Source organism: Flavobacterium sp. CF136, from assembly GCF_000282055.1.
GTDB lineage: Bacteria > Bacteroidota > Bacteroidia > Flavobacteriales > Flavobacteriaceae > Flavobacterium.
Map to the genome: position 1 here is coordinate 115,344 of NZ_AKJZ01000007.1, position 57,671 is coordinate 173,014.

56 protein-coding genes and 1 tRNA gene (2 of these 57 cut by a window edge) are annotated in these 57,671 nt (G+C 31.5%); 43 read left to right on the top strand and 14 right to left on the bottom strand.

All coding sequences use genetic code 11. The annotated features are described in order from the left end of the window. The 24 genes from PMI10_RS01590 to PMI10_RS01705 all read left to right on the top strand — a co-directional run. A protein-coding gene (locus tag PMI10_RS01590) for a glycosyltransferase family 4 protein (RefSeq protein WP_007803771.1) crosses the window boundary here: on the top strand, positions 1-752 show its 3' portion. 466 nt of this gene lie to the left of the window's left edge; only the last 752 of its 1,218 coding nucleotides appear in the window; its start codon lies off the left edge, out of view; the stop codon is at positions 750-752. Position 753: 1 nt separating this feature from the next. Beyond that, positions 754-1,830, top strand: coding sequence for a DegT/DnrJ/EryC1/StrS family aminotransferase (locus PMI10_RS01595; RefSeq protein ID WP_007803773.1), 1,077 nt, complete (start codon positions 754-756; stop codon positions 1,828-1,830). Beyond that, positions 1,824-2,471: an acetyltransferase gene (locus PMI10_RS01600; RefSeq protein WP_007803775.1), complete on the top strand. Its 648-nt coding sequence runs from the start codon at positions 1,824-1,826 to the stop codon at positions 2,469-2,471. Before PMI10_RS01595 ends, PMI10_RS01600 begins: the two co-directional genes overlap by 7 nt. 32 nt (positions 2,472-2,503) lie before the next feature. Then, positions 2,504-3,409, top strand: coding sequence for a glycosyltransferase (locus PMI10_RS01605; protein WP_007803777.1), 906 nt, complete (start codon positions 2,504-2,506; stop codon positions 3,407-3,409). An 87-nt stretch (positions 3,410-3,496) separates the two neighbouring features. Next, a complete protein-coding gene (locus PMI10_RS01610; RefSeq protein ID WP_007803779.1) occupies positions 3,497-4,390 on the top strand; it encodes a glycosyltransferase family 2 protein in 894 nt (297 codons plus the stop codon). After that, entirely contained in the window at positions 4,390-5,133 is a 744-nt protein-coding gene (locus PMI10_RS01615; RefSeq protein WP_007803781.1) for a glycosyltransferase family 2 protein, read from the top strand. The genes PMI10_RS01610 and PMI10_RS01615 overlap by 1 nt, the downstream gene beginning before the upstream one ends. 31 nt (positions 5,134-5,164) lie before the next feature. Continuing rightward, positions 5,165-6,250: a glycosyltransferase family 2 protein gene (locus tag PMI10_RS01620; RefSeq protein WP_007803783.1), complete on the top strand. Its 1,086-nt coding sequence runs from the start codon at positions 5,165-5,167 to the stop codon at positions 6,248-6,250. Between the two features lie 15 nt (positions 6,251-6,265). Then, positions 6,266-7,360 carry a glycosyltransferase family 4 protein gene (locus PMI10_RS01625; protein ID WP_007803786.1) on the top strand — a complete coding sequence of 365 codons (1,095 nt, stop codon included), beginning with the start codon at positions 6,266-6,268 and terminating at the stop codon, positions 7,358-7,360. Beyond that, positions 7,360-8,019: an acylneuraminate cytidylyltransferase family protein gene (locus PMI10_RS01630; RefSeq protein WP_007803788.1), complete on the top strand. Its 660-nt coding sequence runs from the start codon at positions 7,360-7,362 to the stop codon at positions 8,017-8,019. Before PMI10_RS01625 ends, PMI10_RS01630 begins: the two co-directional genes overlap by 1 nt. A 2-nt stretch (positions 8,020-8,021) precedes the next feature. Beyond that, the gene (locus tag PMI10_RS01635) at positions 8,022-8,669 is read left to right on the top strand and encodes a hypothetical protein (protein WP_007803789.1); all 648 of its coding nucleotides are present in this window, start codon (positions 8,022-8,024) and stop codon (positions 8,667-8,669) included. Beyond that, positions 8,666-9,706, top strand: a complete 1,041-nt coding sequence (locus PMI10_RS01640) for an N-acetylneuraminate synthase family protein (RefSeq protein WP_007803791.1) — start codon at positions 8,666-8,668, stop codon at positions 9,704-9,706. Before PMI10_RS01635 ends, PMI10_RS01640 begins: the two co-directional genes overlap by 4 nt. Next, complete coding sequence (gene neuC, locus PMI10_RS01645; RefSeq protein WP_007803794.1) at positions 9,699-10,832, top strand: UDP-N-acetylglucosamine 2-epimerase; 1,134 nt, start codon at positions 9,699-9,701, stop codon at positions 10,830-10,832. The genes PMI10_RS01640 and neuC overlap by 8 nt, the downstream gene beginning before the upstream one ends. Continuing rightward, the gene (locus tag PMI10_RS01650; protein ID WP_007803796.1) at positions 10,832-12,226 is read left to right on the top strand and encodes a hypothetical protein; all 1,395 of its coding nucleotides are present in this window, start codon (positions 10,832-10,834) and stop codon (positions 12,224-12,226) included. The genes neuC and PMI10_RS01650 overlap by 1 nt, the downstream gene beginning before the upstream one ends. Further along, entirely contained in the window at positions 12,223-12,861 is a 639-nt protein-coding gene (locus tag PMI10_RS01655) for a CatB-related O-acetyltransferase (RefSeq protein WP_007803798.1), read from the top strand. The genes PMI10_RS01650 and PMI10_RS01655 overlap by 4 nt, the downstream gene beginning before the upstream one ends. A gap of 69 nt (positions 12,862-12,930) precedes the next feature. Continuing rightward, complete coding sequence (locus PMI10_RS01660; protein WP_007803800.1) at positions 12,931-14,364, top strand: MBOAT family O-acyltransferase; 1,434 nt, start codon at positions 12,931-12,933, stop codon at positions 14,362-14,364. Beyond that, positions 14,364-15,245, top strand: coding sequence for a hypothetical protein (locus PMI10_RS01665; RefSeq protein ID WP_007803803.1), 882 nt, complete (start codon positions 14,364-14,366; stop codon positions 15,243-15,245). Before PMI10_RS01660 ends, PMI10_RS01665 begins: the two co-directional genes overlap by 1 nt. 3 nt (positions 15,246-15,248) lie before the next feature. Beyond that, positions 15,249-16,403, top strand: a complete 1,155-nt coding sequence (locus PMI10_RS01670; RefSeq protein ID WP_007803804.1) for a glycosyltransferase family 4 protein — start codon at positions 15,249-15,251, stop codon at positions 16,401-16,403. Beyond that, complete coding sequence (locus tag PMI10_RS01675) at positions 16,403-17,941, top strand: glycosyltransferase family 2 protein (RefSeq protein ID WP_007803807.1); 1,539 nt, start codon at positions 16,403-16,405, stop codon at positions 17,939-17,941. Before PMI10_RS01670 ends, PMI10_RS01675 begins: the two co-directional genes overlap by 1 nt. After that, positions 17,893-18,936 carry a glycosyltransferase family 2 protein gene (locus PMI10_RS01680; protein ID WP_007803809.1) on the top strand — a complete coding sequence of 348 codons (1,044 nt, stop codon included), beginning with the start codon at positions 17,893-17,895 and terminating at the stop codon, positions 18,934-18,936. Before PMI10_RS01675 ends, PMI10_RS01680 begins: the two co-directional genes overlap by 49 nt. Then, entirely contained in the window at positions 18,933-19,952 is a 1,020-nt protein-coding gene (locus tag PMI10_RS01685; protein ID WP_007803812.1) for a hypothetical protein, read from the top strand. The genes PMI10_RS01680 and PMI10_RS01685 overlap by 4 nt, the downstream gene beginning before the upstream one ends. A 17-nt stretch (positions 19,953-19,969) precedes the next feature. Further along, a complete protein-coding gene (locus tag PMI10_RS01690) occupies positions 19,970-21,088 on the top strand; it encodes a glycosyltransferase family 4 protein (RefSeq protein ID WP_007803814.1) in 1,119 nt (372 codons plus the stop codon). Beyond that, positions 21,089-22,168, top strand: a complete 1,080-nt coding sequence (locus PMI10_RS01695) for a glycosyltransferase (protein WP_007803816.1) — start codon at positions 21,089-21,091, stop codon at positions 22,166-22,168. It begins immediately after the preceding gene. Then, positions 22,165-23,514, top strand: coding sequence for an O-antigen ligase family protein (locus PMI10_RS01700; RefSeq protein WP_007803817.1), 1,350 nt, complete (start codon positions 22,165-22,167; stop codon positions 23,512-23,514). The genes PMI10_RS01695 and PMI10_RS01700 overlap by 4 nt, the downstream gene beginning before the upstream one ends. A 61-nt stretch (positions 23,515-23,575) precedes the next feature. Then, positions 23,576-24,970 (top strand): exopolysaccharide biosynthesis polyprenyl glycosylphosphotransferase, encoded by a 1,395-nt coding sequence (locus tag PMI10_RS01705; protein ID WP_007803820.1) that lies wholly within the window; start codon positions 23,576-23,578, stop codon positions 24,968-24,970. Between the two features lie 7 nt (positions 24,971-24,977). On the opposite strand, the gene PMI10_RS01710 is transcribed toward PMI10_RS01705, so the two are convergent. Both PMI10_RS01710 and PMI10_RS01715 read right to left on the bottom strand, forming a co-directional pair. Further along, the gene (locus tag PMI10_RS01710) at positions 24,978-26,111 is read right to left on the bottom strand and encodes a lipoprotein N-acyltransferase Lnb domain-containing protein (RefSeq protein ID WP_007803824.1); all 1,134 of its coding nucleotides are present in this window, start codon (positions 26,109-26,111) and stop codon (positions 24,978-24,980) included. 35 nt (positions 26,112-26,146) lie between these two features. Then, positions 26,147-27,130 carry a putative type IX sorting system protein PorV2 gene (locus tag PMI10_RS01715; protein WP_035631230.1) on the bottom strand — a complete coding sequence of 328 codons (984 nt, stop codon included), beginning with the start codon at positions 27,128-27,130 and terminating at the stop codon, positions 26,147-26,149. A 273-nt stretch (positions 27,131-27,403) separates the two neighbouring features. Between PMI10_RS01715 and PMI10_RS01720 the strand changes: the two genes are divergently transcribed. Further along, on the top strand, positions 27,404-28,120 hold the full coding sequence (locus tag PMI10_RS01720; RefSeq protein ID WP_007803827.1) for a CDP-alcohol phosphatidyltransferase family protein: 717 nt from the start codon (positions 27,404-27,406) through the stop codon (positions 28,118-28,120). A gap of 10 nt (positions 28,121-28,130) precedes the next feature. Further along, positions 28,131-28,982 carry a glycoside hydrolase family 25 protein gene (locus PMI10_RS01725; RefSeq protein WP_007803830.1) on the top strand — a complete coding sequence of 284 codons (852 nt, stop codon included), beginning with the start codon at positions 28,131-28,133 and terminating at the stop codon, positions 28,980-28,982. Positions 28,983-29,028: 46 nt separating this feature from the next. Here the strand turns inward: PMI10_RS01725 and lptB are convergent, their stop codons facing one another. From lptB to PMI10_RS01745, 4 genes are all read right to left on the bottom strand, one after another. Then, positions 29,029-29,769, bottom strand: coding sequence for an LPS export ABC transporter ATP-binding protein (gene lptB, locus PMI10_RS01730; RefSeq protein ID WP_007803831.1), 741 nt, complete (start codon positions 29,767-29,769; stop codon positions 29,029-29,031). A 175-nt stretch (positions 29,770-29,944) separates the two neighbouring features. Further along, positions 29,945-30,298 carry a carboxymuconolactone decarboxylase family protein gene (locus PMI10_RS01735; protein ID WP_007803834.1) on the bottom strand — a complete coding sequence of 118 codons (354 nt, stop codon included), beginning with the start codon at positions 30,296-30,298 and terminating at the stop codon, positions 29,945-29,947. Continuing rightward, positions 30,291-31,106: a twin-arginine translocase subunit TatC gene (tatC, locus tag PMI10_RS01740; RefSeq protein ID WP_035631197.1), complete on the bottom strand. Its 816-nt coding sequence runs from the start codon at positions 31,104-31,106 to the stop codon at positions 30,291-30,293. The genes PMI10_RS01735 and tatC overlap by 8 nt, the downstream gene beginning before the upstream one ends. Position 31,107: 1 nt before the next feature. Next, positions 31,108-32,073, bottom strand: coding sequence for a KpsF/GutQ family sugar-phosphate isomerase (locus tag PMI10_RS01745; RefSeq protein WP_007803839.1), 966 nt, complete (start codon positions 32,071-32,073; stop codon positions 31,108-31,110). 84 nt (positions 32,074-32,157) lie between these two features. Between PMI10_RS01745 and recQ the strand changes: the two genes are divergently transcribed. Then, on the top strand, positions 32,158-34,353 hold the full coding sequence (recQ, locus tag PMI10_RS01750; RefSeq protein ID WP_007803841.1) for a DNA helicase RecQ: 2,196 nt from the start codon (positions 32,158-32,160) through the stop codon (positions 34,351-34,353). A 64-nt stretch (positions 34,354-34,417) separates the two neighbouring features. Here the strand turns inward: recQ and PMI10_RS01755 are convergent, their stop codons facing one another. Further along, a complete protein-coding gene (locus PMI10_RS01755) occupies positions 34,418-34,660 on the bottom strand; it encodes a hypothetical protein (protein WP_007803843.1) in 243 nt (80 codons plus the stop codon). A 220-nt stretch (positions 34,661-34,880) separates the two neighbouring features. Here PMI10_RS01755 and PMI10_RS01760 point away from each other — a divergent pair, with 220 nt between their 5' ends. The 3 genes from PMI10_RS01760 to PMI10_RS01770 all read left to right on the top strand — a co-directional run bounded on the left by PMI10_RS01760 (position 34,881) and on the right by PMI10_RS01770 (position 38,878). After that, the gene (locus tag PMI10_RS01760; protein ID WP_007803845.1) at positions 34,881-36,440 is read left to right on the top strand and encodes an NAD(P)/FAD-dependent oxidoreductase; all 1,560 of its coding nucleotides are present in this window, start codon (positions 34,881-34,883) and stop codon (positions 36,438-36,440) included. Positions 36,441-36,449: 9 nt separating this feature from the next. Then, on the top strand, positions 36,450-37,544 hold the full coding sequence (locus PMI10_RS01765) for a DUF6630 family protein (RefSeq protein ID WP_007803847.1): 1,095 nt from the start codon (positions 36,450-36,452) through the stop codon (positions 37,542-37,544). Positions 37,545-38,068: 524 nt separating this feature from the next. Further along, the gene (locus PMI10_RS01770; RefSeq protein ID WP_007803849.1) at positions 38,069-38,878 is read left to right on the top strand and encodes a polysaccharide lyase family 7 protein; all 810 of its coding nucleotides are present in this window, start codon (positions 38,069-38,071) and stop codon (positions 38,876-38,878) included. A gap of 156 nt (positions 38,879-39,034) precedes the next feature. Here the strand turns inward: PMI10_RS01770 and PMI10_RS01775 are convergent, their stop codons facing one another. The 3 genes from PMI10_RS01775 to msrB form a co-directional block, all read right to left on the bottom strand. Continuing rightward, positions 39,035-40,450: an aminopeptidase P N-terminal domain-containing protein gene (locus PMI10_RS01775; RefSeq protein WP_007803851.1), complete on the bottom strand. Its 1,416-nt coding sequence runs from the start codon at positions 40,448-40,450 to the stop codon at positions 39,035-39,037. A gap of 122 nt (positions 40,451-40,572) precedes the next feature. After that, a complete protein-coding gene (msrA, locus tag PMI10_RS01780) occupies positions 40,573-41,190 on the bottom strand; it encodes a peptide-methionine (S)-S-oxide reductase MsrA (RefSeq protein WP_007803853.1) in 618 nt (205 codons plus the stop codon). Positions 41,191-41,196: 6 nt separating this feature from the next. Beyond that, a complete protein-coding gene (gene msrB / locus PMI10_RS01785; protein WP_007803854.1) occupies positions 41,197-41,760 on the bottom strand; it encodes a peptide-methionine (R)-S-oxide reductase MsrB in 564 nt (187 codons plus the stop codon). A 287-nt stretch (positions 41,761-42,047) separates the two neighbouring features. Here msrB and idi point away from each other — a divergent pair, with 287 nt between their 5' ends. From idi to PMI10_RS01820, 7 genes are all read left to right on the top strand, one after another. Further along, positions 42,048-42,575 (top strand): isopentenyl-diphosphate Delta-isomerase, encoded by a 528-nt coding sequence (idi, locus tag PMI10_RS01790; protein ID WP_007803857.1) that lies wholly within the window; start codon positions 42,048-42,050, stop codon positions 42,573-42,575. Between the two features lie 21 nt (positions 42,576-42,596). Continuing rightward, complete coding sequence (locus tag PMI10_RS01795; RefSeq protein ID WP_007803859.1) at positions 42,597-43,010, top strand: 6-carboxytetrahydropterin synthase; 414 nt, start codon at positions 42,597-42,599, stop codon at positions 43,008-43,010. A 1-nt stretch (position 43,011) separates the two neighbouring features. Beyond that, on the top strand, positions 43,012-43,470 hold the full coding sequence (locus tag PMI10_RS01800; RefSeq protein ID WP_007803862.1) for a peroxiredoxin: 459 nt from the start codon (positions 43,012-43,014) through the stop codon (positions 43,468-43,470). Positions 43,471-43,529: 59 nt separating this feature from the next. Beyond that, positions 43,530-44,498, top strand: coding sequence for a type I phosphomannose isomerase catalytic subunit (locus PMI10_RS01805; RefSeq protein ID WP_007803864.1), 969 nt, complete (start codon positions 43,530-43,532; stop codon positions 44,496-44,498). Positions 44,499-44,555: 57 nt separating this feature from the next. After that, the gene (locus PMI10_RS01810) at positions 44,556-44,822 is read left to right on the top strand and encodes a hypothetical protein (RefSeq protein ID WP_007803866.1); all 267 of its coding nucleotides are present in this window, start codon (positions 44,556-44,558) and stop codon (positions 44,820-44,822) included. 78 nt (positions 44,823-44,900) lie between these two features. After that, positions 44,901-44,974 (top strand) — tRNA-Thr (locus PMI10_RS01815). Positions 44,975-45,120: 146 nt separating this feature from the next. Continuing rightward, the gene (locus PMI10_RS01820) at positions 45,121-45,630 is read left to right on the top strand and encodes a hypothetical protein (RefSeq protein WP_007803869.1); all 510 of its coding nucleotides are present in this window, start codon (positions 45,121-45,123) and stop codon (positions 45,628-45,630) included. A gap of 45 nt (positions 45,631-45,675) precedes the next feature. Here PMI10_RS01820 and PMI10_RS01825 read toward each other — a convergent pair whose 3' ends face one another. Further along, a complete protein-coding gene (locus PMI10_RS01825; protein WP_007803871.1) occupies positions 45,676-46,071 on the bottom strand; it encodes a hypothetical protein in 396 nt (131 codons plus the stop codon). A gap of 53 nt (positions 46,072-46,124) precedes the next feature. Next, positions 46,125-48,968 (bottom strand): DNA polymerase I, encoded by a 2,844-nt coding sequence (gene polA / locus PMI10_RS01830; protein WP_007803873.1) that lies wholly within the window; start codon positions 48,966-48,968, stop codon positions 46,125-46,127. Positions 48,969-49,293: 325 nt separating this feature from the next. Here polA and PMI10_RS01835 point away from each other — a divergent pair, with 325 nt between their 5' ends. The 6 genes from PMI10_RS01835 (at position 49,294) to PMI10_RS01860 (ending at position 53,786) form a co-directional block, all read left to right on the top strand. After that, a complete protein-coding gene (locus tag PMI10_RS01835; protein WP_007803875.1) occupies positions 49,294-49,509 on the top strand; it encodes a hypothetical protein in 216 nt (71 codons plus the stop codon). Between the two features lie 177 nt (positions 49,510-49,686). Beyond that, positions 49,687-50,361 (top strand): response regulator transcription factor, encoded by a 675-nt coding sequence (locus PMI10_RS01840; protein WP_007803877.1) that lies wholly within the window; start codon positions 49,687-49,689, stop codon positions 50,359-50,361. Positions 50,362-50,371: 10 nt separating this feature from the next. Further along, positions 50,372-51,706 carry a sensor histidine kinase gene (locus tag PMI10_RS01845; protein WP_238539438.1) on the top strand — a complete coding sequence of 445 codons (1,335 nt, stop codon included), beginning with the start codon at positions 50,372-50,374 and terminating at the stop codon, positions 51,704-51,706. 106 nt (positions 51,707-51,812) lie between these two features. After that, the gene (locus tag PMI10_RS01850) at positions 51,813-51,998 is read left to right on the top strand and encodes a hypothetical protein (protein ID WP_007803881.1); all 186 of its coding nucleotides are present in this window, start codon (positions 51,813-51,815) and stop codon (positions 51,996-51,998) included. A gap of 177 nt (positions 51,999-52,175) precedes the next feature. Beyond that, positions 52,176-53,411, top strand: a complete 1,236-nt coding sequence (locus tag PMI10_RS01855; RefSeq protein ID WP_007803882.1) for a metallophosphoesterase — start codon at positions 52,176-52,178, stop codon at positions 53,409-53,411. A 72-nt stretch (positions 53,412-53,483) separates the two neighbouring features. After that, positions 53,484-53,786: a thioredoxin family protein gene (locus PMI10_RS01860; protein ID WP_007803883.1), complete on the top strand. Its 303-nt coding sequence runs from the start codon at positions 53,484-53,486 to the stop codon at positions 53,784-53,786. 26 nt (positions 53,787-53,812) lie between these two features. On the opposite strand, the gene PMI10_RS01865 is transcribed toward PMI10_RS01860, so the two are convergent. Beyond that, positions 53,813-54,448 (bottom strand): polysaccharide deacetylase family protein, encoded by a 636-nt coding sequence (locus tag PMI10_RS01865; protein WP_007803884.1) that lies wholly within the window; start codon positions 54,446-54,448, stop codon positions 53,813-53,815. 92 nt (positions 54,449-54,540) lie between these two features. Beyond that, a protein-coding gene (locus PMI10_RS01870; RefSeq protein WP_007803885.1) for a glycosyltransferase family 117 protein crosses the window boundary here: on the bottom strand, positions 54,541-57,671 show its 3' portion. 151 nt of this gene lie beyond the right edge of the window; 3,131 of the gene's 3,282 nt are visible here — the last part of the coding sequence; the start codon falls outside the window, past its right edge; the stop codon is at positions 54,541-54,543.

Genomic DNA, 57,671 nt, shown 5'->3' on the forward strand with positions numbered 1-57,671 from the left:
AAAAGGTATTAGCATCGCCCCAATTTAGAAAAGTTATTGTAACGCAATTATATACCAAAGAGTATTTAATCAAAAATAATTTTTGTGAAGCAAATAAAATAGAATATATTTTTGGTTGTGTTGTGCCACAGCTTTCATTAAATGCAAATATATCGTTTAAAAAAAACTATCCTGCTAAGGAAACATTTGATATTGTATTTTGTGCTGCTAAATATATGTCAAAAGGATTAGATAAAGGTTATGATGTATTTATTGAGTTAGCACATAGTTTGATTAAAAAATATGATTTCGTTCGTTTTCATGTTGTTGGTGGTTTTGATAAAGAAGAAATAGATGTTACTTTACTTAATGGAAAAATTACATTTTATGGATATCAAAAATTTGATGATTTAAATACTATTTATCAACAAATGGATGTGATTGTATCTCCAAATAAACCTTTCTTATATGGAAAAGGAGCGTTTGACGGCTTTCCTTTAGGCACAGTAATAGAAGCAGTTTTAAATAGTGTTGTTGCAATTGTTACTGACAAGCTGAACCAAAATACAGTTTTTGAAAACGGAAAAGAAATTATTATTACGGATGGAGATGTAACTTCAATTGAGAAAGAAATAGTAAATTTGATACAAAATCCTGAAAAACTGTTTGATATATCTCAAAAAGGGAGAAATAAATTTTTAGAAATTTATTCTAATGATTATCAAATGAATCCTAGAATTAAATTACTAACTGAAGAAATTGAAAGAAAATAACATGATAAACGTAACCAAGACTTTTCTTCCACTTATAGAAGAATACAACAAGCAGGTTCAACGTGCATGGGATAATGAATGGCTAACTAATCGTGGAGAATTAGTTTTGGAGTTAGAAGAAAGATTAAAAAAGTATTTATCCATTTCTAATATTATAATGACTAATAATGGTACCGTGCCATTGCAAATTGCATTAAAAATATTGGGAAATAAAGGAGAAATTATTACCACACCATTTAGTTATGTAGCAACTACAGCAGCAATAGTCTGGGAAAATTGTACTCCGGTTTTTGTAGATATTCATCCAGAGTATTTAACGATTGACGAGACTAAAATTGAAGCCGCTATTACGGATAAAACCACTGCTATTTTAGCTACACACGTTTTTGGTAATCCCTGTAATGTGGTTGCAATAGAAGCTATTGCAAAAAAACATAATTTAAAAGTTATTTATGATGCCGCACATTGTTTTGAAGTAAAATACAATGGCAAATCTATTTTTGATTATGGAGATGTAAGTACCTGTAGTTTTCATGCTACAAAATTGTTTCACACAGGAGAGGGTGGGGCTATGTTTTCAAAAAATCTTGATTTGCAACATCAATTATTCTACAGTCATAATTTTGGGCATAACGGGCCATTAGCATTTCATGGTTTGGGTATAAATGGAAAAATGTCTGAATTGCAAGCTGCAATGGGTCTTGCTGTTTTGCCTTATATGAATAAAATAATTAATGAGAGAAAAAAAGTAGTTGATTTTTATAATGATACACTTAATTTTTCAAAACTACAAGGCTTAAAAATAAGGGAAAATACGCAGTGGAATTATAGCTATTATCCTGTAATTTTTGATAGCGAAGAGCAATTACTTAAAGTTCAAAAAGCATTAAATGAAAATCAAATTTTTCCTAGACGTTATTTTTACCCTTCTTTGAATACAATCGAGTACACCATTGGGATGTCAATGCCTATTTCTGAAAGTATCGCATCTCGAATTTTATGTTTGCCTTTGTATGTTGGTCTGTCAGTAGTAGATATGACCAGAATCGTTACTTTAATAAATAAGAATTTATGTTAATTGTTGGCGCGAAAGGATTTGCAAAAGAAGTTTTGGAAATAATTAACCAAATGAATCAATTAGAAAATTTGGTTTTTTTTGACGATGTTAATGATGATATAAAAGGGAATTTATATGAAATTTTTCCAATTTTAAAAACAACTAATGAGGTTGCTGATTACTTTAATACAATAGATAATCGATTTACAATTGGAATTGGTAATCCTGTTTTAAGAAAAAAGTTATTTAATAAATTCATTTCATTGGGCGGAGTCTTTACTTCTACAGTTAGCCCTTTAGCAAATGTAGGTTCATTTGATGTTCAAATAGGACATGGAACTAATATACTTTCAGGCGTAATTATTTCAAATAGTTCCAAAATAGGAATGGGATGTATTGTTTATTATAATTCAATAATTACTCATGATTGTAAAATTGGTGATTTTGTAGAAATTTCCCCAAGTGTAACTTTGTTAGGAAGATCTACAGTAGGGTCTTACTCTCAAATAGGATCAAATGCAACGATATTACCGGACAAAGCAATTGGTAAAAATGTTATAATAGGTGCTGGCTCAGTAGTTACAAAAGACATACCTGACAATTGTGTTGTAGTTGGCACACCTGCAAAAATAATAAGGGAGCTAGACCCATTAGAGTTTTAAGTATGCCGCAAAATTTGAAAGTTAGTGTTTGTATGATTACTTATGGTCATGAAAAATATATTCGTGATGCAATTGAAGGGATTTTAATGCAAGAATGCGATTTTGAGGTAGAACTTATTTTAGCAAACGATTGCTCCCCAGATCAAACGGATAAAGTTATTCAGGATATTTTAGAGAATCACCCAAAGAAATCCTGGATTAAATATTTCAAACATGAAAAAAATTTAGGAATGATGCCTAATTTTATTTTTGCAATGAATGAATGTCAAGGTAAATACATTGCATTATGTGAAGGTGATGACTACTGGACAGATCCATTAAAATTAAAAAAGCAAGTTAGTTTTTTGGAAAAGAACGAAGAGTTTGTGATTAGCTGTAGTAATAGTCATTTAATTAACCCTGATGGTAGCTTTATTGGAATATTTAATGAAAATGAAATCCCTGAAATTACGGATACAAATTATATTTTAACTAATGAATGGTATATTCCAACAGCGAGTGTTGTTTTCAGAAATATAAATATTGAGTTGCCAAAATGGTTTTGTAAAGTACTAAGTGGAGATTATAGTCTTTATCTAATTCTTACTGCTAATGGAGGTTTGGTTCATTATAAAAATGAAACAAGATGTAATTATCGATTGCACGAAAATGGAGTTTCGAATATTTTTAAAAAAAGTGAAAAGATATATAATTATTCGATGTTGTTTATATATAAGATGTTTAATGACTATAGCAATAGGAAATATAGCTCTTCAATTAAAATAAAAATAGAAAGATACTCAATTAATATTTTAAAATCATTGCCTGTTTTATCAAAAGAATTCTGGAAAATTTCATTTCATTTATTTTGGTTTGACAAGACTTTAAGTAGAAAATATATTGATTATTTTATGAGGCGAATATTTAGAAAAATAAAATTTTTATTAAAAACGTCTTAAGGAGCTTATTAAAAATTAAAGGTTCATCTAAATTTTAAATTAATTATTTACGAGTTTTAATTTAAATAATAAAAGCAATTAATTAAAATGAACTATCCAAAAATATCAATTGTAACACCAAACTTTAACGGAGGAGAATATCTTGAGCAGACTATTCAATCTGTTTTGTCTCAGGATTATCCTAATTTAGAATATATTATTATTGATGGCGGCAGTACAGATAATTCAATTGATATAATTAAAAAATATGAAAATCAATTAACGTATTGGGTTAGTGAACCTGATAACGGTTTGTATGAAGCAGTTCAAAAAGGTTTTGATAAATCGACAGGCGAAATTATGGCCTGGATAAATTCAGATGATTTGTACCACCCAAAAGCATTTTTTACAGTTGCTGAAATATTTAAATTGCCTGGCATAAATTGGCTTCAGGGAATTCCGTCTACTTTTGATGAGGCAGGGAGAACTATTGCAGTTAATAAAATAAAAAGATGGTCTAAATTAAATTATTACTTAGGAGATTTTAAGTGGATTCAGCAGGAATCAATTTTTTGGCGACGTTCCTTATGGGATCTATCGGGAGGAAAACTGACGGTCGAAATGAAATATGCAAGTGATTTAGAATTATGGATTCGTTTTTTCAGGCATGAAAAATTGTTTGTTACCAATGCTTTGCTGGGTGGATTTAGAATGAGATCAAAACAACAATTATCATTAGATTTTGCTGAAGAATATTTGAAAGAAGCAAATGAAAGAATAAAATATGAGGTTGATAATATTATTTCAAATGAAGAAAAAAAAATAGTAATACGTATAAAAAAAATGAATGTTTTTCTGTCTAAATTTCGATTTGGATTTATAAAAAGGATAGTAGAGAAAATTTTATATTTCAAACTTCAAAAAAACAAAGAATCCCTATTTTGTTATCCGCCCATGATAGTTTTTGACAGAGTAAAACAAGAATTCAAAATTGATAAATAATGTTGAAGTTATCCATTATTACAATTAACTATAACGATGTTCAGGGTCTAAAAAAAACCGTAGAAAGCGTTACTAATCAAAGTTGTAAAGATTTTGAGTATATTGTGATTGATGGTGGTTCTACAGATGGCAGTGGTGAATACTTATCCCTTCAAAACGATAAAATTAATTATTGGATAAGCGAACCGGATCATGGCATTTATAATGCAATGAACAAAGGTATTAAGAGGGCAAAAGGAAGTTATTTTTTGTTTTTGAATAGTGGCGATACTTTGGTAGATGATAAAGAAATATTAAATAAAATTATTTCAAAATTAAACGATAAAGCAGTGTATTATGCACCTATATATTTGCTGAAAAATGATTTAACTCAAACTAAACTTGATTATCCTATAAAATTAGATGAACGGTTTCTATTTACAAATACGATATGTCAACAGGCAGTAATTTATCATAATTTGTCTTATCATAATTTATATTTTGATGAAAAGCTAAAATATATTTCTGACTGGAAAATGCATTTCGTTCTATTTAAAAAAAGGTTTGATTTTATTTATTTAGAAATTCCGTTTGCAGTTTATGATTTAAATGGAATAACCAGCAATGGAGAAACTAAATATGCTGCCCATCGTGAAAGATTAAAACTACAGTTTTTTGAGTTTTTTTTCTATTTTGTAAAATATTATGGAACTAATAGACGAGTGCTTTTTAGATTACTTAAAATATTCATAAAAAATAATTAAAGCTTTTGCTATAGTTTTAAAAAAAATATAAATGATAACTATTCTTTATACGTTTAGAAACAGAGATATAAGAAGAATTAAAAATTCTCTTGATTCATTAGCAAAACAAGTAAGCCAAAATTTTAATGTAATTTTTGTAGATTATGGTTCCAGCGATATTATTTCTTCAAAAATAAGAGAGCTTTTAAATCAGTACAATTTTGTTACTTATATCCATCTTTTTACAGCAGAACAGCCTTGGAATAAATGTAAAGCCTTAAATTATGCTATAAAAAACTTAGAATCAGATTATTGTTTTACTGCGGATGCTGACATGATTTTTCATTCAAAATTTACAGGGATTTTAGAAAAATTCGCAGAACCAAATAAAGCAACTTATTTTCAGGTGGGATTTTTAAATGAAGAAGAAAGTCTAAAAGATGTTCCTTTTGAAAATTATAAAACTAATTTTTTAACCAATAATGAAGCAACAGGAATGACGTTGTTTCCCGTTGAAAAATTGAAGTTAATAAATGGTTTTGATGAGTTTTTTCATTTTTGGGGAGCCGAAGACACAGACATTCATAATCGTTTAAAGAATCTGGAATGTGAAATTGTATATTATGATACTGAATTATTATTATTGCATCAATGGCATAAAAATTATAGATCAAGAGAGACACAAGAGTTAAGTACTGAATTACAATTGTCAGGAATAGTTGAACTTAATCATAAACATTTGGTTTATAATTTAAAAAATAAAACAATAAAAGTAAATTCGGAAAACTGGGGTATAATATTAGATAAAACAGAATTTAATGAACTAAGTGATGTTAGTCCAAAAAAGCTTTCCACTGAAAAATCTAAAATTGATCATTTTTTATATTATGAATTGCCAAATTCAAAAGAAAAAATAATTGCAATACAAATAAAAAAGGATGAAATTGGTCAATTTGAAGTTAAGAGCATTCTTAAAAAAATATTAGGCAGGAAAGTAACGAAGCATTATACATTAAAAGAAATAAACGATCTATTACTAATGCATATTGTTTCGTTTTATCATAAATATCCTTATTCTTATAAAATTAGCGAAGATTTAAAAAGTATCATATTTAAAATAAAAAAACAGGAATTATAATTTTAAAACCTAAAAATGCCAAAAGTAATTTTGATTTCGCAAGTACCTCTTCCTTTCGATAAAATTGGAAGCTGGACAACATTATATAAAAACTACCTGATGAGTAATCATCAAATAGATTATATAGTTTGCAGTGAGCCAAAATTAAAATTTGAAAGCGTTGATTACAGTTTTGTGACTAATGATTTTAGTGAAAAAGTAATTAGAAAACTGACTAAAAACACCTATTATGGCTATCTAAAAGCTCTGGATAAGATTATAAAACCAAATGAAAAATATATTATTCAAATTATCGATAATTATGGTATCGTAAAGAATTTGGTAGATTTTTTAGAAAAGAACCACAAACGAAATCAGTGTTATCTCCAGTTTTTTTACCATAGTTTTCCTCCATTTTATGCAAATTTTCATGGGAGATGGTTTTTCGAATCAATTGATGAAATGGTTTTATTGACGCATGACTCTTATTTAGCGCACAAAGATACTTATACTGTTTTGCCAACACGTTTTTCTGTATTGCATAATGGAATTGATACATCAAAATTTTATCCTGTTTCGATAGTTGAAAAAGAGCAATTAAAAAAAGAACAAAATCTTTTAGATAAGAAAATTTTTGTGTGGTGTTCTCAGGATCGCCCCAAAAAAGGATTACATATTGTTCTGGACGCCTGGAAAAGAGTATATGAAACTCGTCAGGATATTGTTTTATGGGTTATTGGATGCGAACCTAAAAGCCCTGTAAATGGAGTTGAATATTTAGGAAGAATTCCTAATGATGAATTACCAAAGTATTATCAGGCAGCTGACTGTTATTTGTTTTCGACTTTATGCCATGAAGGTTTTGGAATGAGCCTGATTGAAGCTTTGCATTGTGGTAACTATTGTATTGCATCAGCTGCTGGGGGCGTTCCGGAAGTGCTGCAATATGGTAAACTCGGTAAATTAATAAACGAGCCAAATTTTGTGTCAGAATGGGAAAAAGCTATTTTAGAGTTTTTAAATAAGGAATCCGTTTTCGATATTTCAATTCCAAAAGATTTATACTCAGCCGTAAAGTGGAATGAAGGTATGGATGTGTTAATTGAAAATGCTAAGAAAAATATGGGCTAATGAAAACAATAGTTATAATTCCTGCTCGGGGAGGTTCTAAAAGATTACCTCAGAAAAATATAAGACTTTTGGGTCAGATTCCTTTATTGGCGCATAGCATTTTGTATGCTCAGGCAAATAGCGATATTGTTGATGAAATTTATGTTTCTACAGATGATGAACAAATAAAACATGTTGCCTTACAATTTGGAGCCAAAATTATAAACCGGCCTCAATCGCTGTCCGGAGATTTAGAACCTACAGTTTCAGCATTAAAAAATGTTTTAGAACAAATCGATGATGAGGTGGAAAATGTAATTTTATTACAAGCAACAAACCCATTACGTCCAACAAATTTATTAAGGGAAGCATTTGAAATTTATAAAGAAAAAAAAAATGATAGTTTATTTACCGTTAGTCAGAATCATCAAAAATTAGGTAAAATTGAAAATGATAAATTTATTCCGTTCAATTATACAATCGGTCAGCGTAGTCAGGATTTAGAGCCTTTATTTTATGAAAACGGATTGCTTTATATAAGCAAAACAAAATTAATTTTAGAAGATAAAATTTTATCAGAGAATGCTTTTCCTTTAAAGATGAATCATATTTTTGCTAAGGTTGATATTGATGATCAAAATGATTTTGATTATGCGGAATATTTATTAAAGATTATTTGAAAATGGAAATAAAAAAAAATGCCGTTGAGAATTATAAATTTTTTTGTTCCTTGGAAGGAAGTGATTATATCGCAACTCCATTTGCTTTAGAAGTAATTTTAAGATTAATTACTACTTTTAAATCAAAAAGAATATTAGAGATCGGAATGGGAATTGGTTGTGTTGCTGATACTATTTTGAAATATAATGACAAGAATAAACTTGAAATTGAATATAGTGGAACTGAAAAAAATGATTTTTGCTTAAAAGCATTACCTATTAATGTAGCATTTTTTAAGGATGTCATACTTTATTCTGAATTAAAAGAAATCAAAAATGAAAAATTTGATTTCATTATAATTGACGGATCCGATGAAGCTCTAATGAATATTAAAGAATATTGCAATAAACATACAGTACTTTTTATCGAAGGTGACAGGCAAATTCAAGTTCAAACAGTTGTAAAAGTTTTTCCAAAAAGCTTATATGTCAATGTCATTACATTAGAAAAAAATCCGCCATATGCACATGAAGGGAGAGATATAAATAGTTATATAGGAGGTGGACAATTAATTTTTGCAAATCCTACTTTTCAGATGAAAATATATTGGTTTAAAGAGAAGGTGAAAACATTTATAAAAAGAAAAATAAGAAAATTTAAGAGGAAATGAATCCATACATAGAAATTGCCGGCAGAAAAATTGGACTTGATTTTCCGCCTTTGGTTATAGCAGAAATCGGAATTAATCACGAAGGATCTCTTCAGGTTGCTAAAGAAATGGTCGATGCTGCACATAGAGCAGGAGTTGAGGTCGTAAAACATCAGACTCATATCGTTGAAGATGAAATGAGTGGTGCTGCAAAAAAAGTAATCCCAGGTAATGCAGATGTTTCTATTTATGAAATCATGGAACGCTGCTCATTAAATGAAGCGGATGAATTAGAACTAAAAAAATACGTTGAAAGTAAAGGAATGATTTTTATTTCGACTCCATTTTCACGGGCTGCGGCCGAGAGATTAAAAAAGTTTGATATTCCGGCTTATAAGATTGGTTCCGGAGAGTGCAATAATTATCCATTGTTAGAGCATATTGCCTCTTTTGGGAAACCCGTAATATTAAGTACAGGAATGAATACTATAGAAAGTGTTCAAAAAGCAGTAGCCATTTTTGATAAATATAATATTCCTGTGGCTCTTTTGCATACAACCAATTTGTATCCAACACCAATTCATTTGGTTCGTTATGGCGCAATGATAGAATTGCATGGAGCTTTTCCGGATAAAGTTTTTGGATTAAGCGATCATACATTAAACAATAATGCCTGTTTAGGAGCAGTAGCTCTTGGAGGAAGTATTTTAGAGCGGCATTTTACAGATCATATGCAACGTACAGGTCCGGATATTGTGTGTAGTATGGATGAAAAAGCATGTCAGGAATTAATTGTTTCCTCTGCAGAAATCGCATTAATGCGTGGTGGAACAAAAAAACCGGCACTTGAAGAACAAGTTACAATCGATTTTGCGTTTGCAACGGTATGTTCTATTAAAAATATTAAAAAAGGCGAAACTTTTACCAAAGAGAATATCTGGGTAAAACGTCCGGGAACAGGAAAAATTTTAGCCGAAAAATTTAATGATGTTCTTGGAAAAAAAGCAACAAGAAATATTGAAACTGACGAACAACTAGATTTTTCGGATTTTGAGTAACTCACAAAAAAAGATTCTTTTCCTGACAGGTACACGTGCCGATTTTGGTAAAATAAAATCATTAATTCAAACGCTTGAAATACAACAGGATTTTGAGGTTTTTGTCTTTGTTACCGGTATGCATCTGCAGGAGTTGTACGGCTATACTTTAATAGAGATTGAACGCTGTAATTTTAAAAATGTTTTTACTTTTGAAAATCATACCCACGAAACCACTATGGATTTAACTTTGGCTAAAACCATAGAAGGATTGTCAGGTTATTGTAAAACAATTAATCCGGATATGATTGTTGTACATGGTGATCGTGTAGAGACGCTTGCCGGAGCAATTGTAGGATCTTTAAATAATATTTTAGTTGCGCATATAGAAGGAGGAGAAGTTTCGGGTACAGTAGATGAGTTAATTCGTCATAGCGTAAGTAAATTAAGTCACGTTCATTTTGTTTCTAATGTCGAGGCCAAAAAGAGACTTTTACAAATGGGAGAAATCCACGAATCAATTTTTATGATAGGATCTCCGGATATTGACATCATGTTTTCGGATCAATTACCGGATTTGAAAAAAGTTAAGGAATATTACAATATTGATTTTGAGCAATATGCTATTGTAATGTTTCATCCGGTTACAACCGAAATTAAAGAAATGCAGCAATATGCTATAAGCTTTGTAAATTCTTTACTGGAAAGCAATCATAATTATGTTGTTATTTATCCAAATAATGATTTGGGAAGCCAATTTATAATTGAGGCTTATGAAAAACTAAAAATGAATTCGAGATTTAGAATTTTTCCATCACTTCGGTTTGAGTATTTTCTAACTTTATTAAAAAACAGCCAATTTATTATAGGCAATAGTAGCGCTGGAATTCGTGAAGCGCCGTATTATGGAATTCCAATTATAAATATTGGAACAAGACAGCAAAATAGAGCCATTCATGCTGACATCATAAATACAGATTATTCTGAAAGAGGTATAAGAGAAGCTCTTGATTTAATAGTTTCACATAAAGTTAATGCTTCAAATGAAGATTTTGGACAGGGAAATAGTAATGAATTATTTCTTGAATGCCTTCAAAAACAAGATATTTGGCAGCTTAATCATCAAAAACAATTTAGGGATTTTTAATGAAAAATAATAAGATTTTTATTTTATTACCTGATGGCGTTGGCTTGCGAAATTTTGCATTTACAAATTTTCATAAGATTGGTATTGAAAATGGTTTTGATATTACATTTTGGAATAACACCCCTTTTCAATTAAAAGAACTGGGTTTTAAAGAAATTAAAATTGAAAAAGCCAAAACGCATTCTTTTACGGATATTTATAAAAATGTGAGAAAACATATTGAACTCAATTTAAATATTAAAAAGAGTGATGATATTGTTTATGATACGTATAGATTTCCATTTAGTTATAAAGGCATTAAGAACAAAATAAAAAGTCTTACAGCAGAGTCGCTAATTTATTTTTATTCCTCAGAAAAAGGATTAAACGTTATTCGTGAAAAAATTAAAAGGAATGAAAAAAAAACAATTTATTATCAGAAATGTTTAGAAGCACTTCAGAGTGAAAAGCCTGCTATAATTTTTTGTACAAATCAACGCCCTACTCTTGCTATTGCACCAATTTTGGCAGCAAAAGAATTAGGAATCCCCACTGCGACTTTTATTTTTTCCTGGGATAATCTACCTAAAGCCACAATGGTTGTTGAAACGGATTATTATTTTGTGTGGAGTGAACACATGAAGAATGAATTGCTTAATTATTATCCCTATATCGAAGAAAAACAAGTATTTGTTTCCGGGACACCTCAGTTTGAAACGCACTTTAATACTGATAATTTAGTTTCACGCGACCTTTTCTTTGAACAAAATAAATTAGATGTAAATAAAAAATATATTTGTTATTCTGGAGATGATATAACAACCTGTCCTGATGATGCGGAATATTTAAAAGATGTTGCAGAAGCAGTTCGTAACCTAAATCATGAAGGAAATAATTTAGGAGTTGTTTTTAGACGCTGTCCTGTTGATTTCTCTGACAGATACAATAAAATACTCGAAGATTACAAAGATATTATTATACCCATTGCCCCTGCCTGGCAAAAAATAAGTGAAGATTGGAACACAATTTTACCAACCCAGGCAGATATTATTTTGCATGCGAATACTATAAAACATACAGAAATGGTTGTAAATCTGGGTTCTTCAATGGTTTTTGATTATGTAAGTTTCAAAAAACCGTGTGCTTTTATTAATTACGATGTTGCTAATAAGAAGGATAAAAATTGGTCTGTAATAAAAATATATAATTATATTCATTTCCGATCAATGCCAGACAAAGAATCGGTTGTATGGTTAAATTCATCGAAAGAAATTGCTCAAAAAATACGAGCCAGTTTGTCAAATTCAAATGCAATAATTGATAATGCTCAAAAATGGTTTGAAAAAATAAATCAGTCCACACCACAATTAGCATCTCAACGTATATGGGAAGGCATAAAGCAAATAGTAAAATGAAACAGCTTTTGCGTAAAATAGCATGGAAAATTCTAGGGAACGATTATTATAATTTTCTAAAAGGCCAAAATAAAACGTATTTGCATCAGGCAAAAAATGTAACTATTGGTTATAAAACGTATCATAATGGTGCTTTTGTATGGCAATGGCATAATAATTCGGCATTAGAAATTGGCAAATACTGCTCTATAGCAAATGATGTCAATTTTATATTAGATTCAGGACATCATATGGCGAGTGATATTACGACGTTTCCTCATTTCAATCATCTTGTAAATAAAGATTTACTTATTGGCGATAAAACACAATATGATTTTAAGAAATCTATAAAAACTGATGAAAGTAAAACGAAAATTGGCAATGATGTATGGATTGGTATGAATGCTGTAATTTTGCCGAATGTAACAATTGGTAATGGTGTAACTATTATGGCAGGAGCAGTTGTAACAAAAGATGTTCCGGATTATGCTATTGTTGGGGGTATTCCGGGAGAAATTGTGAAAATGAAATACGATTTGGATACAATTTTAAAAATGAAGCAAATTGAATGGTGGAATTGGAGCCCGGAAAAAGTGGAAGAAAATGTAGGGGATTTTTATATTCCAATTCAGGACTTTATAACCAAATGGCTTTAGCAATTTCTCATTAATGACAAAATAGATTCTAAGCAGATTCTACCAGTCCTTTAATAATTAACTTAATTTATGTTTTTTAACTCTTTGGCTTTCGCCATTTTTTTACCAATCGTTTTCTTCCTGTATTGGTTTGTTTTTAATAAAACCAAAAGTACCCAAAATGCCTTATTAATAGTTGCAAGTTATTATTTCTATTCCTGCTGGGATTGGAGATTCTTATTTTTATTGGTTTTCTCCACTTTCTTAGATTTCTATACAGGAATTCAAATTGAAAAAGGAAAATCAGAGAAAAGCCGGAAATTTTGGTTTTGGCTCAGTATTTTAGTCAATTTAGGTTTTCTGGGAGTTTTTAAATACTATAACTTTTTTGCTGCTTCTTTTTCAGAACTATTAAATAATGCTGGGATAAAAGCAAGTCCTATTTTACTGGAGGTGATTCTTCCGGTCGGAATTTCATTTTACACTTTCCATGGATTGTCGTACGTAATTGATATCTATTATAAAAGAATAAAAGCCGAATATAATTTTGTTGATTATTCCTTATTTGTGAGTTATTTTCCGCTTTTGGTTGCAGGACCAATTGAGAGGGCAACACATTTATTGCCTCAGGTAAAAGTAAAACGGGAGTTTGATTTTCAAACTGCAAAAGATGGAGTTTGCCAAATCGTTTGGGGTTTAGTCAAAAAAGTAGTTATTGCAGATACATGTGCAACTTATGCTAACGCTATTTTTGACCATTACACTTCAATGAATTCATTCTCACTTATTTTGGGTGCTGTATATTTTGCATTTCAAATTTATGGTGATTTTTCAGGTTATTCGGATATCGCCCTGGGCGTTTCAAAATTGTTTGGTTTAGATTTATTGCGAAACTTTAATTATCCTTATTTTTCAAGGGATATTGCAGAATTTTGGCGTCGATGGCATATCTCACTATCTTCTTGGTTTCGCGATTATTTGTATATTCCTTTAGGAGGAAGTAAAGGCGGAATCTGGATGAAAATCAGAAATACATTTATCATTTTTGTTGTCAGCGGTTTTTGGCATGGCGCTAATTGGACATACATTGTCTGGGGTTTTATAAATGCAGTTTACTTTTTACCATTGCTTTTATCAAACAGTAACCGGAATAATATGGATGCTATCCGGCTAAAATTTAACTTTGATTCGGTAAAAGTAATAATGAGTATTCTGTATACTTTTTTATTAACATGTGTGGCTTGGGTGTTTTTCCGAGCGAAAACCATTACAGATGCAGTTGCATATCTAAAGCAAATTATTACTAACAGGGATTTTAGTTTTCAATATTTAGACAATGAACGTTATAGCTATGAATTGACATTAATGATTGGGCTATTTGCCCTGATCGAATGGAATAGCCGTACTAAAACAGAGCCTATATCAGGCAAAGGAAATATGCTGAAAATGGCTTTGGCAGTTTTGGCTATTTTAGCCTTCGGGACTTATTCTGATTATAAAGAATTTATATATTTTCAATTTTAATGAAGAAGTTTTTAGTTTACACAGTGAAAATTTTAACCATAACAATTTTAGTTGCGGTAATTTTAGACGGACTCTATACCTTCATTTTTTTACAGTCTAAGAACAGAGGGAAAATAGAAACTATTTTTAATTCAAAAGCTAAAAAATATGATGTAATTATTTTAGGTTCATCGCGTGCAAATAATCATTTCGTATCTCAAATGTTTGAAGATAAAGGATTAAAAACTTTTAACTACGGAATAAGCGGCGGACATTTATTTGAAGCTTCTTTACTATTGAAATTGATGATCGAAAGAAAATATACAATTAAGAATGTAATTCTGGAAGCAGATTTAAATCTTTCTAATGATCATGAGGCTGAAGGAATTGCTGCTTTATTTTTACCATATATTCACAATTCAGATGTAATAAAAGAACATTTTGAAACACAGGAAAATTTTAATGAATTATATTATGTTCCATTTTACAGATATATAAAATATGACACTAAAATTGGTTTTAGAGAAACTTTTTTTACAGCAATTCATAAAAAAACAAATGCTTTAGATAACTTAGGATATTATCCGTTAGAAAAACATAAAAACGGAAATATGAAAAATAATATTGTCAATCTGAACCCTTTGCCTCATAATAAATATTACGAAGAAATTAAAGAGATCTGCAAAGCCAATAAGATCAATTTTATAGCTGTAATGACACCAATGTGTGAAAATGTTGTTGGAATGAATTATTTTGATAAGGTAAAAAAAGCCTATCCGGAAATTCATAATTATGAAAATACAGTAGTTGAGGATAAATATTTTTCGTCTTGCGGGCATATGACAGATACAGGTGCAAGGATGTTTACAAGTAGGATTATAAAAGATTTCTTTAATAAATAAATTATGCATATTGCTTTTTTAACTCCCGAATATCCTCATAGTAATGCAAAACATGCTGCGGGAATTGGTACAAGCATCAGAAATTTGGTTCTTGCATTAGTGAAAAAAGGCATAGCAGTTTCGGTATTTGTGTATGGACAAAATAAAGAGGCTGTTTTTTTTGAAGATGAGGTTAAAATTCATTTAATTAAAAATAAAAAATATTCTTTTTTAGGCTGGTTTTTTCATAGAAAGCATATTCAGAAGTATTGCAATACAGTAATCAAAAAAGAAAACATATTACTTATTGAAGCGCCGGATTGGACAGGAATTACGGCTTTTATGAATTTTAGAGTTCCTTTAGTAATTCGTTTTCACGGGAGTGATGCTTATTTCTGCTATTTAGAAAACAGAAAGCAAAAGCTGAAAAATTTCTGGTTTGAAAAATTAGCGATAAATCAAGCAAAAGTATTTATTGCGCCAACAAATTTTGCAGGAGAAGTTTCTAAAAAGCTTTTTAAAATAAAGACAAAAGAAATCAAGACAATTCATCATGGTTTGGAACTTCAAAATTTTGAAAATGCAACTCCGGAAGTGTATGAAAAAAATTTAATCTTGTATATAGGAACTTTAATCAGGAAAAAAGGAGTTTTAGAATTGCCTGAAATTTTTAATAAAGTCAGGAATAGCTTTCCTCAAGCCAAATTGCTTTTAATAGGAAGTGATGCTGCTGATATTCAAACAAAGTCAAAATCAACCTGGCAATTGATGAAAAATCAATTTAATGAGGAGGATTTAAAATATGTCAATTTTTTAGGTAAAATTCCATATAAGGAGATTCAGGACTATATTAAAAAAGCAAACGTTTGTGTTTTTCCAACCTATGCAGAAACCTTTGGGATGGTTACGATAGAATCTATGGCACTACAAAAAGCAGTAGTGAACAGTAACATTGGCTGGGCTCAAGAGCTTATTACGGATCAGGAAAATGGATTTTTGGTTCATCCGGCTGATCATGATTCATTCTCTTCCAGAATAATTGAGTTATTACAAAATAACACACTTTGTTTAGAAATTGGTAAATCGGCAAGGTTTAAAGTGGAGGAGAAATTCGATATTAATAAACTGGTAGAAAAGAATATCGATTTTTATAAAGAAATATTAAACTCAAGCAGATAATGATAGTTATTTATCATCAAAATAATAATGTAGTTGAAGTTGAAGGTAACGAAAAGCATATTGTTTTTTTTCAAAAAAATATTGCCAAGACGTTATTCGAAATGGTAGCATCATATCCAAATGAGTTAATACTTTGGTGTCATGTTGATTTAAAATCTGATTTAAATCTTCCTGCACTTGGCACTGTTTTTCATCATAATAAAATTCTGGCTTCATTTAATCCTTTTCAAAATTCATTTTTATCTGAAGCAGTAGGTTATATTGAAGAATCTCCATTTACTAAAATAAATAAAAAAGTAAGTTATCCTACCTGGCAGATGAGCAGTCATGTAGGAGGAGTTCATTCTTCAGTTCTGTTAGCTTTGAAAGACAATGTTCGGGAAATTAAAAATTTTGATTATTTTTTGCATTCAATGGCAAAATTAGCCATGCCACATGGGCTTTTATGTTATTCAGAACCTCTATTGTTAAAGAATTTATCTTACCAAATCCCAAAAAGTAAAAATGATACTTTTACATTATTTAGATTTGTAAAAGAGCATTATAAAACACGCTGGGTAATTTTACTTTTCCTGAATTTCTTTTTGTATGAAAGAAAAGTAACTATTTTTCCACTTCTTTTTAGTCTTTTTTATTCACAAAAAAAGTTGAGAAACAATTTGTTAAATGAAATTCAAGTTCAATCTGTAAAGAAAGTAGTAGAGTCAGGAACCATTGATGTTATTATTCCGACTATTGGCAGAAAGAAATATTTGTATGATGTTTTAAAGGATTTGTCACAACAAACCCACCTTCCTGAAAAGGTTATTATTGTTGAACAGAATCCAAATCCAGACAGCATTTCAGAATTGGATTATCTCACAAATGAAATTTGGAATTTTGAAATAAAGCACATTTTTACACATCAGGCAGGTGCGTGTAATGCCAGAAATTTGGCTTTGGCCGAAGTAAAAAGTGAATGGGTGTTTTTGAATGACGATGATAATCGATTTGATGAAAATTTATTGAATGATGTCTTATCTAATTTAAACAAATACGGTATAAATGTTTTAACAACGTCTTATTTACAAACGAATGAAATTAAAAGAGTTAATGTAGCATATCAAATCTCATTTTTTGGTTCAGGGAATAGTTTTATACATTCCAGTTTGTTAAATAAAGTTAGATTCAATAATAAGTTTGAATTTGGATACGGGGAAGATTCTGATTTTGGAATGCAGCTTCGAAATCAGGGAACAGATGTCGTTTTTATTCCAGATCTGGAAATATTGCATTTAAAAGCACCAATTGGTGGTTTTAGAACTAAACCCGTTTTGGCTTGGAGTTTAGATAAAGTTCAACCAAAACCGTCTCCAACAATTATGCTCTATAAATTGTTACATTTGAATGAAAAGCAAATATGTGGATATAAAACCATTCTGTTTTTTAAATTTTATAAAGTTCAGTCAATTAAAAATCCAATTAAATATTTCATTAGTTTTAAAAAACAATGGGAGAGAAGTTTGTATTGGGCAAATCAATTAAAAAATCAAGAGTGAATTTTTCGGTAATTATTTGTACATACATGCGACCTGCACCCTTATTGAATTTGTTGCAATCCATTCAAAGGCAAAGTTTGTATCCAACTGAGATTTTGGTAATTGATGGCTCAACGAATAATAAAACTGAAACTATTATAAAAGAAAATCAATTTCAAAATCTAAAATATTTTTTAGTTGCTGAAGATAATCGAGGACTTACCAAACAAAGAAATTTTGGAATTTCTAAAGTGAATGAGGAAAATGAAGTGATTTGTTTTCTTGATGATGATACTGTTCTTGAAACAGATTATTTTGAAAATTTATTAAAAACATACAAATTATTTCCTAATGCTTTAGGAGTGGGCGGATATATTTTTAATGAAATTGAATGGACAAAGGTTGAGGGGGATTATTCTTCAAATAAAAATGAATTTTATTTTGATGGATGGAAGCGTAAAGATGGCAGTCGGTTTGTTTTAAGAAAAAAACTTAAATTAGACAGTGATTGTCCTCCTGGTTTCTCTCCTTCGTTTTCACATGGAAGAAGTGTCGGGTTTTTACCTCCAAGTAATAAAACATATCAGGTAGAACAATTAATGGGAGGTGTTTCATCTTTTAGAAAATCTGTCTTTGAAAAGTTTTCATTTTCTACTTATTTTGAAGGTTATGGTTTATATGAAGATGCCGATTTTACACTGAGAGTTTCAAAAACCGGAAATTTGTATTTGAATACTGCTGCTAAACTTTCTCATTTTCACGCTGAATCCGGACGCCCGAATCAATACCAATACGGGAAAATGGTGGTACGGAATGGTTGGTATGTTTGGAGAATAAAAAATCCAAAACCAAATCTGAAGGATCGTTTTAAATGGAACTCAATAACAATTTTATTGACATTTATACGATTTACTAATATCATTACCGCCAATAATAAAAAAGCTGCTTTTACTGAAACTGTGGGAAGAATAATTGGTTGGTGGAGTCTGCTTTTTAATAAACCAAAACAGCAATGATATTTGTAATAAAAAAGAAAATTATAAAAAAGCTTAAAGAATTTAAGCTAAACTATTCATATGTTAGATTTTACAGAGAAAAAGAACCAGTCATTTATGTGAATTTAAGTCATCGTACAAAAGTTAGAACATATTTGAATCTTTTTTTTAGAATCAAAGCAGTATATAGTGAACCAATTGTTGTGAAATTTTCTGTTTTAAGAATGATATTTTTGGCTAAATGGTTTAACGAGCTTGATTATATTTATTTTGCAAAACCATTTTCGGAATTCAATAAAATTAAAACTTTTGGACACAATCAAAGAAAGGATGATTTTGTGGTAAATTATAATTACAAAAAAATATATACTTCAGATAATTATCAAAAAAATGCGTTGCCATATATCATGCATCCAAGTAATTATTTGCAATCTGAAACAGAAATTTTACCTAAAAATATAGGTATTTTAATGAGTGGGAATTTTGAAGAAAAAATTTATAATACAAATGTGATTCCGGATAATTTTGGATTGCTCAATAGATGGGAAATCTATACAGAAATTCTGAAGCATAAAAAATTACTTTCAATTTCAGGCGACGAATTAGTTAGAGATTTGAATTCTGGTGAATTTAGAAATAAATTAGTTTTAATGAAATGGCAGTCAGGAGCTATTCCAACAGAAAAATGGCGTTATTATTTATCTTCGGCGGAATTTATTTTTTGTGCTCCTGGCATGACAATGCCTATGTGTCATAATGTTTTAGAGGCAATGTCTGTAGGTGTTATACCAATTCTAAATTATCCACACTGGCTTAATCCTTCTTTAAAAGATAATGTTAACTGTCTGGTTTATAAAAGTATTGTTGATGTAAAATCAATAATTGACAAAGCACTTTCTTTATCTTCAGAGGAAAAGATTAAAATGTCTAAAGAGGTACTTAATTATTATAGAAGATATTACGAACTTTTTGATTTCAATGAAAATTCAAACAAAGAATTGATATTATTGAATGAAAACATTAAAGATCTAATTTAATAACATCTAATTAGTTAATGAAATTCGCTATAATTACACATGTAAATCACGTTAAAAATGAGGGTAACTATTTTGGTTATGCTCCATATATACGCGAAATGGATATATGGTTAAAATACGTTGATGAAGTAATAATTGTAGCGCCATCATCGCGAGAAGTCATAACGCCGATTGATCTGGCTTATAGACATCACACGATTGATTTTAGAAAAGTCCCCGATTTTAGTTTTACCAGCTTAAAAAATAATTTAGTTTCAGTTTTTAAACTGCCAATAATTTTTTGGAAGATATTTGGCGCTATGAAAAAGGCTGATCATATTCATTTACGCTGTCCGGGAAATATGGGTTTGGTTGCTGGGTTTGTTCAAATATTTTTTCCTAATAAAATAAAAACGGCTAAATATGCAGGAAATTGGGATCCTAAAAGTAAACAACCATGGACGTATCGTTTGCAAAAATATATTTTGAGCAACACTTTTTTAACCCGAAATATGCAAGTGTTGGTTTATGGTGATTGGGAAAATCAATCTAAAAATATAAAACCTTTTTTCACAGCAACGTATTCAGAATCTGAAAAAGAAAATATTATAAAGAAAGGTTTTGAAACAGTCGTAGAATTTATTTTTGTTGGAAGTTTAGTTGCGGGTAAAAATCCAATGTATGCGATACAATTAGTTGAACAATTAATTAAAAAAGGGAAAAATGTTGTTCTGAATTTATATGGAGAAGGAATCGAAAAAGCATTTTTAGAAGAATATATTAAAGAAAAACAACTAGAAAATTATATTTTATTGCATGGAAATCAAAATCAGGAAGTTGTAAAAAAAGCATATCAAAAAAGCCATTTTGTACTATTGCCCTCTAAAAGCGAGGGTTGGCCAAAAGCTATCGCAGAAGGTATGTTTTGGGGTTGTATCCCTGTAGCAACCCCGGTTTCATGTGTTCCTTTTATGCTTGATCATGCAAATAGAGGCATTTTGCTGGAGATGGATTTGAAAAAAGATTTAGAACAAATAGAGAAAATATGGAGTGATGGAAAGAGTTTTTCTGCAAAAAGCAAATTAGCAAGTGACTGGTCGCAAAACTATACTACTAATTTTTTTGAATCAGAAATTAAAAAGCTATTAGTGAAATAAATGAGAGTAATACAAATCATAGATTCTTTAGAAGCTGGTGGTGCTGAACGCATGGCAGTGAATTATGCAAATGCATTAGCTGAAAAAATAGTTTTTTCGGGATTAGTTGCCACCAGAAAAGAGGGAGCTTTGAAAACTCAAATTGCGTCTAAAGTGCCTTATTTATTTTTGAAAAAAAAGAAAAGTATAGATTTAAAAGCCGTTTTTAAATTAAGAAAATTTATAAAAAAAAATAAAGTTGATATAATCCATGCCCATAGTTCTTCATTTTTTATAGCTGTTTTAGTAAAATTGACTTTGCCAGGAATAAAAATTGTTTGGCATGATCACTATGGAAGTCGTGCTAAAGAATCTGTAAAAAATAATAAAGTTCTGATTTTCATGTCTGTTTTTTTTTCATCTATTTTTGTTGTAAATCTTCAACTGAAAGAATGGAATAAGAAAAATATGAAATGCTCACAAGTAATTTTTATACCTAATTTTGCAACTTTTCAGAATGGATCAGCACAAGTAACCCACCTAAAAGGAACAGTAGGTAAAAAAATTGTTTTTTTAGCAAATCTGAAAAATCCTAAGAATCATATTTTAATTTTGAAAGCTTTTTATGAATTAAAATTAAAGGAATTAGACTGGAGTTTACATTTGATAGGTAAGGATTATTCTGACTCTTATTCAGATGCAATAAAAGTTTTTGTAAAATCTTATTCTCTGGAGAATCATGTACATTTGTATGGAGATAGAAATGATATAAAGTTTATTCTGTCACAAGCATCAATAGGTGTTTTAGCTTCAATTGAGGAAGGTTTTCCAGTAACGTTACTGGAATATGCTTTAGAGAGTTTAGCTGTAGTTTCAACTAATGTTGGATATTGCTCGTCAGTTATTAAAGATGGTTTTAGCGGTTTGTTGTTTGACCCCTCTTCAGATTCAGAAGTAAAAAATCAATTGCTTAAATTAGTCAAGAATGATTTATTTAGAAAAATGTTGGGGGATAATTTTAAACAATCAGTCATTGAAAATTTTTCAGAAGAAGTTGTGATTGAAAGATTAATTTTAGCGTATCAAAAAAATAAAGAATGAAAAACAATTCATTGTCTTATAGTTTTCTCCTCATAATACATGCATTGATTGCGTTAGCAGTTTTTGTTCTGCCTTTTTTATCAAAAATTTATGCACTTTTGATCCCAATTGTTGGTTTTTATATTGTTTATGTAACAAAAAATAAAAATAATGAAGTTCTCTTAATAGTGGCATACATGGTTGGTGTAGAAGTTTTTTTACGAATGACCGGGGGTAATTTTAATAATGAATTTGTGAAGGTAAACGTTATATTTTTCATGCTTTTGGGTATGATCTACAGTAATTTTTCTATAAACTCATTTGTATATTGGTTTTTTTTGATTTTGTTAATTCCAGGTATTTTAGTAACATCAATTCTCCCTGATTTTAGTACGGACATCCGAAAAGTATTAGTTTTTAATTTATCCGGACCTGTTTGTTTAGCTATTTGTGCTATTTATACGTTTAAAAGAAGAATTTTATTTGCCGACTTACAAAATATACTAGTCTTAATGGGCCTTCCTGTTGTAACAACTGCTGTTTATTTGTTTTTATATAATCCGAGTGTAAGGGAGGTGGTGACTGGAACACAATCTAATTTTGATACTTCCGGAGGATTTGGGCCTAATCAGGTTTCGACAATTCTGGGTTTAGGAATGTTTATCTTTTTTACGCAATTGATATTGTTCTCAAAATCAAAAAAAATAATGGTTCTGAACGGTATTTTGTTAATATTTATTAGTTACAGAGCCGTTGTAACTTTTTCAAGAGGCGGGGTTATAACCGCAGTAGTTATGATTATAGGATTGCTTTTTTTGCTGTACTATTTTTCAAATGCAAAAGGCAAAGGCAAATTTAGTTTAGTCTTTCTATTAACAGGATTTATGGCTATGGGAATTTGGACTTATAGCTCTTTGCAGACAAATGGGCTTATTAACAAGCGTTATGCTAATCAGGATGCAAGAGGAAGAGTAAAAAAAGATCGTTTAGGAGGAAGAGAAGAAGTCATGGATTCAGAATTTAAACTTTTTTTGGATAATCCTATCTTGGGTGTGGGAGCCGGAATGGGAAAAAAGATAAGAAAAGTAGATTTAGGAGTTGAAGTTGCTTCACATAATGAAATATTCCGTATGCTGAGTGAACATGGTTTGTTTGGAATATTTGGGCTTTTATTATTGTTAATTACACCTTTAATTCTTTACATGAATAACAGGCAGCATCTTTATTTTTTATCTTTTTATGTGTTTTGGCTCTTAACGATTAATCATGCTGCCATGCGTACAGCTGCTCCAGCGTTTGTTTACGCCTTGGCACTTCTTTCTGTTGAAGTTAAAAATCCAAAAAGGGCAGAGAATTCAGAAGATTAAATTACATTATTTATAATATCTTTGCTTTCCATTAATTACTTAATCAACTCCGATAAGCCCCATGCTTTCTAAATATAAAATGCATTTCGAAATATCTGAACGTAAAGTGTTACTTCGTCTTTTTGATGCAATTTTTGTGTTGGGAATGTTATTTTTGGCAGATTATTTTTTTGAGTATCACTATTTTGAATTTAAAAGAATTAACCTTCAGGGGTTGGTTTTATTGATAAGTTATATATACATTTTTGGAGCAATTTTCGAGATGTATAACTTACAAGTGGCTAGTAATCAGTTTCAAATTCTTCAAAGTGTAATTCTGGCTACTACAGCAACAGTTTTACTTTATTTGTTTACACCTGTTTTGTCACCGGAACTTCCTAAACACCGATTAGCAATACTTGTTTTTTATGTTGCTATTTTAAGTGCATTATTACTTTGGCGCTTTTTTTATGTTTATTTTTTAGCAACTTACCGGTTTTCTCAAAGTGTCGTTTTAATTTGTAATAAAAGTCAGGTTGAAGAACTTGTTTCAGGTCTTGAAAATGTTGATCCACACTATAAAGTTATTGGTTTTGTGAATTCAGATTCTGTAGTAGAAAAGGATTTTAGCTTACATTACATTAAAGAAATTGAAAAAAATGAATTATCGGCTTTTGTTCATCAAAACAATATTTCAGAAATTCTCATAGCTTCACATAAAACGGAAGGTATCACATCCGATTTATACCAGCAATTACTTCATTTATTAGAGTCAGGGAATATTATTAGAGAATATACACAGGTTTACGAAAGCAAAACACAACGTATTCCTGTTCAATATATTTCCAGAGATTTTTATCGTTTTTTTCCATTTAGCCGAAGTAATAATAATAAGTTGTATTTATTATTAGTAGCATTTCTGGAATTTGTTTTTTCTTTAACCGGTTTGATTTTTTGCATCATTTTTATTCCGTTAATTTTTATATTAAATATTTTTGGAAATAAAGGACCTTTGTTTTACACCCAAGAACGTGTGGGTAAACACGGAAAAATATTTCAAATATATAAGTTCAGGACAATGATTGAAAATTCCGAAACTAACGGAGCTGTCTTTGCTACATCAAACGATAAGAGAATAACACCATTTGGAAAATTCATGCGTAAGGCAAGAATTGATGAATTTCCTCAGTTTATAAATGTTTTAAAAGGAGATATGGCAATTATTGGACCAAGACCCGAAAGACCATTTTTTGTAAAAGAAATTGCAGATATTATGCCATTCTATGAAACCCGACATGTTATAAAACCAGGTCTTACAGGTTGGGCACAAGTAAATTATTCATATGGAGAATCTATAGAAGAAAGCTTGATAAAATTGCAATACGACCTATATTATATCAAACATCGAAGTATTTTCCTCGATCTGAGCATTACCTTTAAAACCGTAACGACGGTTTTATTCTACAGAGGGCAATAATTATTTTTTAGATTATTATCGGAATTCTTTTTTTATTTCGAATAGCGATCCTTGTCAATACAACCCCGCTTGTAATTATCATTGGTAAAACAATTAAAAAATGTGCTTTGTTAATGATGAAAAGCGTATAAAAGACTAATAATGCCAAATGTAAAACAGCAAATTTATAAGTCCGTCTTTTGTTATTGATAACAGAAAAAATAATCAAAATTAATAAAAGCGGACTGAATAATAATATGTTGTAATTCATTGCCAATTCATGATGAAATGAATAAAATCCAACCGCGACAAAAAAGAATCCCATTAAAGATAAAATGAATAAATAAATTTTGTCTATTGCTTTTTGATTTATTAAAACAACAAAAGCAAGTATAATAATGTAACTGTAAACATTATTCCACCATGAGATTGGTGTTTCTTTTTCAAAATTTAAAATTGTTTTGCTTTTACTCACAAAAGGACGATTTTCGAAAGTTGTTTTTTCTAAACTATTTTTCAATTCGAATGGCAGGAATATTTTAGTGCCTAATTGATCTACTTTCCTTCCAAAAATAATACTTGTTCCCAGCTTCTCATAAAAATGTCCGTCAAAATAAGGGAATAAAATACTTCTGTATGTTTTGTCTGTATCTCCTTTTTTGGTGATTACAATTTTATTTAATGATTTATTGATAATATCAACCACCATTGAAGTACAATTTTTATCAATAAATTTATAAGTGTAGTATCTGTCCCCGGAAAGTAATGTTGAATTTAAATTGTCGAATATTTTTTGTTTTAGATCCTTGTCAATAAGCAATTCTTGCTCGTAGACACTTCTTTTTTCATAATTATATTCGTTAATAAAATCATTATAAGGATGTACAACTACAAAATATTGTAAATCACCTTTTGCAAATTTTGCAACAAAATTAGGGGTACTGAAATCAAAAGCGCCATAATTATAGACTAAGTCAATATTATTAACCGGATCGGCAATACGAATGGCTGTGTGGCCAAAATAAGAATAGGTTTCGTTGCCTAAACCACATGTAATTATACTAACATGAGCCTTTTCTGATAATGGTAAATTTTGTCCAAAACTAAAATTGATACATAATAGTAACAGAAAAAATATTTTTTGAAATGATAATCTTTTCATATTTTAATTTTTGTGTTTTATACTTGTAAAAATTATTATCTAAAAATGCCTAAATCTACTTTCAAAGAAAATATATTTGAATATAAGGCAGTACTTTGATTTCCTAAATCGGTTAAAGCATAATCAACCTGAATCCCTTTGTATTTAAAACCAAGTCCGATGTTAGGTTGAAAATTTAATTTCTCAGAATTGTCTAATTGTGTCACATTTTGAAAATTACCGGCACCGGCTCTTAAAAAAACCAAGTCTGTGTATCCAAATTCTAATCCAAGTGCAGGATCGATACTTACTACTTTGGATGAAATAATATCGTTAGTCTGTTCAAAACGCATATTCAGGTTGGTAGCAACCAAAAGCGTATAATCATAATGAAATTCGATTTTTTTTGAAATTCCTAATTGAGCTTTTGGTAAAGTAATTTCTGTGCTTTCAGGTAATTCCTGATTTTCTCCCGGAATAGCATCCGCTATTTTTTTATATTCTTCTTCGTCAATATTCCAAATATTATAGGTAGTTGTAATATCGCGAAGCATCAATCCAAATTTCCAGTCATTTTTTTCAAATTGAAGTCCGAAATCAAAACCAAATCCCCATGAATTAGCGAATTTACCAATTACACGTCTAATGATTTTGGCATTTACACCGTATTGAAATCCTTCAATAGGTAATTTTCTGGCGTATGAAAATGTAAAGCCATAATCTGCTGTCGAGAACAAGTTAATTCGGTTATAATCAATATTGCCTTGATTGTCGATTAGTTGTGTTGTGTCTAAAATATCATCAACCCCAAAACGAATCATTGAGATTCCCCAGGCACTTCTGTCATCAATCGGTATTGCATATCCGATATAATCATATTGTGCAATATTTGCAAAATAATTGGCGTGCATTAATGAAATCTGATGATCTTCAAGGTGTGTCAGCCCGGCAGGATTCCAATAAACAGAATTAACATCGTTAGTCGAAGCGACAACAGCACTTGACATTCCTAAGGCTGCTGCATCAACACCAATATTCATAAATTCATTCGAATATTTTCGAACGGTTTGTGCATAATGTGTTGTATAACTCCAAAATAATAAAAACACTAAGATTTTTTTCAACGTATTTATTTTTTCAAACCTAAGCTTGTTTAATTTTTTATCAAAAATATAATTTTTTACTGAGCTAATTCCTTCCTTTTCATAAATAATACAAAAGTCTGGTTTTATAATAAAAAACTCTATTAAAAACGCATAGAACATTGACTTATTATACTAAATTTGTTCTTTAGACCTTCAAAATTATAAACGATGAATATTAAAAAACACATTCCTAATTTAATTACACTTATTAATCTTTTTTGTGGCTGCATTGCTGTGGTATTTGTTTCAGAAAGTAATTACGAAATGGCTTTCTATATGGTTTGTTTAGGGATATTTTTTGATTTTTTTGATGGTTTTTTTGCCAGATTATTCAAAGTTTCCAGTCCGCTTGGCTTGCAATTAGATTCTTTGGCAGATATGGTTACCAGCGGAGTTGTTCCGGGGTATGTAATGTATACTCTTTTTGTAAAAAGTGCAAATCCTCATGATGTAATTGGATCAGCTTTTATTCCTTTTTTAGGCTTCATCGTCACTTTAGGCTCATGCTATAGATTGGCTAATTTCAATATTGATATACGCCAAACCGATTCGTTTATTGGCTTGCCTACTCCTGCAAATGCACTTTTTATTCTGAGTTTGCCTTTGGTGATTGAATTTTCAGATTCTTTAATGATATTTGAAATTTTAACGAACTATTGGGTTTTGTTAGGAATTGCTTTGTGTAGTGCTTATGTTTTAAATGCTGAAATCCCTTTGTTTGCTTTAAAAATCAAGAAATTTAATTTAAAAGATAATGCCTTGCAGATCGTATTTTTATTGATTTCGTTGGTAATGTTAATTTTTCTTCATTATATAGCAATTCCTTTAATTATCATTTTTTACGTGTTGTTATCAGTTGTAAATAATAAGTTTTTGAAAAAGTAGTTTCATTCGAATGGCAAGAAAAACAACTTATCGTAAAACAACTTCAAAGAAATCCGGGAGATCATTTTTTAGCAGTGTCTTTAGATTCATTTCTTTGTCTTTACTTGCATTGCTTTTTGTTGCGGTAATTTATCATTATCGAAGAGGACTAGCATATTATCTTGGATTTAAATCAGACAAGATTAGTGAGAAAGAAGCCGAAGATAAACGCCTTTCCGACATTCGGAATTTTCAGGTTCTGGCTAAACATGAAGGAAAATCGATTGGCTTGGATGTATCCGAATATCAGGGGAAAATCAGCTGGTCATACGTGGATACTTTAGAACAAAAGTATCCGATAGATTTTGTATTTATCAGAGCAACAGTTGGAAGAGACAGAAAAGATTTTCAGTTTAAACGAAATTGGATTGGTGCTAAAGAAAATAAAATGATCCGTGGAGCCTATCATTACTATCGGCCAAATGAAAATTCTATAGAACAGGCTGATCTTTTTATTAAGACGGTTACACTTCAAAAAGGAGATTTACCACCGGTTTTGGATATAGAAAAACTGCCAAAAAATCAATCTTTGGATAGTTTAAAAAAAGGATTGAAACGTTGGTTGTTAAGAGTAGAAAATCATTATAAAGTACGTCCGATAATTTATACAGGCGAAAGATATTATTCTGATTTTTTAAAAGAAGAATTTGGTGAATATCTTTTTTGGATTGCCAATTATAATTTTTACAGGGAAAAAATAGAAGACGACTGGTTGTTTTGGCAGTTTACGGAAAAAGCAACCGTGCCGGGAATCAGGAAAACTGTAGATGTAAATATTTATAATGGCGATTTACAGCAATTACAGTTTATTACGGTTGAATAGTTTTCAGTCGCAGTGTGAGTACTGAAAACTGCGACTGAATACTTTATTAAAATTCTAATTTCTTTTTACGCAATTCGAAATTTTGACCAAGATAAACGCGGCGGACCATTTCATCTTCAACTAATTCTTCAGGAATTCCGGCTTTTAGAATTCCACCTTCAAACATTAAGTACGTTTTATCAGTAATCGCTAAAGTTTCCTGAACGTTGTGGTCGGTAATTAAGATTCCTATATTTTTATTTTTTAATTGGGCAACAATTCTTTGGATATCTTCTACCGCTACAGGGTCAACCCCTGCAAAAGGTTCGTCCAATAAAATAAATTTAGGGTCTGTAGCCAATGCGCGGGCAATTTCTGTACGGCGACGTTCCCCTCCCGAAAGTAAATCACCACGGTTGGTGCGAATGTGTTCTAAGCTGAATTCTTCTATCAGACTTTCCATTTTTGCAATTTGCTCTTCTTTTGAAAGTTTAGTCAATTGCAAAACACTTAGGATATTGTCTTCAATACTTAATTTCCTGAAAACAGATGCTTCCTGTGCCAGATAACCAATTCCTTGTTGTGCACGTTTATACATCGGATAATCAGTAATATTCAAATCATCAAGATAAATATTTCCTGAATTTGGTTTAACCAATCCAACGATCATGTAAAACGAAGTTGTTTTTCCGGCACCATTCGGTCCCAAAAGTCCCACGATTTCTCCTTGATTTACTTCAACAGAGATTCCTTTTACAACACTTCGACCTTTGTAGGTTTTGATTAAATTATCGGCTCTTAGCTTCATTTTTAATTAGATAATTGGATAATTAGAAAATGAGATAATTAAAAAACCAACTCAAATTCAATTTTAAAAATTTATTAGAAGGACAAATTAAAAGTAAAATAATCAATCAGGTAAATGAATTAACAAATTATTGCGTTTTCAATGAAATTATCTAATTGACTAATCGGCACATTTTCTAATTTGCAGCTTCCTCTTCTAAAGCTTCCCAGAATTCATATGCTCTTCTTAAATGTGGAATTACGATTGTTCCTCCAACCAAAGTTGCGATTCCCATGGCTTCCATCATTTCTTCTTTTGTAACACCTTCTTTATGGCTTGTTTCTAAATGATATTTTACACAGTCATCACAACGTAAAACAGCAGATGCAACTAATCCTAAAAGCTCTTTTGTCTTTACGTCAAGTGCTCCGGGAGCATAAGCATTGGTGTCAAGATTAAAAATTCGCTTTACAATTTTGTTATTGTCAGCGAGTAATTTTTCGTTCATTTTAGAACGATAGTCGTTAAATTCTTGAATGATATCAGACATTTTGTTTGTTTTTATTTTTATAAACAATTTTTGATATAAGGATGCTTACTTCGTAAATTATTAACATTGGTATTGCTACAATAGTTTGGCTTACTACATCCGGTGGGGTTACGATTGCTGCGATGATTAAAATGATAATTACGGCATATTTCCAGTATTTTCGTAAAAAATCAGGTGTTACTAGGCCTAATTTGGTTAGGAAATAAATAATGATAGGTAATTCAAAAAATAATCCGCTTGCGAGGACACTTGTTTTCACCATTCCCATATAAGACTCTAAAGTAAATTGATTAATTACCACATCACTCACGGAAAAAGTAGCCACGAAATTTACTGACATCGGAATCACAACATAATATCCGAATAAGACTCCTAAAAAGAAAAGCAAGGAAGAAGTGAAAATAAATACTTTAGCATTTTTTCTTTCTTTCTCGTATAATGCAGGGCTGATAAATTTCCAAAGCTCCCATAGTATATAAGGAAAGCTTAAGATAAAACCAGCCAAAATACACATCCAGACAAAGATGTTTACCTGTCCTTCCATTTCTGTATTTTGGATAATGAAATTTAATTCAGTAATGCATATGCTGTCTGCAAATCCTAATTGGTGCGATAAGTCGCAAAACCATCGATACGTAAAAAATGTGGGCCTGGTTGGTCCCAGAATAATAACATCAAATAAATAATCACTGATAAAATAAGTCACAAATGCCATAATGCAAATTGCAGCTGTACTTCTGACTAATAACCATCTTAACTCTTCCAGATGGTCTAAAAACGACATTTCGCTAAGGTTTTTCTTTGCCATGTTATACGATTCCTTCTTTTAAAATGTCATGTAAATGTAATACGCCTTTGTAGGTTCCGTTGTCGGAGACTATTAATTGTGTAATAGAAAAATCTTCAAGAATGTTTAAAGCATCTACGGCCATTGTTTCTGATGTTACTAATTTTGGGTTTTTTGACATAATATCTTTTGCAGTCAAATCAGCAATTGAATCTCTGTCGTTTAGCATTCTTCTAATGTCACCATCAGTAATAATTCCGATTATCTTGTCATTTTCTATGACAGCGGTAACACCTAATCTTTTTTCAGAAATTTCGAAAATTACTTTTTTAACAGAAGTATCCGGAGAAACCATTGGTTTTAATGAATTCTCAATCATATCTTTTACGCGAAGTAATAATTTTTTTCCTAAAGCCCCGCCTGGATGGTAAACTGCAAAATCTTCGGGTTTAAAGTCACGCATTTCCATTAAAGAAACCGCTAGTGCATCTCCCATAACCAATTGTGCAGTGGTGCTGTTTGTTGGTGCCAGATTAATTGGGCACGCTTCCATATCAACAGTTGTATTTAAAACATAGTCAGATCCTTTGGCTAAAAATGAAGTTACATTTCCGGTCATTCCAATTAAAATGTTTCCAAAACGTTTTAATAATGGGACTAAAACTTTGATTTCAGGACTATTTCCGCTTTTTGAAATGCAGATAATAATATCTTCATTTTGTATCATTCCTAAGTCACCATGGATAGCTTCTGAAGCGTGGAGAAACATTGAAGGTGTTCCGGTTGAATTGAAAGTAGCGACCATTTTTTGTGCAATAATGGCACTTTTTCCAATGCCCGTAACAATTAATCGTCCTTTCGTTTCATAAATGCGTTGTGCAGCTTCGTAAAAATTTTCGTCCAGATAATCAATTAGCTTTATAATTGCTTCACTTTCAGAGAGTATGGTTTTTTTTGCGATAGCTAAAATATTTTCTTTTGTAATCAAAACAGGAAAGTTAAAATTTGTGAGTGTGAAAGAAATTTGTATCTTTATAATGCAAATTTATACAAAATACCATTAATATAAAGAATGAATTCAAACGAAATTGAAATACATAAGGAATTAAAGAAGTATTTCGGCTTTAGCCAATTTAAGGGTTTGCAGGAGCAAGTCATTACAAGTATTTTAAATAAAAAAAATACTTTCGTAATTATGCCTACTGGTGGAGGGAAATCTCTTTGTTATCAATTGCCCGCTTTAATTCAGGACGGAACTGCTATCGTTGTTTCGCCTTTAATTGCTTTAATGAAAAATCAGGTTGATGCTATTCGAAGTCTTTCTTCTGAAAATGGAATTGCCCATGTACTGAATTCTTCCCTTACAAAAACTGAAATTGCTCAGGTAAAAAAAGATATTACTTCTGGTTTAACCAAACTTTTATATGTAGCCCCGGAATCTTTGACGAAAGAAGAATATGTGGCTTTTTTGCAAAGTGTACCCATTTCATTTGTAGCAATTGATGAAGCCCATTGTATCTCTGAATGGGGACATGATTTTAGACCTGAATACAGAAATTTAAAAAATATAATTAAGCAGTTGGGCAGTGTTCCTATCATTGGTCTTACGGCCACTGCTACTCCAAAAGTTCAGGAAGATATCCTTAAAAATTTGGATATGTCTGATGCAAATACTTTCAAAGCATCATTTAACAGACCTAATTTATACTACGAAGTTCGTACTAAAACCAAAAATATAGAGTCTGATATTATTCGGTTTATCAAACAACACAAAGGTAAATCAGGCATTATTTATTGTTTAAGCCGAAAAAAAGTAGAAACGATTGCGGAGGTTTTACAAGTAAATGGAATTAGTGCCGTTCCTTATCATGCAGGTTTAGATGCCAAAACACGGGCTAAGCATCAGGATATGTTTTTGATGGAAGATGTTGATGTGGTGGTAGCTACAATTGCTTTCGGAATGGGAATTGATAAACCGGACGTTAGATTTGTAATTCATCACGATATTCCAAAATCACTCGAAAGTTATTATCAGGAAACCGGTCGTGCTGGCCGCGATGGAGGAGAAGGACATTGTCTGGCATACTACTCCTATAAAGATGTTGAAAAATTAGAAAAATTCATGTCAGGTAAGCCGGTTGCAGAGCAGGAAATTGGTTTTGCTTTATTGCAGGAAGTGGTGGCTTATGCCGAAACTTCAATGTCTCGAAGAAAATTCCTGTTGCATTATTTTGGTGAAGAATTTGATAGTGAAAATGGCGAAGGTGCGGATATGGATGATAATGTCCGTAATCCTAAAACCCGAATCGAAGCACAAGATCAAGTCGTTAAATTGTTGGAGATTGTTCGCGATACTAAGCATATTTATAAATCAAAAGAAATTGTGTTTACATTAATTGGTCGTATTAATGCAGTAATTAAAGCACATAAAACAGATACACAGTCGTTTTTTGGTTCAGGATCTGATCATGACGAAAAATACTGGATGGCATTGCTTAGACAAGTCCTGGTTGCAGGTTATTTGTCTAAAGATATTGAAACCTATGGTGTAGTGAAAATTACCCAAAGCGGATTGGACTTTATAAAAAAACCGATTTCGTTTATGATGTCTGAAGATCATGAATATAATGAAGCAGAAGATGATGCCATTGTTACTGCAGCAAAATCATCAGGAACCGCAGACGAAGTTTTGATGACAATGCTACGTGAACTTCGTAAAAAAGTAGCTAAAAAACTGGGAGTTCCTCCATTTGTTGTTTTTCAGGATCCCTCTCTTGAAGATATGGCTTTAAAATATCCTGTTACTTTAACGGAATTATATAATATTCACGGAGTTGGAGAAGGAAAAGCCAAGAAATATGGTGGCGATTTTGTAGCCTTAATTAATCGCTATGTAGAGGATAATGATATCATTCGTCCAGATGATTTAGTGGTGAAATCTACCGGAGTAAACTCAGCCAATAAATTGTATATTATTCAGAATATAGATCGAAAATTATCATTGAACGATATTGCTTCTGCAAAAGGTCTGACTATGGATACTTTGATTAAAGAAATGGAGCAAATTGTGTATTCCGGTACAAAACTTAATATTAAATATTGGGTTGATGATATGCTTGATGATGATCAGCAGGAAGAAATTCATGATTATTTCATGGAATCAGAATCTGATAAAATCGAAGATGCCCTTAAAGAATTCGATGGTGAATATGATATTGATGAATTACGCCTAATGCGAATAAAATTTATCAGCGAAGTTGCGAATTAAAGAAAGTTTACAGTCTCAGTTTCTAGTTTACAGTTTTTTACTGAGACTGAAAACGGAGACTAAATTACTCCTCAGTATAAACTTCCCCACGATGCGGTTTCAAAGCATCTCTTACCTGAATCATATTTTCATCGGTGACGACCATAAAAGCAATGGTATGCATGTCGTTTATGATTTTAAAACCCGTAATATTTAGTGGAAGTTTTTCTATGGCAATATATTCTTTCAAATGAATTTCATGATGTTCAGCTGTTTTTGCCGAAGCAGGACCGCGAAAATCCCAAATTAGTTTTATTTTTCTAGACATTGTTTTTAAGGTGCAAAGGTTCAGAGTAACAAAGGTACAAAGTCTATTTTGAAATTTATGCTTTGAAGTTATCCTATTGTCAGTTCGAGTGGAGTCGAGAACCTTTGCTGCATCTTGACTTAATCAGATAAAAGTTGCAATTGATATAATTTCATTTCAAAATGTTATTTTTGCATGTTCTTTTCATAAATAGAAAAGCTAATAGAATAAATAAGATACAATGCCAAGAGAACTTTTACTTCAGGTAACACCGGAAATTGCTGCCAATGAATTGCTGCTTAAAGACTATTTGTCTAAACAAATAAAAGTTTCTCCAAAAGAAATTCAGCATGTTTCTATTTTAAAACGATCAATTGATGCACGTCAAAAAGCGATAAAAATCAATTTGAAAGTAATCATACATTTACAAGGAGAGCCTTTTCAGGAAACTAAAATCGAGCTACCTGTGTATAAAGATGTTTCTAAAGCGCAGGAAGTAATTGTAGTGGGAGCAGGGCCGGCAGGACTTTTTGCTGCATTACAGTTAATTGAATTAGGTTTAAAGCCAATTGTAATCGAACGCGGAAAAGATGTCCGTGGTCGCCGTCGTGATTTAAAAGCAATAAACGTTGACCATTTGGTTAATGAAGACTCTAATTATTGTTTTGGTGAAGGAGGGGCAGGAACCTATTCTGATGGTAAACTATATACACGATCTAAAAAACGCGGTGATGTAACCAGAATTTTAGAACTTTTGGTGGCTTTTGGTGCTTCTGAGGATATTTTGGTTGAAGCACATCCGCATATCGGGACAAATAAATTACCTAAAATCATTGAAGACATTCGGAATAAAATCATCGAATTTGGTGGTCAGGTTTTGTTTGATACCCGGGTAACTGATATTTTGGTAAAAAATAATGAAGTGAAAGGAATTGTAACCCAAAACGGAGACACCATTCAGGCTAATAAATTGATTTTAGCGACGGGACATTCAGCCCGGGATATTTTTGAATTATTGGACAGAAAGAAAATTTTTATCGAAGCCAAGCCTTTTGCTTTAGGTGTCCGTGCTGAGCATTCACAAGAATTAATAGACAGTATTCAGTATAGCTGTGATTATCGTGGCGAACATTTGCCACCGGCACCATATTCTATAGTAAAACAGGTTAACGGACGTGGAATGTATTCATTTTGTATGTGTCCGGGAGGAGTGATTGCACCTTGCGCAACGAGTCCGGGAGAAGTGGTTACAAATGGCTGGTCGCCATCAAAAAGAGATCAGGCAACGGCAAATTCAGGTATTGTAATCGAATTGAAATTGGAAGATTTCAAACCTTATGCAAAATTTGGAGCTTTGGCCGGAATGGAATTTCAAAAAAGTATCGAACAAAAAGCATGGCATTTGGCAGGAGAAAGTCAAAAAGTACCAGCACAGCGAATGGTTGATTTTACACAAAATAAAGTTTCATCAGATATTCCGAAAACATCGTATGTTCCGGGTACAACTTCAGTAGAAATGGGACAGGTTTTTCCCGGATTTTTATCGCAGATTTTACGTGAAGGCTTTAAGGAATTTGGAAAATCAATGCGCGGTTATTTGACTAATGAAGCCATTTTGCACGCCCCGGAAAGCAGAACTTCATCTCCAGTCAGAATTCCGAGAGATCCTGTAACTTATGAACATTTGCAAATAAAAGGATTGTATCCTTGCGGAGAAGGTGCGGGTTATGCGGGTGGAATCATTTCTGCAGCGATTGATGGCGAAAAATGTGCTTTAATGATTGCTAAAACTTTAAAATAATATATCAGGATGAAAAACTTCTTTTCTAATTTATTTGGTAGAAATAACGACCCAAAATCCATTGTATCTTTTGATGTTATTGATGCTGTTTACACTTATTTATATAATGAGGAGAATAGATTTGAATTTAAAATGAAAGGAATTCACGATAAGGTTTCTGTGAGTTTATACTCTTTTCCAACTTCATTTGATTATGAAGAAGCGCAGAATGAAATTAAAAAAGCAGGTTTTAAAAATGCTTACGAAGTTTTGAATGAATTGTATAAAAAGATTAATATAGGACCTGTTTCTCAAGAGCAAATGCTTGAAGAATTAGAATACGATTATATACATATTCAATTTTATACGGTGCCAACTCCGGAAATGAAAAAGTACCTGAAACACGTTTTGCATAATTTCGTCATATTCTTTTGTTGTACGAATAGTTTAGAAACTAATGATTTTAGAATTTTGTACAACCATAATTTTTTTATGGATTATACAAAAGCAATTTTAGATACAGAATATATTGATATCAATAATCCTAAAAATGAGATTCAAACAATTGGATTTAAGGAATTTGAAAGAGTTTTGCAGGGTATTTGCCAATATTTAAAAATAGAATTACCTCAAGGCACTCAATTGCCATCACAAGAGGGTTTGCTGCCTCAGGATATTGAGGTTACTCAGGGAACTTTCGAAGAATTCATTAATTTGGTTTCAAGAGGAAATGTAGAGGAAAAATTGGTTCAAAAACAATCAAAAAAGCTTTTAAAGAATTTTAAAAAAGAAGCAAAAGAATATCATGAGATAATTCAGGGTCAGTGGGATTTTTTTGAAAGTATAGATTGTTGGAACAGTGATTGGAAGTTTGATCCCGAAGATGCCGAATATTTCATCTCAGAAATGATTGGCGAAGATCTTAATTTTGCATATCCGGAAGAAACGTATAGTCATGATTTGTTTCCGTACATTCAATCGACTTTAGAAAAAAGAGGTCTTGAATTAATGACTTATGATACACTAGGTGATAATTATTTGTTTTTTGTAGTAAATAAAAAAGATGTAAACAGAATTTTGGAATTATCACAATTAACAAAGATTCCAATCGATAAATTGGGATAAGTTGATTTTCTAAAAGGTACATTAATGAAGATTGATAAAAGATGTAATATATTATTAAGTTCATCACTTATTTGAATGGATTTATTTATGTAATAAATGTTTATTGTTATCTATTTTTTGAGAAAATATTCATTTGTTAATCGAATTTTTATTAATTATAAGTTTTTTTAAGGTAAAAAATGTCCTTTATCGTTTTTTTGTCTGTAATTACTTTGTAATAGTGTTTTTTATTATAAAATTAACTTTAAAAGTTATTTAAAGTTTGAAGTTTTTATTGGGTATTTTTCAATTATTTTTCAACAATCCGCTACAATTGTTGTTTTTTGCCTGTATTTTTTATTAATTTAAAAAAAATTCAAAAAAAATATAGTGAAATTAAAAAAAAGGCTAATTTTATGCAATCGATTACATATGATGCCATGGTATTTTTTAAAATGGAATTGCTAAAATTTATTTTAGCCATCATTTAAATTGGTGTTCTTGAAAATCAACTATTTACATTTTTAATTCTAAACTAACCAAAAATGAAAAAAATTAGAACTTATCTTTTATTATTATTTACAAGTGCTACTTTTATAATTCATGCCCAAAAAGTACCAAAAATAGATTTGACCCCATGGAAGCTAACTATTCCGGAAGGAGCTGTAACAACATACAAAGCGCCAAAACTTTTAGATTATAGTGAGAATTTAGATATTCAGAAATTTATGTTTAATGACTTGACTGACAGGTCATTAGTGTTCTATGTTTATCCGTCTATAAAATCTAAAAGATCTTTTAATAAAACGGATTTAAAAGAGCAAAATTCATTTGGTGGTGATGCCGGCTGGACTTTTAAAGGTGGTGCAAAACTAAAAGCGGTTGTAAGAATGGGAGATATTTCTAAAAAGAATGATGTTAATCCCCGGGTTATTTTTGTTCAGATTGGAGGCAGATTAAAAGAAGACCAGGTTAATTTAATAGGTGCAAAAGATAAAACCGCACCATCAATATTAAAAGTTTTTTGGGACAATGGGTATGTGAAATTAAGATCAAAAAGGCTTGCAGATCCATCTATTACCGGAGTTGATGTACTAAAAGAAGATTCCTGGATTGATGATGACGGCTATACTTTTAAAAACAAAGTGGGTTTTGATAAATTTACTTTTCAAATTGAAATCACTGACGGAAAAATGGAGGTTAGTGTTAATGGTGAAGATAAAGTGTATTCTGGCGGTGATTATAAATTATGGAATGCATTTGATAACTATTTTACCGTTGGATGTAATCTTCAGGGCGATGAAATTGGGGCATATGCAAATATGAAATTTTATACATTAGAAGTTTCCCACTAATACAAAAACGACATAAGTAATAACGAAAATAAATATTTAAAAAAAGTCTGTATCACTTTGGTGTTACAGACTTTTTCGTTTAGTGAGTTTTGAATACACATTTTGTTAATCTCTTTTAACTCAGTTTCGAAGCTTTGCTTTATATGTTTTATCAAATTATATTTTAGGAAATTTCATTTCATTAAAAGTACTTTTTTGCTTGGAAAGAGCTTCAATTTCGTCCCATTTTCTAGGAGAATCAGCTGATAGGTTTTCGTATGAATCTTTTTTAATTAAAATATCATCTTCAATACGAACGCCAATATTCCACCATTTTTTGTCACAATTACTGTTTGCCGGAATATAAATTCCTGGTTCAACAGTGATAATCATATTCTCCTTTAATAAGCTCTGCGGACCTTTGAAAATTCCTTTATCATGTACATCTAAACCAAGAAAATGAGAACATCCGTGAGGATAATAGATTTTCACATCATTAGGGTCTTTAATAATTCCTAATTTTAAAAGTCCTTTTGTGAGAACCTCTTTGGCTTTGTTGTTTAAATCGACAAGTGGAGTTCCTTCTTTGCAGATTGTAAAAATGGCTTCCTGTGCGTCATAAACCAGTTGGTAAATGGCTTTTTGTTCTTCGGTAAACTTTCCGTTTGCCGGAATTGTTCTGGTAACATCGGCAGAATAACCATGATATTCCGATCCTACATCCATTAATAACAATTGATTGTCAATTTTGCTGCTGTTATTTTCTCCGTAATGTAAAATACATCCATTTGCTCCGGCACCCACAATTGGAGGATAACCTTCGCCTTCGGCACCATATCTTCTGTGAATGTAAGCATGAATTCCATCAGCTTCATTTTCGCTCATATCCGGACCAACTGCTTTCATTACTTCGTTGTGCGCAATGCATGAAAGTTTAACGGATTTACGCATCAGAACTAATTCTTCAGGAGTTTTTATCTCTCTAAGCGAATTTGTAATGTCTGCAAATTTATTTAATGAAGCTTTGTCTTCTATCGTTATGCCGGCTTTAGTTTTGAATGTTTGGAGTAAACCAAATAAGTCAAAACCACTTTCGTTATTTTCGATGTCAGTTGGGATCTTATCGTAAATTATTTTATCGAATTTTTTAAAATCGATCGCAAAATCCTTAAAATCTTTTCCGTTGAAAACGGTAGAAATACCCAATTTAGATTTGCTTCCTTCAATACCCAGGCGTCTTCCTGTCCAGATTTCCCGGGCAGCATTTTTTTCTCTGACAAAGAATACTTCGTTATAAGTTTCACCGGTTCCCTGCGCTTCTTTAAAAATTAATAATACGGCATCAGGTTCTTTGTAGCCAGTTAAATAATATAAATCAGGATTCTGATGAAAATTATAATTGATATCTCTTGAAAAAACTCTTTCCGGATAAGAGAAAATCACGGCTACAGAATTAGCCGGCATCATTGTTCTGAAAGCTTCACGACGGCCTTTGTGAAATTCTTTTGAAAGATAATCAGTTGGTAAATTTTCCTGAGCGTGAACTTGAAAAATAGTAATTATGAATGAAAAAAATAGAAGTAAATGCTTCATTTTTTGATTGATTTAGTTGATGATTTTGATTTTTATAGTAAATGCAATTTACAAAAAAAAGAATATTTTTTTTGAATAAAAAACCGCCCATTTTCATGAGCGGTTACCTACTGAATTAATAATTATTTCTTTTTTAATTTGTCTTTAAAAACTTTTTCAAATTTTTCTATTTTGGGCTGAATTACCATTTTGCAATACGGCTGATTTTTGTTGTTTGAATAATAATTCTGATGATAATCCTCAGCTTTGTAAAATTTTGTAAATGGTTCTACTTTTGTTACAATTGGGCTGTCATAAACTTTTGCGCTGTTAAGCTCCGTTATAATATTTTCTGCAGCTTTTTTTTGTTCCGCATTTTTATAAAAAATTACAGAACGATATTGAGTACCTACGTCGGCACCTTGTCTGTTTAATGTAGTAGGATCGTGAACTGTAAAGAAAACTTTGAAAATTTCATTGATATCAGTCACATTTTTATCATAAGTAATTTGTACAACTTCAGCATGACCGGTTGTTCCGGTACAAACTTCCTCATATGTTGGGTTGGCAATTTTTCCTCCTGAAAATCCGGAAACAACAGATTTTACTCCGTTTAAATTTTCGTAAACTGCTTCAACACACCAATAGCATCCTCCTCCAAGTGTAATGGTTTCTAGATTTGAAGTCTTTTTAACTTTGTTATTTTGGGCAAATCCGTTCAGGGATAATGCAAAAACGACTATTAAAAATATATTTTTCATAATTGATTATTTAGTATCCGGGATAAAATCAAGGGCGATCGAATTCATGCAATAACGTTTTCCGGTAGGAGCAGGGCCATCATCAAATAAATGTCCCAAATGTCCACCACATCTTCCACAAAGTGCTTCGATTCTTTCCATTCCAAGTGAGTTGTCAGTTTTGTAGATTACACTTTTTTTATTATCCTGTTCAAAGAAACTTGGCCATCCACAGCTGCTGGCAAATTTTGCTCCGGATCTGAAAAGTTTATTTCCGCATGAAGCACAATAGTAAGTTCCCTTTTCATCCGTATTCCAGTATTTTCCTGTAAAAGGTCTTTCTGTATCTGCCTGACGCATTACAGCATAAACGTCTTCGGGAAGAACTTTTTTCCATTCGGCGTCAGTTACATTTAGCTTTGTAGTGTCGGTATTCGAATAATACGGATTTCCGGGTTTACTGATTTTATTTTCCATGATAACCGTTTTTGTATTTGTTTTTTTTGTGTTTTGTCCACAGGCCTGAAAAATAAAGAGTGGAATTAAAAAGCAAAGGCTTAAAAGCTGTTTTTTTGTTGTGATAATTTTCATGTTGCTTTAAATTTTGTATTTCAAAGGTACGGCGAGAGTTTGTTTCGAAATGTCGTGCACTTTACAATTGAGATTTTTTTAAGTATGATTTAACGTTTTATTATTTACGTAAAACAAACGTATTTAGTTTTATACCTTGTTTGTAAGGGCTTTTTGTAAAATAAACAATATTCAATGTTTTGATAATTAACAGATTGTATTTTTTTTGCTCGTTAAACTTTTCACAATATTTTCTGAGATTTTCAAGCCATTTCTTTTTTCGTATTTTTGTTATATCAATATGCCTTATGACAGAAGAAAACGTAATACTAGTTAATCAAAATGATGAGCAAATTGGCTTAATGCCAAAATTAGAAGCACACGAAAAAGCTCTTTTACATCGCGCTTTTTCAGTTTTTATTTTAAATAGTAAAAATGAAATCATGCTCCAGCAGCGGGCACATCAAAAATACCATTCCCCTTTACTCTGGACCAATACCTGTTGTAGCCATCAACGTGAAGGTGAGTCAAATATAGAAGCCGGCAGCCGAAGATTATTTGAAGAAATGGGCTTTAGAACTGAATTAAAAGAGTTGTTTCACTTTATATACAAAGCACCTTTTGATAATGGCTTGACAGAACATGAACTTGATCACGTAATGATTGGGTATTATAATGAGAATCCGGCTATAAACTATGAAGAGGTTGAAGACTGGAAATGGATGAAAATAGAAGATGTAAAAACCGATATTCAGAAACAGCCCGAAATTTATACTGTTTGGTTCAAAATAATTTTTGATGAATTTTATCATTATTTGGAAGATCATACAATTTAAAACATACTAACCAATAACCAGATGAAAGTAACCATATCAAGAAAAGCACATTTTAATGCTGCACATCGATTGCATAGGAAAGATTGGACATCAGAAAAGAACAATGCTGTTTTTGGAAAATGTAATAATCCTAATTTTCATGGTCATAATTATGGTTTAACAGTAAGTGTTACAGGGAAAATTGACCCCGAAACCGGTTTTGTTTTAGATGTAAAAGTATTAGCGGATATTATACTTGAAGAAGTAGAGATTCCGTTTGATCACAAAAATTTGAATCTGGATGTTCCGGAATTTCAGGATTTGAATCCAACAGCTGAAAACATTGCCGTTGTGATATGGAATAAAATTAGAAAAAGAATTCAACCCGATTTTGATTTAGAAATCGTTTTGAATGAAACAGACCGCAATTTTGTAACTTATAAAGGAGAACAATAAAATGTCATTAAAAATAGGGGATATAGTTCCAAATTTTACTGCAAAGGATAGCCACGGAGAAGTTTTTGAAAGCCAAAGCGTTTTGGGTCGAAAGCCACTCGTGATTTATTTTTACCCAAAAGACAATACACCGGGCTGTACTACCGAAGCCTGTAGTTTTAGAGATCAGTATGAAGATTTTAAAGATCTTGGAGCTGAAGTTATTGGAATAAGCAGTGACAGTGTAAAATCACATCATAAATTTGCCAATAAACATCAATTACCTTTTATACTATTATCAGATCAGGATAAAAAATTAAGACACCTTTTTGGGGTTCATAATAATTTATTTGGTCTTTTACCGGGTAGAGTGACGTATATTATAGATAGGAATGGAGTGGTTATTCTGATTTTTGATAGTATGAATGCCGCAAAACATATTCCGAAAGCACTTGAAACAATTAAAGAATTAGTACTGTAAATTAAAAAAATAGTATTACTTCAATATTAAAATAATAAAGATATTAGCCAAAAAAAACTATGAATCCAAAAACGTACCCTTTACAATTTGCCCCAATTTTAAAAGAAAGAATCTGGGGTGGAGAAAAACTAAAAACAATACTTAATAAACCTATTACTTCAAACATTACCGGTGAGAGCTGGGAATTATCTACTGTAGAAGGAGATGTGAGTGTTGTGGCTAATGGAATTTTAAAAGGAAAATCATTAATGGAGCTTATTGATGAAATTCCAAATGAAATTTTGGGAACAAAAGTTTATGAACGCTTCGGAAAACAATTTCCGTTGCTTTTTAAATATCTGGATGCCCGTGAAGATCTTTCAATTCAGGTACATCCAAACGATAAATTAGCAAAAGAACGTCATAATTCTTTTGGTAAAACCGAAATGTGGTATGTAATGCAGGCTGATGCTGATGCGAGAATAATTGTTGGTTTTAAAGAAAATTCAAGTAAAGAAGAGTATTTGAAACATTTAAATGACAAAACATTAGTTTCTATTTTAGATGATGTAAAAGCAAAATCCGGTGATGTTTTCTTTTTAGAAACAGGAACAGTTCATGCTATTGGTGCTGGTTTAGTAGTAGCAGAAATTCAACAGACTTCAGATATTACGTACCGCCTGTATGATTTTGATCGCAAAGATGCACAAGGAAATACAAGAGAACTTCACGTAGATCTGGCACTTGATGCGATAAACTATAATAAGGTAGAAACACAAAAGAAATATGAGACAAAAACGAATACATCAAATGTAGTAGTAGATTGTCCTTATTTTACAACCAATTTTATTCCGTTGGAAAATAAGGTTGAAGTTTCTAAAACCGGAGAAACTTTTACAGTTTATATGTGTATCGAAGGAAGTTTTGAAATTGAATATAATGGTTTCAAACAATCCTATATAAAGGGAGATACTGTTTTGGTTCCGGCTGAGATAAATGCATTTATTTTGACTGGAAAAGCTTCAATTTTAGAAATTTACATTTCATAGCACGTTATAAAAAGATTATATGTACTTTTGCAGACGCAAATTAAAATTAAAATAAAAATGGCAAACGTTAAAAATTTAAAGAAAGATATCAATTTTGTATTAGGAGATATTATTGAGGCAGTTTACTTATTTGAAATGTCTACAACAGGTAATCCTACTCCGGAAACGAATGCTTTGATCGATGAAGCTATCGCTGCTTTTGATACTTTGATCACAAAAGTAAATGCTAAGAATGTTGAGAATAAAAAAGCACACTTCAAACAAATAAATGTTGAATTGGAACAAACTGCTAATCAATTGATTGCTAAAATCAACGAATTGTAAGCAAAAAAAAGTATAAAAAAGTGCAAATTTATTTTGGAAAAACGAAAAACCGACTTATATTTGCACCCGTAATGAGTCGCCAGCGTAGCTCAGTTGGCTAGAGCAGCTGATTTGTAATCAGCAGGTCGTGGGTTCGAGTCCCTCCGCCGGCTCAACGTAAATTAACCATCACTTTTGTGATGGTTTTTTTTTTGCTTCTAACTTAAATTTTTAGATTTTCCAATATTAGATATTTCAAATTCCAATTCTGCTGACTTTTTTTGTTTCGAAATATTGGAATTTTAGAATAACAGATTTCATGAAATATTTTTCTTATGTTTGTTTCTTAACCAGAAAAATTATTACCATGGAAGAAACTTCAGTTTTCGAAAAATTTGAGCTGCACCTCGATCAATCTGCAAAAGACTTTTTAAAAGAAACCGCTAAATGGGCTTACTTTTTATCCATCATGGGCTTTATCGGAATTGGACTTATGGTTTTACTTGCTCTTTTTGCAGGAACTCTTTTCTCAACTATGGGAAGTACGTTGCCGGGAGCGATTGCAATGGGAGGAGGTTCTTTCGGTGTAATAATGGGAGTCTTTTATTTTGCTTTTGCGGCTATTTATTTTTTTCCGGTTTATTATTTAAATAAATTCGGAACAAATGCTAAAAGAGCTTTTAAAGAAAATGATTCAGAAGCACTGACCAAATCTTTTGAATATTTAAAGTCACATTATAAATTTATCGGAATCTTTACCTTGTCAATTATGATTTTGTATGGACTGATAATAGTATTTGCAATATTAGGAGGTCTGTTTGCCAGATAAAAAATAAAAAAAAATCCATTCAATTTGAATGGATTTTTTTTATTTCTATTTTAAATTTTCTTGAATGAATGAAATTAAATAAACAAATAAAATAATAATAATTAGAGCAATTCTAAATGTGTTTTGTTGTTTTGCTTTCAGAAGATATCCATCTTTTTTTAATTCCCAAGTAAATAATAACTCAAATAAAGTGCTTTTTGGCTTGAAAATAAAATCAGAAATTTGATAGCTTTTGTTAGCCTTCCTCAATCTTTCCTCTTCTTCTTTCTCATTTGTTAACTGAATAGCTTTATCTATTTCTGAACTATCGACATTTCTGTTTGATAATTCATATTTGGCAAGATAAAGCGCATCACGGTTCCATTTTTTAGGAGAGCTAACAATATTAAGTAATTCTTGTGTGGTTCTGCTTTTTATTGGAGGCTTAAAATTGTCTGTCATTTTGTTCTCTATATTTAGAAATCTAAAATCTAAAATTTGCAATCTAAAATTATTTAATGTGCCTCTAGCCAATCTTTACCCAAACCTAATTCAACATCTAAAGGAACGCTCATAATAAAAGCATTTTCCATTTCGTGTTTGATCATGGGCTGGATTTTTTCGAGTTCATCATTGTGAACATCAAACACAAGCTCATCATGTACCTGAAGCAGCATTTTTGACTTCCAGTTTTCTTCTTTTAATTTTTTGTGAATGTTGATCATCGCAATTTTAATCACATCGGCAGCACTTCCCTGAATTGGTGCATTGACAGCATTTCGTTCAGCAGCACTTCGAACTACAGCATTTGCTGAGTTGATGTCTTTTAAATAACGACGACGGCCTAAAATGGTTTGCACATATCCTTTCTCGCGGGCAAACTCTATTTGTTCCTGGATATATGATTTTAATCTTGGATATGTTTTATAATAGGCTTCAATCAATGCAGCACTTTCACTGCGCGATAATGAAGTTTGGTTGCTCAATCCGAAAGCTGAAACCCCGTAAATAATTCCGAAGTTTACAGTTTTGGCATTGCTTCTTTGCTCACGGGAAACTTCATCCAAAGGAACATTAAAAACTTTTGCAGCTGTTGCTTTGTGAATATCTTCTCCGTCCAGGAAAGCCTTAATCATATTTTCTTCACCACTTAAAGCAGCAATAATTCGCAATTCAATTTGCGAGTAATCGGCAGATATTAACGTATGATTTTCATCACGGGCTACAAATGCTTTACGGATTTGGCGACCTCTTTCGGTACGAATCGGAATATTCTGCAAGTTCGGATTGTTAGAACTCAAACGCCCGGTTGCCGCAACAGTCTGCATATAATCGGTATGAACTCTCAAAGTCTTTTTGTCTACTTGTTCCGGCAAAGCCAAAATATAAGTGCTTTGCAATTTTACCATTTGACGCCAATCCAGAATCTCTTTCACAATAGGATTGTCATTGGCTAAATAAGTTAAAACCTCTTCACCTGTTGCATATTGGCCCGTTTTGGTTTTCTTTTGTTTTACACCGCCAATTTTCATTTTATCAAATAAGATATCACCTAATTGTTTCGGTGAAGCCAAATTGAATTTTTCTCCGGCACTTTCATAAATTTTTTGCTCCAAAGATTTAATCTCAATATCCATTTCTTTAGACATTACGCTTAAAAATTCAACGTCTAAACGAATTCCTTCCGTTTCCATATCTGCTAAAACACTAACTAACGGAATTTCAATTTCATCAAATAATTTTTTGGTTTCCGTTTTATCCAGTTCAGAAGTGAAAATTTCCTTTAATTGAAAAGTTACATCAGCATCTTCAGCAGCGTATTCCTTAATTTCTTCAAGGGCAACATCGCGCATCGAGATTTGATTTTTGCCCTTTTTACCAATTAATGTTTCAATTGATTTTGGAGAGTACTTTAAATAGGTTTCAGCCAAAATATCCATATTATGACGCATATCCGGATTGATCAGGTAATGCGCAATCATAGTATCAAAAAGTTTTCCTTTTACAGTAACTCCGTAATTAGATAAAATTTTCAAATCATATTTTAAGTTCTGACCTATTTTTTCGATGTTTTCATTTTCAAAAAACGGAACAAATTTATCTATTAAAGTTTGAGCTTCCTCCTGACTTTCAGGAAACGGAACATAAAACCCTTTTCCTTTTTCGTAAGAAAAAGAAACCCCAACCAATTCAGCATGTAAAGCATCTAAACCAGTGGTTTCAGTATCAAAACAAACGGAAGTCTGATTTTGTAAATTCTGCAAAAGCAATTTTATTCCTAAATCGCCCTGGATAGTTTGATAAGAGTGAGGTGTGTTTTCTAAAGTGTTATAAAAAGAAGTTCTTGCGGTTTCCGGGTTTTCGTCGGTAGTTGCGCTTCCAAAAAGATCAAACTGATCTTCGTTTTTGGGTTGTGGTTTTTTGTATAATTTGGCGTCTGGAGCAGCAGCGGCTGCTAATTCATTTCCACCGCCAATTTTAAAAAGATTATCAAATTGCTCTGCCATTCTTCTGAATTCTAATTCCTGAAATATAGCATCTGTTTTTTCAATATCAGGACGTGTCAGCTCATAATCAGCTTCATTGAAAACAACATCGCAATCTATAATGATAGTAGCCAGTTTTTTAGAAAGTATTCCCTTCTCTTTATTGGCTTCGATATTTTCTTTCATTTTTCCTTTTAGCAAATGTGTATTTGCCAAAAGATTTTCCATGGTACCGAATTCTTTTAGAAATTTCTTAGCGGTAACTTCTCCAACTCCTGGTAATCCCGGAATATTATCGACAGCATCACCCATCATTCCAAGAAAATCTATTACTTGTTCAGGTCTTTCAATTTCAAACTTAGCTAAAACTTCAGGAACACCCCAAATTTCTATTCCGTTACCCATTCGAGCAGGTTTGTACATGAAAATATTTTCAGAAACTAATTGTGCAAAATCTTTATCAGGCGTAACCATATAGACTTTGTAGTTTTCTTTTTCGGCCTGTTTTGCAATTGTACCGATCAAATCATCGGCCTCACAGCCATTCGCTTCAATAATTGGAATATGCATTGCATTTAATAAATCCTGAATATACGGAATTGCAATTTTTATCGCTTCTGGCGTAGCGTCACGATTTGCTTTATATTCAGTATACATTTCTGTTCGTACATGGCTTCCGCCTTTATCAAAAGCAACTGCCAAATGATCTGGTTTTTCTCTTTTGATAACATCCAAAAGTGAGTTCATAAAACCCATAATTGCCGATGTATCCATTCCTTTGGAATTAATTCTCGGATTTTTTATAAAGGCATAATAACCACGGAATATTAATGCATAAGCATCGAGAAGAAAAAGGCGTTTTTGTGTTGACATAAAAAAAATATTAGTCTGTAAAAATAATCAATTGGGTTCTCAAAAATTAAACTAAAAAGATTTTTTTTACCATATAAGTGATATAAGTCCATTTTAGTAGAGGTGCACAGCAGTGCGTCTATGGTTTTGTTTGTACACAGCATTAAGTCTAAGATTACGTTGATGAAATTAAATGAACTTATATTACTTATATGGTGAATTTTTTTCAAATAGTTAATGTCAGGTTAAAATTTTCAGGCGCAATTCTATCTTCATTTTGTCTTCATTTTACAGGAGTACATTTGATCTGTAATTAAAAGGTTATTAATTTAAATCAATAGAAATCATGAGAAATTTTTTAATGTTACTCGTAGCAGTTTTAGGAACTACAGCAATGGTAAATGCATTTCCTGCTGTAAAAGTTGGTCCGGTAAAAGAAGTGAAAATCATTCCGGCAAAAGAAGTGAAAGCCACAAAACATCCTAAACACAAATCTGAGAAAAAAGCAAAATCTGAGAAAAAAGAAGCTGCAAAATCAGAGACATCTAATGTAAAAAAATAATAATTGTTTTTGTTTTGCTTTTAAAAAATTGTAAGAGGGGCAAAACAGAAGGGATAATTATGGAGAAAGCTGATAAAGAAATTTGTCAGCTTTTTTTTTGATTCGTTAATTTTTTAATAATAGACAACATGGCTTTTTATAATTGATTATTTTTAGTTGTGTTTAAAAGATTTGTTTATGAATATTTTGATTGTTGAGGATAATAAAGAACTGGCTGTCGAGGTTTATGATTTTTTATGTAACGTAGGGTACATATGCAAAATTGCAAATACTTGCAGTGATGCTCTTGAAGAGTTAAATAGTAATGATTACGATGCGATGCTGTTAGATTTGGGTTTGCCTGATGGAGATGGTTTTGAAGTTCTGAAAGCACTTCGGAAAACCAAATCGAAAACAGCAGTAATTGTAATAACGGCCCGTGGCGAATTAGATGACAGGATTAACGGTTTAGATCTTGGGGCAGATGATTATCTGACAAAACCGTTTGCTTTAACCGAATTAAGTGCCCGATTGTTTGCTGTAATCCGGAGGATGCATGGCTTTACGCTAAATGATTTGATGATACACGGATTTTCGTTGCAATTACAGGATTATAAGGTAAATTATAATGAGATACCGATTAATTTGACTAAAAAGGAGTTTGATATTTTTCAGTATCTGGTTTTAAATAAAAACCGTGTGATTACCAGATTGCAATTAACAGAACATATCTGGGGTGATATTCTCGAAGTGAATTCAGATTCCAATTTTATTGATGTTCATGTTAGAAACCTTCGAAAAAAACTCGATAAGCATACAGCAATAGATTGGTTTGAAACTGTTCGGAATGTTGGTTATCGTATTAATGAATAAATAAAATACCGTGAAAATAAAACACCAGCTGGCAATTTTTAATGCACTAACCCGATTGTTGGTGATTTTAATTTTATGGTTGATGCTGCCTATTTTGGTTGAAAAAGTAGTTTATAAACATATCAATAACAGTTTATTAGAAAAGAAGAAAAAGTTTATTGATAATTTGAATCAGAATGAAATCAATGATTTTATTGTTCAGGATGATTCTACAGAAACCTATTCGGAATTTTCAACACTGCACAGTGAATTTCTCATGCTTTCCAGATTACCCTTAAAAGTTAATCAAAAGAATACTTTTTTTGTAAATGATTATCGCGTTATCGAAGGGGAAATGAATCAATACAGGATATTACAGTATCATTTTACTTATGGGAAAATTGGCTATCAGCTTGAAATTGGAAGCAGTTTAGAAGAAATTAATGACCTGACCTTCATAATTCGGTTTTTTATCCTGATTGTTTTTGTAATAATCGTTTTGATAACTTTTTTGGCAGATACTTTCTATATCGAATATTTGTTAAAACCTTTTTATAAAATTATCGACACAAAAATCCGGCGTGTCAACCAGCCTGAAGCTTTTGATCATACGCCAATAAAAGCAGGGTCAAGGGATTTTAGAGAGCTGGATTTTGTTTTAAATCAAATGATGGACCGCATTGCGGAACTTTTCAAAAAAGAGAAACAATTTATTTCTAACGTTTCGCATGAACTGTTGACGCCAATTGCATTGCTTAAAAATAAATTTGAAAATTTACTGCAGAATGATTCTCTGGATAATAATGCGGTAGATAAGATTGCCGGATCAATGAGAACGTTGGATATGTTGAAAAAAATCATCAATAATTTATTGTTGATTTCCAGAATCGAAAATAATCAATATGCAGCCAATGAAGATATTCATTTTTATGAAATTATAACCGATATGAAGGAAGATCTTCAGGACAGACTTGAAGATAAAGAGATTAATTTCTCTAATAATATGAAGAATGATTTCAGCTTTAAAGGAAATAAAACACTGATTCATATTCTAATTTATAATTTGATAATTAATGCGATTAAATACAATTTGCCAAAAGGTGAAATTATTGTTTCTGACGGTTTTTTAAACAATCAATATTTTATTTCAATAACCGATTCAGGTATTGGTATGGATGCTTCTCAATTAGAAAGAATATTCAATCGCTTTGCCAGGATTAGTTCTGATCAGGACGGACAGGGGTTAGGCCTCGCAATTGCAGATAGTATTGCTTCTTTTCATCATATCGAAATACAAGTTACTTCAAAAATAAATCAAGGCACAACCTTTACACTTTTGTTTCCGGAAATCATAAAACCTAATTAAAAGTTAATTTTTTTTCGATGGTTTAATCTTCATTTAATCTTCATGTGGTGATTATATCTTTGAGGTATAATAAATGAAATAATAACAATCATAAAAACTCGAAATCATGAAAAAATTAGTAATGTTAGCAGTAGCTGTTTTAGGAACTACTGCAATGGTAAGCGCACAAACTACTCCAGCTCAAACCGCTCCGGCAAAAGAAGTTAAAGCTCCTAAAAAACACAAAAAAGCTGAGAAAAAAGCTGAAAAAGAAGAAGCTGTTAAATCAGAAACTTCAAAAGCTAAAAAATAAACGACATTAGTTTACTATTTAAACTTTGTTGTGGATTAGAATGGTTTTAAAAAATTTGGTAGAGAAAAAGCTGGTAGGGAAATCTATCAGCTTTTTGTCATTATTAGAGTTAAATTTTTGGTAATAAAAAGCTATAAAATTTTCATTCTTTGTTACTTTGCTTAAAACTATAAACTAATGGTCATTCGTTTTGTAATTCTTTGTGCAGTTTTCTTATTCATTGAGTTTTATTCCTATCAAGCCTTTCGTACACTTATCAAATTAAGATGGGTTTTAGTGAGTTATCAAATTATAAGTTTACTGCTTTTAATTTTTATCATCTATTCTTTTACTCAGTTTGATCGTTCTGTAGGGCAAACAAAACAGACGATGTTTACAATGGGTCTGATGCTTCTGGTTTATGTTCCAAAGATTGTAATTACGCTTGTTTTATTGGGTGAAGATATTTTCAGACTAGGAGCAAGTATCTTAAATTACTGTATGTACAATGCTCCCCGAACAGAAATAATGCCTGACAGGCGAAAGTTTATTAGTCAGATAGGTTTAGGTTTGGCAGCAATCCCTTTTTTGTCGTTGATTTACGGAATTTTTGAAGGAAAATATAACTTTAAGGTTATTAAGCAAACAGTATTTTTTCCCGATTTGCCGGATGCTTTTGATGGTTTTAGGATTACTCAGATTTCAGACATACATAGCGGAAGTTTTGATAATCCGGAAAAAATAAATTATGCTATTGATTTAATCAATGAGCAGGAAGCAGATATGATTTTATTCACGGGTGATATTGTAAACACACATGCCACAGAAATGCATCCCTGGCTGGATACTTTTAACAGGATAAAAGAATATAAATATGGAAAATTTTCGGTTTTAGGAAATCATGATTATGGTGAATATGTGACATGGCCTTCTGAAAAAGAAAAAGATGAAAATTTTCAGGCGATAAAAAAATTATACGGTCAAATTGGATTTAAATTGTTATTAAATGAACACACCTTTATTCAGAAAGGGGAGGATAAAATAGCTTTGATTGGAGTTGAAAATTGGGGTAAGAATTTTAAAATGGCCGGAGATCTGAATAAAGCTTCACAACAAGTAGCACAAGGTGATTTTAAAGTTTTAATGAGTCACGATCCAAGCCACTGGGAATATGAAATAAAAAATCACCCAAAGAATTTTCACCTTACATTGTCAGGTCATACGCATGGCATGCAATTTGGTATTGAAATCCCGGGATATTTCAAATGGAGTTTAGCTGAATACATTTATAAGCAATGGGCAGGTTTGTATGAAAATGTAGGCCGATATGTTTATGTAAACAGAGGCTTTGGTTTTCATGCCTATCCGGGACGAGTTGGGATTATGCCGGAAATAACAGTTATTGAACTAAAAAAGGGTCGCAATGTGGCTTAATTCGGTAAAAATGCTACATTTGTATAATGTTAATCTCTTTTTAGTAGATTTAAAAATTTAATTTTTGGTTTTATGTCAAAATTTGGAGAACTAATAAATGCTCAGGTCCCTGTGTTGATTGACTTTTACACAGATTGGAATGAATCGTCAGTTTCTATGCATCCTGTTATTAAGGATGTTGCAGCAGCGCTTGGTGATAAAGCCAAAGTAATCAAAATTGACGTTGATAAAAATCAGGAACTTGCAGAAGCTTTACGAATTAAAGGGCTTCCTACTTTAATGATTTATAAAGAAGGGCAAATGATCTGGAGACAATCCGGTGAACTGGATGCGAATACCATTATAGGAATTGTTCAGGAACAGTTTAGTTTATAAAAGATTTTTCTTTCTACAGATGTTGTCTAAGTAACAATATCAAATACAAATCCATTTTCCTTCAGAAAACTCAAAGTTTTAGGTAACGCAAATTTTAAATTTTGTGATGCTTTTATACTGTCATGGAAAACAATTACACTTCCTGATTTTACATTTTTAACGACGTTTTCAAGACATTTTTCAGGACTGATACTCTGGTCAAAATCAGCGCTTAATACATCCCACATGATTATTTTATAGCCTAATTTTCTTAGGAGTCTGGATTGCTGTCTTTTAATCTTTCCGTACGGTGGACGAAACAATAAAGAAGGAATGTATTTTTGGGATAGGATTTCCGCACATTTCTTTACGTTTTGAATATATTCGTTTGTTTCACTTTTCCAGCCATTCATATGGTTCATGGTATGATTTCCAATCGAATGATGTTCTTGTTTTATTTTCAAAAATAACTCTGGATTAGAATCTATGTTTTTTCCAATACAGAAAAACGTAGCCTTGATATCGTGCTTTTTTAACTCAGCTAAAACCCAATCTGTAATTTCCGGAGTTGGACCATCGTCAAAAGTGAGATATATTTTCTTTTCGTTGTTAGGGATATCCCAACAATATTTAGAAAACACTCTTTTTATAAATGCGTTAGTTTTTACCCAATAAAAGCTCATTTTGAAAGGATTAAAAGATATGTAAAATTAAAAAATGCAGCGCTATTTATCAAACAGTGCTGCATTTTTTTAATTGCTAAATTTTTCGTATATTATTCTTTTTCACGACCAAATCGTTCAAAAACATTTACGTAGGTATTAAAAGTCCTTTTGTGGTTGTTATAAAAGACTAAATCTTTATTGTCTTTCATAACCTGAAGCAAGCTTCTGTAGCGTTCAATATCTGTTATAATATCAATGGCTAAATCAGATTGGTCGCCAGCACTTAAAGTTGCATAATAATTAAGGTTTTCTTTATATTTCTGAACCAATTTATTTAGTAGATCATGTGCTTTTTCTTTTTCACCAACCTTGTAATAACCACCGGTGAAAGGTTCAACAAGTGAATAATATCCGAATTTCTCCAACGGCATTTTTGTTATTGCCAAATTGATAACATTTTTGGCTTTCTCTATTTTACCTTCTTCGATAAGCTGATTCATCAGGCGTGAAAGATTTGTACGATAGGTAATACTGTTTCTTCTGGTTTCAGGATCATGATAAATCTTATCGCTATTGCTATTTCCCCAGTCCCATTTCATTACGATGTCATACATTTTATCAGCGTCAATTTGCCCCATATCCATTGGCCCGCCATCTTTTGAAGGCGTATTTTTAACAGGTACTAATTTATACACCATTCCGTCAAGCTGTAAATAGTCTTTAAGCCATAAATAATCCTCGTCGTCAAAAGCGCCGCCACTAAAATAGATTGGTCTTTTCCAGTTGTTATTTGCTAAAATATCCAACATCATTAAGCGATTTTTGTAAAGAGCACTTCCTTTGATATCGATATCCATAAAAGGGACTATAGAATCATTATATTTAGGATTAACTACCTTGTTTTTGATGATGATGTTTTTATCCACCGGAATTCTGATTTTATCTGTTGGATAAAAGTGAATGGTCTGACCGTTTTGTAAACCTACAGTAGATTTTGGGTTTTTAATGAATTTAATGAAATCATTAATATCCCAGCGCGTTTCTACTTTCTGAATGTGGGCTACATAATCTAATTTATCACCTACATATTCGTCATGTGTAAAAGATATCGGTAACGGGTCAGATTCGTAAGCTTTGGCTTTCATTTGATCAATGTACCAATCGGTCATGAAAAGACTTGTGTTTACAATTTTCACATCTGTTCGTACGCCTTCAATTTCCTGAGCATACCATAAAGGGAACGTGTCATTGTCACCAATGGTAAACAGAATAGCATTTTTATCGCATGAAGTCAGATATGCTTTTGCCATTGCAACAGCTGTATATTTACCGGATCTGTCATGATCATCCCAGTTTTGAGAAGCCATTAAAACAGGAGCTGCTAATAAACTTCCGGCAATAATAATTGGACCCGCAATTTTTGGAGCAAGATATTTTTGAATAGATTCATAGAGTGAATATACCCCGAAGCCTATCCAAATTGCAAAAACATAAAAAGAACCAACTAATGCATAATCTCTTTCGCGAGGTTCAAAAGGTCTTTCGTTTAAGTAGATTTTGAGTGCAATTCCCGTAAATAAAAATAAAGCCAAGAGTACATAAAAGCTTTTAAGATCTTTATTTGCATGATACATAATTCCGATAAGCCCTAAGATGAAAGGCAGGAAAAAGTAAACATTTCTTCCTTTGTTATTTAAAACGTCTGTAGGTAAATTATCCTGTGAACCTAAGTGTAATGAATCTAACGGCTTAATTCCGCTGATCCAGTTACCGTCTAAATTATCATATTTTCCCTGAACATCACTTTGACGCCCTACAAAATTCCACATCAAATATCTCCAGTACATGTATCCGAATTGATATTCGAACATAAAACTGAAATTATCAACAGTTGATGGTTTTTCAATAATTAAATAATCACCATAACTTTTTAAGAATTTTACATAACCTTCATTGTCGATTTGCTTTTGAGCATACGCTTTTCTAAATTCTGAAACTGTTTTTTCAACCTCATTGCGTAGTTGAGCAGTAGCTTTGTTGTATTCTTCCTCAGATAATTGGCTGGCATCAATTCCATATTTTGCTAAATCATCCTCGTAAGCATAATTAGGATTTATTTTGAATTGAGGAGGATTTGTAAAGTTGATATAATTTTGAATATGTTGCGTTTCTGTACTCCACATTCTAGGCAGAATCGTTTTTTGATTGTCATCACTGTTCTGATCTGCGTTTTTATAATTATTGGTAATGATATATTTACCGGTTTTATAATCTCTTTCGTAGTTGGGTTTTTTATCCAGATATGGCGTTTTTTCATCCAATCCGGCAAAAACTTCCGTGTATTGAGGCCCATAAAACAAAGGGTTTACGCCATATTGCTCACGATTATAGTATGCTAAAACTTCGGTAGCATCAGATGGTTTGTTTTCGTTGATTACTGTATTCGCATTAGCACGAACAGGCAACATCATCCAGGTTGAGAAACCTATTAAAATGAATAAGATGCAAAGAATAATAGTGTTGTAAAAAACGAACCCTTTTTGTTTGGTATATTTTAATCCAAAATAAAAGAAAGCAATAAAAAGTAAAGCAACAAAAATGGTTCCTGAGTTAAAAGGCAATCCCATGCTATTTACCATGAATACTTCGGTTTTACCAAAGAAGGCCATGGTTAATGGAAGAAGCAATTTGAAAATAAATAATAAGATTGCAATTACTACAGCATTTGCAATAATGAAGTTTTTTAGAGTAACTTTTTCATAGTGCTTAAAGTAATAAAGAAAACCAATGGCAGGAATCGTTAACAAAGCCATAAAGTGAACTCCAAACGAAAGACCGATAACAAGCGAAATGATTAACAGCCATTTGTTTCCTTTTGGATGGTCCATATCCTGTTCCCAGCGTAGACCAAGCCAAAAAAGCAATGCAATTAATAAAGAAGCCATGGCATAAACTTCGGCTTCTACGGCATTAAACCAAAAACTGTCTGAAAACGTATAAGCTAAAGCTCCAACGAAAGAACTTCCTAAAATTACAATTGAATTATTTTGATCAATCTCTGCAAAGCGGGCTACAATTTTTTTCAAAATCATAGACGAAGACCAAAATAAAAATAAAATTGTAAAAGCACTTGAAAAAACTGACATCATGTTTACCATTACGGCAACATGCTGATTATCGATTGCAAACATGGCAAAAAACGCACCCATCATCTGGAATAAAGGAGCTCCGGGCGGGTGGC

Bases quoted from the DNA above. Each gene is read 5' to 3' on its own strand.
- msrB (WP_007803854.1), bottom strand. From the start codon at position 41,760: ATGAAAATTATCACAACAAAAAAACAGCTTTTAAGCCTTTGCTTTTTA.
- polA (WP_007803873.1), bottom strand. From the start codon at position 48,968: ATGTCAACACAAAAACGCCTTTTTCTTCTCGATGCTTATGCATTAATA.
- PMI10_RS01680 (WP_007803809.1), top strand. From the start codon at position 17,893: ATGGGAGAGAAGTTTGTATTGGGCAAATCAATTAAAAAATCAAGAGTG.
- PMI10_RS01710 (WP_007803824.1), bottom strand. From the start codon at position 26,111: ATGAAAAGATTATCATTTCAAAAAATATTTTTTCTGTTACTATTATGT.
- PMI10_RS01700 (WP_007803817.1), top strand. From the start codon at position 22,165: ATGAAAAACAATTCATTGTCTTATAGTTTTCTCCTCATAATACATGCA.
- PMI10_RS01610 (WP_007803779.1), top strand. From the start codon at position 3,497: ATGAACTATCCAAAAATATCAATTGTAACACCAAACTTTAACGGAGGA.
- PMI10_RS01755 (WP_007803843.1), bottom strand. From the start codon at position 34,660: ATGTCTAGAAAAATAAAACTAATTTGGGATTTTCGCGGTCCTGCTTCG.
- PMI10_RS01860 (WP_007803883.1), top strand. From the start codon at position 53,484: ATGTCAAAATTTGGAGAACTAATAAATGCTCAGGTCCCTGTGTTGATT.
- PMI10_RS01695 (WP_007803816.1), top strand. From the start codon at position 21,089: ATGAGAGTAATACAAATCATAGATTCTTTAGAAGCTGGTGGTGCTGAA.
- PMI10_RS01735 (WP_007803834.1), bottom strand. From the start codon at position 30,298: ATGTCTGATATCATTCAAGAATTTAACGACTATCGTTCTAAAATGAAC.
- PMI10_RS01665 (WP_007803803.1), top strand. From the start codon at position 14,364: ATGAAGAAGTTTTTAGTTTACACAGTGAAAATTTTAACCATAACAATT.
- PMI10_RS01775 (WP_007803851.1), bottom strand. From the start codon at position 40,450: ATGAAGCATTTACTTCTATTTTTTTCATTCATAATTACTATTTTTCAA.
- PMI10_RS01595 (WP_007803773.1), top strand. From the start codon at position 754: ATGATAAACGTAACCAAGACTTTTCTTCCACTTATAGAAGAATACAAC.
- PMI10_RS01825 (WP_007803871.1), bottom strand. From the start codon at position 46,071: ATGACAGACAATTTTAAGCCTCCAATAAAAAGCAGAACCACACAAGAA.
- PMI10_RS01625 (WP_007803786.1), top strand. From the start codon at position 6,266: ATGCCAAAAGTAATTTTGATTTCGCAAGTACCTCTTCCTTTCGATAAA.
- PMI10_RS01795 (WP_007803859.1), top strand. From the start codon at position 42,597: ATGAAAGTAACCATATCAAGAAAAGCACATTTTAATGCTGCACATCGA.
- PMI10_RS01620 (WP_007803783.1), top strand. From the start codon at position 5,165: ATGATAACTATTCTTTATACGTTTAGAAACAGAGATATAAGAAGAATT.
- PMI10_RS01720 (WP_007803827.1), top strand. From the start codon at position 27,404: ATGAATATTAAAAAACACATTCCTAATTTAATTACACTTATTAATCTT.
- tatC (WP_035631197.1), bottom strand. From the start codon at position 31,106: ATGGCAAAGAAAAACCTTAGCGAAATGTCGTTTTTAGACCATCTGGAA.
- PMI10_RS01715 (WP_035631230.1), bottom strand. From the start codon at position 27,130: ATGAATATTGGTGTTGATGCAGCAGCCTTAGGAATGTCAAGTGCTGTT.
- PMI10_RS01690 (WP_007803814.1), top strand. From the start codon at position 19,970: ATGAAATTCGCTATAATTACACATGTAAATCACGTTAAAAATGAGGGT.
- PMI10_RS01600 (WP_007803775.1), top strand. From the start codon at position 1,824: ATGTTAATTGTTGGCGCGAAAGGATTTGCAAAAGAAGTTTTGGAAATA.
- PMI10_RS01865 (WP_007803884.1), bottom strand. From the start codon at position 54,448: ATGAGCTTTTATTGGGTAAAAACTAACGCATTTATAAAAAGAGTGTTT.
- PMI10_RS01640 (WP_007803791.1), top strand. From the start codon at position 8,666: ATGAATCCATACATAGAAATTGCCGGCAGAAAAATTGGACTTGATTTT.
- PMI10_RS01760 (WP_007803845.1), top strand. From the start codon at position 34,881: ATGCCAAGAGAACTTTTACTTCAGGTAACACCGGAAATTGCTGCCAAT.
- PMI10_RS01650 (WP_007803796.1), top strand. From the start codon at position 10,832: ATGAAAAATAATAAGATTTTTATTTTATTACCTGATGGCGTTGGCTTG.
- PMI10_RS01705 (WP_007803820.1), top strand. From the start codon at position 23,576: ATGCTTTCTAAATATAAAATGCATTTCGAAATATCTGAACGTAAAGTG.
- PMI10_RS01765 (WP_007803847.1), top strand. From the start codon at position 36,450: ATGAAAAACTTCTTTTCTAATTTATTTGGTAGAAATAACGACCCAAAA.
- PMI10_RS01660 (WP_007803800.1), top strand. From the start codon at position 12,931: ATGTTTTTTAACTCTTTGGCTTTCGCCATTTTTTTACCAATCGTTTTC.
- PMI10_RS01675 (WP_007803807.1), top strand. From the start codon at position 16,403: ATGATAGTTATTTATCATCAAAATAATAATGTAGTTGAAGTTGAAGGT.
- PMI10_RS01725 (WP_007803830.1), top strand. From the start codon at position 28,131: ATGGCAAGAAAAACAACTTATCGTAAAACAACTTCAAAGAAATCCGGG.
- PMI10_RS01850 (WP_007803881.1), top strand. From the start codon at position 51,813: ATGAAAAAATTAGTAATGTTAGCAGTAGCTGTTTTAGGAACTACTGCA.
- recQ (WP_007803841.1), top strand. From the start codon at position 32,158: ATGAATTCAAACGAAATTGAAATACATAAGGAATTAAAGAAGTATTTC.
- PMI10_RS01685 (WP_007803812.1), top strand. From the start codon at position 18,933: ATGATATTTGTAATAAAAAAGAAAATTATAAAAAAGCTTAAAGAATTT.
- PMI10_RS01655 (WP_007803798.1), top strand. From the start codon at position 12,223: ATGAAACAGCTTTTGCGTAAAATAGCATGGAAAATTCTAGGGAACGAT.
- PMI10_RS01810 (WP_007803866.1), top strand. From the start codon at position 44,556: ATGGCAAACGTTAAAAATTTAAAGAAAGATATCAATTTTGTATTAGGA.
- lptB (WP_007803831.1), bottom strand. From the start codon at position 29,769: ATGAAGCTAAGAGCCGATAATTTAATCAAAACCTACAAAGGTCGAAGT.
- PMI10_RS01855 (WP_007803882.1), top strand. From the start codon at position 52,176: ATGGTCATTCGTTTTGTAATTCTTTGTGCAGTTTTCTTATTCATTGAG.
- PMI10_RS01630 (WP_007803788.1), top strand. From the start codon at position 7,360: ATGAAAACAATAGTTATAATTCCTGCTCGGGGAGGTTCTAAAAGATTA.
- PMI10_RS01805 (WP_007803864.1), top strand. From the start codon at position 43,530: ATGAATCCAAAAACGTACCCTTTACAATTTGCCCCAATTTTAAAAGAA.
- PMI10_RS01635 (WP_007803789.1), top strand. From the start codon at position 8,022: ATGGAAATAAAAAAAAATGCCGTTGAGAATTATAAATTTTTTTGTTCC.
- msrA (WP_007803853.1), bottom strand. From the start codon at position 41,190: ATGAAAAATATATTTTTAATAGTCGTTTTTGCATTATCCCTGAACGGA.
- PMI10_RS01605 (WP_007803777.1), top strand. From the start codon at position 2,504: ATGATTACTTATGGTCATGAAAAATATATTCGTGATGCAATTGAAGGG.
- PMI10_RS01800 (WP_007803862.1), top strand. From the start codon at position 43,012: ATGTCATTAAAAATAGGGGATATAGTTCCAAATTTTACTGCAAAGGAT.
- PMI10_RS01615 (WP_007803781.1), top strand. From the start codon at position 4,390: ATGTTGAAGTTATCCATTATTACAATTAACTATAACGATGTTCAGGGT.
- PMI10_RS01770 (WP_007803849.1), top strand. From the start codon at position 38,069: ATGAAAAAAATTAGAACTTATCTTTTATTATTATTTACAAGTGCTACT.
- PMI10_RS01835 (WP_007803875.1), top strand. From the start codon at position 49,294: ATGAGAAATTTTTTAATGTTACTCGTAGCAGTTTTAGGAACTACAGCA.
- PMI10_RS01820 (WP_007803869.1), top strand. From the start codon at position 45,121: ATGAAATATTTTTCTTATGTTTGTTTCTTAACCAGAAAAATTATTACC.
- PMI10_RS01840 (WP_007803877.1), top strand. From the start codon at position 49,687: ATGAATATTTTGATTGTTGAGGATAATAAAGAACTGGCTGTCGAGGTT.
- idi (WP_007803857.1), top strand. From the start codon at position 42,048: ATGACAGAAGAAAACGTAATACTAGTTAATCAAAATGATGAGCAAATT.
- PMI10_RS01670 (WP_007803804.1), top strand. From the start codon at position 15,249: ATGCATATTGCTTTTTTAACTCCCGAATATCCTCATAGTAATGCAAAA.